At 72.5% G+C, this 56,640-nt stretch carries 50 protein-coding genes (1 of these 50 running past the window's edge); 17 read left to right on the forward strand and 33 right to left on the reverse strand.

What is annotated here, in order from left to right:
- Together egtB and egtD are read left to right on the forward strand one after the other, a co-directional pair.
- Positions 1-1,078: the 3' portion of an ergothioneine biosynthesis protein EgtB gene (gene egtB / locus FJQ56_RS09025; protein WP_140009080.1), read on the forward strand. The gene continues 269 nt to the left of window position 1, outside the view; the window shows 1,078 of its 1,347 coding nt (coding positions 270-1,347); its start codon lies off the left edge, out of view; the stop codon is at positions 1,076-1,078.
- Positions 1,075-2,055, forward strand: a complete 981-nt coding sequence (gene egtD, locus FJQ56_RS09030; RefSeq protein ID WP_140009082.1) for an L-histidine N(alpha)-methyltransferase — start codon at positions 1,075-1,077, stop codon at positions 2,053-2,055. The genes egtB and egtD overlap by 4 nt, the downstream gene beginning before the upstream one ends.
- An 83-nt stretch (positions 2,056-2,138) precedes the next feature.
- On the opposite strand, the gene FJQ56_RS09035 is transcribed toward egtD, so the two are convergent.
- The 3 genes from FJQ56_RS09035 to FJQ56_RS09045 are packed head-to-tail and all read right to left on the reverse strand — an operon-like array spanning position 2,139 to position 5,112.
- Positions 2,139-3,155 (reverse strand): alcohol dehydrogenase catalytic domain-containing protein, encoded by a 1,017-nt coding sequence (locus FJQ56_RS09035; RefSeq protein WP_140009084.1) that lies wholly within the window; start codon positions 3,153-3,155, stop codon positions 2,139-2,141.
- The gene (locus FJQ56_RS09040; protein ID WP_140009086.1) at positions 3,140-4,300 is read right to left on the reverse strand and encodes a cysteine desulfurase-like protein; all 1,161 of its coding nucleotides are present in this window, start codon (positions 4,298-4,300) and stop codon (positions 3,140-3,142) included. The genes FJQ56_RS09035 and FJQ56_RS09040 overlap by 16 nt, the downstream gene beginning before the upstream one ends.
- Positions 4,297-5,112 (reverse strand): HAD-IIA family hydrolase, encoded by an 816-nt coding sequence (locus tag FJQ56_RS09045; protein ID WP_140009087.1) that lies wholly within the window; start codon positions 5,110-5,112, stop codon positions 4,297-4,299. Before FJQ56_RS09045 ends, FJQ56_RS09040 begins: the two co-directional genes overlap by 4 nt.
- A 66-nt stretch (positions 5,113-5,178) precedes the next feature.
- Here FJQ56_RS09045 and FJQ56_RS09050 point away from each other — a divergent pair, with 66 nt between their 5' ends.
- Entirely contained in the window at positions 5,179-5,529 is a 351-nt protein-coding gene (locus FJQ56_RS09050; RefSeq protein ID WP_140009089.1) for an MmcQ/YjbR family DNA-binding protein, read from the forward strand.
- 15 nt (positions 5,530-5,544) lie between these two features.
- Here the strand turns inward: FJQ56_RS09050 and FJQ56_RS09055 are convergent, their stop codons facing one another.
- From FJQ56_RS09055 to FJQ56_RS09065, 3 genes are all read right to left on the reverse strand, one after another.
- Positions 5,545-6,429, reverse strand: coding sequence for an aldo/keto reductase (locus FJQ56_RS09055; protein ID WP_140009091.1), 885 nt, complete (start codon positions 6,427-6,429; stop codon positions 5,545-5,547).
- A gap of 105 nt (positions 6,430-6,534) precedes the next feature.
- Positions 6,535-9,606: a S8 family serine peptidase gene (locus FJQ56_RS09060; protein WP_170215325.1), complete on the reverse strand. Its 3,072-nt coding sequence runs from the start codon at positions 9,604-9,606 to the stop codon at positions 6,535-6,537.
- Between the two features lie 145 nt (positions 9,607-9,751).
- Positions 9,752-11,587 (reverse strand): phosphoenolpyruvate carboxykinase (GTP), encoded by a 1,836-nt coding sequence (locus FJQ56_RS09065; protein ID WP_140009095.1) that lies wholly within the window; start codon positions 11,585-11,587, stop codon positions 9,752-9,754.
- Positions 11,588-11,699: 112 nt separating this feature from the next.
- On the opposite strand from FJQ56_RS09065, the gene FJQ56_RS22900 reads away from it, so the two are divergent.
- Positions 11,700-11,834, forward strand: coding sequence for a hypothetical protein (locus tag FJQ56_RS22900; RefSeq protein ID WP_281284665.1), 135 nt, complete (start codon positions 11,700-11,702; stop codon positions 11,832-11,834).
- A 445-nt stretch (positions 11,835-12,279) separates the two neighbouring features.
- On the opposite strand, the gene FJQ56_RS09070 is transcribed toward FJQ56_RS22900, so the two are convergent.
- Together FJQ56_RS09070 and FJQ56_RS09075 are read right to left on the reverse strand one after the other, a co-directional pair.
- Entirely contained in the window at positions 12,280-13,317 is a 1,038-nt protein-coding gene (locus FJQ56_RS09070) for a hypothetical protein (RefSeq protein ID WP_140009097.1), read from the reverse strand.
- Positions 13,314-13,838: a SigE family RNA polymerase sigma factor gene (locus tag FJQ56_RS09075; RefSeq protein ID WP_140009786.1), complete on the reverse strand. Its 525-nt coding sequence runs from the start codon at positions 13,836-13,838 to the stop codon at positions 13,314-13,316. The genes FJQ56_RS09070 and FJQ56_RS09075 overlap by 4 nt, the downstream gene beginning before the upstream one ends.
- A gap of 572 nt (positions 13,839-14,410) precedes the next feature.
- On the opposite strand from FJQ56_RS09075, the gene FJQ56_RS09080 reads away from it, so the two are divergent.
- From FJQ56_RS09080 to FJQ56_RS09090, 3 genes are all read left to right on the forward strand, one after another.
- Positions 14,411-14,722, forward strand: a complete 312-nt coding sequence (locus FJQ56_RS09080; RefSeq protein WP_140009098.1) for an ArsR/SmtB family transcription factor — start codon at positions 14,411-14,413, stop codon at positions 14,720-14,722.
- Positions 14,723-14,756: 34 nt separating this feature from the next.
- The gene (locus FJQ56_RS09085) at positions 14,757-15,434 is read left to right on the forward strand and encodes an NAD(P)H-dependent oxidoreductase (protein ID WP_140009100.1); all 678 of its coding nucleotides are present in this window, start codon (positions 14,757-14,759) and stop codon (positions 15,432-15,434) included.
- Between the two features lie 67 nt (positions 15,435-15,501).
- On the forward strand, positions 15,502-15,750 hold the full coding sequence (locus FJQ56_RS09090; RefSeq protein ID WP_140009102.1) for a hypothetical protein: 249 nt from the start codon (positions 15,502-15,504) through the stop codon (positions 15,748-15,750).
- Between the two features lie 8 nt (positions 15,751-15,758).
- Here the strand turns inward: FJQ56_RS09090 and FJQ56_RS09095 are convergent, their stop codons facing one another.
- Together FJQ56_RS09095 and FJQ56_RS09100 are read right to left on the reverse strand one after the other, a co-directional pair.
- Positions 15,759-16,343 (reverse strand): GrpB family protein, encoded by a 585-nt coding sequence (locus FJQ56_RS09095; RefSeq protein ID WP_140009104.1) that lies wholly within the window; start codon positions 16,341-16,343, stop codon positions 15,759-15,761.
- Positions 16,340-18,925, reverse strand: a complete 2,586-nt coding sequence (locus FJQ56_RS09100) for a SpoIIE family protein phosphatase (protein WP_170215326.1) — start codon at positions 18,923-18,925, stop codon at positions 16,340-16,342. The genes FJQ56_RS09095 and FJQ56_RS09100 overlap by 4 nt, the downstream gene beginning before the upstream one ends.
- A 67-nt stretch (positions 18,926-18,992) precedes the next feature.
- Here FJQ56_RS09100 and FJQ56_RS09105 point away from each other — a divergent pair, with 67 nt between their 5' ends.
- Positions 18,993-19,793, forward strand: a complete 801-nt coding sequence (locus tag FJQ56_RS09105; RefSeq protein WP_140009106.1) for a transglutaminase-like domain-containing protein — start codon at positions 18,993-18,995, stop codon at positions 19,791-19,793.
- A 9-nt stretch (positions 19,794-19,802) separates the two neighbouring features.
- Here FJQ56_RS09105 and FJQ56_RS09110 read toward each other — a convergent pair whose 3' ends face one another.
- The 10 genes from FJQ56_RS09110 to FJQ56_RS09155 form a co-directional block, all read right to left on the reverse strand.
- On the reverse strand, positions 19,803-21,089 hold the full coding sequence (locus tag FJQ56_RS09110) for a PASTA domain-containing protein (protein ID WP_140009107.1): 1,287 nt from the start codon (positions 21,087-21,089) through the stop codon (positions 19,803-19,805).
- Positions 21,071-21,583 carry a SigE family RNA polymerase sigma factor gene (locus FJQ56_RS09115; RefSeq protein WP_140009108.1) on the reverse strand — a complete coding sequence of 171 codons (513 nt, stop codon included), beginning with the start codon at positions 21,581-21,583 and terminating at the stop codon, positions 21,071-21,073. Before FJQ56_RS09115 ends, FJQ56_RS09110 begins: the two co-directional genes overlap by 19 nt.
- 93 nt (positions 21,584-21,676) lie before the next feature.
- On the reverse strand, positions 21,677-22,705 hold the full coding sequence (locus FJQ56_RS09120) for a hypothetical protein (RefSeq protein ID WP_140009109.1): 1,029 nt from the start codon (positions 22,703-22,705) through the stop codon (positions 21,677-21,679).
- The gene (locus FJQ56_RS09125; protein WP_140009110.1) at positions 22,698-23,615 is read right to left on the reverse strand and encodes an NAD-dependent epimerase/dehydratase family protein; all 918 of its coding nucleotides are present in this window, start codon (positions 23,613-23,615) and stop codon (positions 22,698-22,700) included. The genes FJQ56_RS09120 and FJQ56_RS09125 overlap by 8 nt, the downstream gene beginning before the upstream one ends.
- A 67-nt stretch (positions 23,616-23,682) precedes the next feature.
- On the reverse strand, positions 23,683-24,669 hold the full coding sequence (locus tag FJQ56_RS09130) for a hypothetical protein (RefSeq protein WP_140009111.1): 987 nt from the start codon (positions 24,667-24,669) through the stop codon (positions 23,683-23,685).
- Positions 24,670-24,803: 134 nt separating this feature from the next.
- The gene (locus FJQ56_RS09135) at positions 24,804-26,312 is read right to left on the reverse strand and encodes a catalase (protein WP_140009112.1); all 1,509 of its coding nucleotides are present in this window, start codon (positions 26,310-26,312) and stop codon (positions 24,804-24,806) included.
- A gap of 127 nt (positions 26,313-26,439) precedes the next feature.
- On the reverse strand, positions 26,440-27,900 hold the full coding sequence (locus tag FJQ56_RS09140; protein WP_342776427.1) for an NAD-dependent succinate-semialdehyde dehydrogenase: 1,461 nt from the start codon (positions 27,898-27,900) through the stop codon (positions 26,440-26,442).
- Entirely contained in the window at positions 27,897-28,823 is a 927-nt protein-coding gene (locus tag FJQ56_RS09145; protein WP_170215327.1) for an NAD(P)-dependent oxidoreductase, read from the reverse strand. Before FJQ56_RS09145 ends, FJQ56_RS09140 begins: the two co-directional genes overlap by 4 nt.
- On the reverse strand, positions 28,820-30,154 hold the full coding sequence (locus tag FJQ56_RS09150) for a dihydrolipoamide acetyltransferase family protein (RefSeq protein WP_140009114.1): 1,335 nt from the start codon (positions 30,152-30,154) through the stop codon (positions 28,820-28,822). Before FJQ56_RS09150 ends, FJQ56_RS09145 begins: the two co-directional genes overlap by 4 nt.
- Positions 30,155-30,168: 14 nt before the next feature.
- Entirely contained in the window at positions 30,169-32,358 is a 2,190-nt protein-coding gene (locus tag FJQ56_RS09155) for an alpha-ketoacid dehydrogenase subunit alpha/beta (RefSeq protein ID WP_140009115.1), read from the reverse strand.
- A gap of 136 nt (positions 32,359-32,494) precedes the next feature.
- Here FJQ56_RS09155 and FJQ56_RS09160 point away from each other — a divergent pair, with 136 nt between their 5' ends.
- Together FJQ56_RS09160 and FJQ56_RS09165 are read left to right on the forward strand one after the other, a co-directional pair.
- The gene (locus tag FJQ56_RS09160) at positions 32,495-33,004 is read left to right on the forward strand and encodes a VOC family protein (RefSeq protein ID WP_140009116.1); all 510 of its coding nucleotides are present in this window, start codon (positions 32,495-32,497) and stop codon (positions 33,002-33,004) included.
- 10 nt (positions 33,005-33,014) lie between these two features.
- Entirely contained in the window at positions 33,015-33,698 is a 684-nt protein-coding gene (locus FJQ56_RS09165) for a GntR family transcriptional regulator (RefSeq protein WP_211350807.1), read from the forward strand.
- A 30-nt stretch (positions 33,699-33,728) separates the two neighbouring features.
- Here FJQ56_RS09165 and FJQ56_RS09170 read toward each other — a convergent pair whose 3' ends face one another.
- Complete coding sequence (locus FJQ56_RS09170; RefSeq protein ID WP_211350808.1) at positions 33,729-34,370, reverse strand: helix-turn-helix domain-containing protein; 642 nt, start codon at positions 34,368-34,370, stop codon at positions 33,729-33,731.
- Positions 34,371-34,519: 149 nt separating this feature from the next.
- Here FJQ56_RS09170 and FJQ56_RS09175 point away from each other — a divergent pair, with 149 nt between their 5' ends.
- Positions 34,520-35,605: an SDR family oxidoreductase gene (locus FJQ56_RS09175; RefSeq protein ID WP_140009119.1), complete on the forward strand. Its 1,086-nt coding sequence runs from the start codon at positions 34,520-34,522 to the stop codon at positions 35,603-35,605.
- A gap of 167 nt (positions 35,606-35,772) precedes the next feature.
- Here the strand turns inward: FJQ56_RS09175 and FJQ56_RS09180 are convergent, their stop codons facing one another.
- From FJQ56_RS09180 to FJQ56_RS09210, 7 genes are all read right to left on the reverse strand, one after another.
- Positions 35,773-36,840, reverse strand: a complete 1,068-nt coding sequence (locus FJQ56_RS09180) for a zinc-dependent alcohol dehydrogenase (protein ID WP_140009120.1) — start codon at positions 36,838-36,840, stop codon at positions 35,773-35,775.
- On the reverse strand, positions 36,840-38,291 hold the full coding sequence (locus FJQ56_RS09185) for a M24 family metallopeptidase (RefSeq protein ID WP_211350809.1): 1,452 nt from the start codon (positions 38,289-38,291) through the stop codon (positions 36,840-36,842). Before FJQ56_RS09185 ends, FJQ56_RS09180 begins: the two co-directional genes overlap by 1 nt.
- A gap of 284 nt (positions 38,292-38,575) precedes the next feature.
- On the reverse strand, positions 38,576-39,673 hold the full coding sequence (locus tag FJQ56_RS09190) for a pyridoxal-phosphate-dependent aminotransferase family protein (RefSeq protein WP_140009121.1): 1,098 nt from the start codon (positions 39,671-39,673) through the stop codon (positions 38,576-38,578).
- A gap of 64 nt (positions 39,674-39,737) precedes the next feature.
- Positions 39,738-42,230: an ATP-binding cassette domain-containing protein gene (locus FJQ56_RS09195; RefSeq protein WP_140009122.1), complete on the reverse strand. Its 2,493-nt coding sequence runs from the start codon at positions 42,228-42,230 to the stop codon at positions 39,738-39,740.
- Between the two features lie 6 nt (positions 42,231-42,236).
- Positions 42,237-43,409 carry a substrate-binding domain-containing protein gene (locus FJQ56_RS09200; protein WP_140009123.1) on the reverse strand — a complete coding sequence of 391 codons (1,173 nt, stop codon included), beginning with the start codon at positions 43,407-43,409 and terminating at the stop codon, positions 42,237-42,239.
- Positions 43,410-43,474: 65 nt separating this feature from the next.
- A complete protein-coding gene (locus FJQ56_RS09205) occupies positions 43,475-44,572 on the reverse strand; it encodes an ABC transporter permease (RefSeq protein WP_140009124.1) in 1,098 nt (365 codons plus the stop codon).
- 3 nt (positions 44,573-44,575) lie between these two features.
- The gene (locus tag FJQ56_RS09210) at positions 44,576-45,349 is read right to left on the reverse strand and encodes an SDR family NAD(P)-dependent oxidoreductase (RefSeq protein WP_170215328.1); all 774 of its coding nucleotides are present in this window, start codon (positions 45,347-45,349) and stop codon (positions 44,576-44,578) included.
- 214 nt (positions 45,350-45,563) lie between these two features.
- On the opposite strand from FJQ56_RS09210, the gene FJQ56_RS09215 reads away from it, so the two are divergent.
- The gene (locus FJQ56_RS09215; protein WP_140009126.1) at positions 45,564-46,943 is read left to right on the forward strand and encodes an amidohydrolase family protein; all 1,380 of its coding nucleotides are present in this window, start codon (positions 45,564-45,566) and stop codon (positions 46,941-46,943) included.
- A 24-nt stretch (positions 46,944-46,967) separates the two neighbouring features.
- Here FJQ56_RS09215 and FJQ56_RS09220 read toward each other — a convergent pair whose 3' ends face one another.
- Entirely contained in the window at positions 46,968-48,338 is a 1,371-nt protein-coding gene (locus tag FJQ56_RS09220; protein ID WP_140009127.1) for an FAD-binding oxidoreductase, read from the reverse strand.
- 45 nt (positions 48,339-48,383) lie between these two features.
- Between FJQ56_RS09220 and FJQ56_RS09225 the strand changes: the two genes are divergently transcribed.
- The gene (locus FJQ56_RS09225; RefSeq protein WP_140009128.1) at positions 48,384-49,136 is read left to right on the forward strand and encodes a hypothetical protein; all 753 of its coding nucleotides are present in this window, start codon (positions 48,384-48,386) and stop codon (positions 49,134-49,136) included.
- Between the two features lie 182 nt (positions 49,137-49,318).
- A complete protein-coding gene (locus tag FJQ56_RS09230) occupies positions 49,319-50,485 on the forward strand; it encodes a lipase family protein (protein WP_211350810.1) in 1,167 nt (388 codons plus the stop codon).
- Between the two features lie 212 nt (positions 50,486-50,697).
- On the opposite strand, the gene FJQ56_RS09235 is transcribed toward FJQ56_RS09230, so the two are convergent.
- Entirely contained in the window at positions 50,698-51,417 is a 720-nt protein-coding gene (locus tag FJQ56_RS09235; RefSeq protein WP_140009130.1) for a TetR/AcrR family transcriptional regulator, read from the reverse strand.
- A gap of 96 nt (positions 51,418-51,513) precedes the next feature.
- Here FJQ56_RS09235 and FJQ56_RS09240 point away from each other — a divergent pair, with 96 nt between their 5' ends.
- On the forward strand, positions 51,514-52,386 hold the full coding sequence (locus tag FJQ56_RS09240; protein ID WP_140009131.1) for an NmrA family NAD(P)-binding protein: 873 nt from the start codon (positions 51,514-51,516) through the stop codon (positions 52,384-52,386).
- A gap of 14 nt (positions 52,387-52,400) precedes the next feature.
- Here the strand turns inward: FJQ56_RS09240 and FJQ56_RS09245 are convergent, their stop codons facing one another.
- On the reverse strand, positions 52,401-52,868 hold the full coding sequence (locus FJQ56_RS09245; RefSeq protein WP_140009132.1) for an SRPBCC family protein: 468 nt from the start codon (positions 52,866-52,868) through the stop codon (positions 52,401-52,403).
- 64 nt (positions 52,869-52,932) lie between these two features.
- A complete protein-coding gene (locus tag FJQ56_RS09250) occupies positions 52,933-53,781 on the reverse strand; it encodes a LysR family transcriptional regulator (protein WP_140009133.1) in 849 nt (282 codons plus the stop codon).
- A gap of 100 nt (positions 53,782-53,881) precedes the next feature.
- Between FJQ56_RS09250 and FJQ56_RS09255 the strand changes: the two genes are divergently transcribed.
- Both FJQ56_RS09255 and FJQ56_RS09260 read left to right on the forward strand, forming a co-directional pair.
- Entirely contained in the window at positions 53,882-54,631 is a 750-nt protein-coding gene (locus tag FJQ56_RS09255) for an SDR family NAD(P)-dependent oxidoreductase (protein ID WP_140009134.1), read from the forward strand.
- Between the two features lie 72 nt (positions 54,632-54,703).
- Positions 54,704-55,915, forward strand: coding sequence for an AI-2E family transporter (locus FJQ56_RS09260; RefSeq protein ID WP_140009135.1), 1,212 nt, complete (start codon positions 54,704-54,706; stop codon positions 55,913-55,915).
- Here FJQ56_RS09260 and FJQ56_RS09265 read toward each other — a convergent pair.
- Positions 55,888-56,571 (reverse strand): hypothetical protein, encoded by a 684-nt coding sequence (locus FJQ56_RS09265; protein ID WP_140009136.1) that lies wholly within the window; start codon positions 56,569-56,571, stop codon positions 55,888-55,890. The two genes, FJQ56_RS09260 and FJQ56_RS09265, sit on opposite strands and share 28 nt — an antisense overlap.
- Positions 56,572-56,640: the final 69 nt, after the last annotated feature.

A 56,640-nucleotide genomic window follows, 5' to 3' on the forward strand; every position in this document is an offset into this window, starting at 1 on the left:
CTACGAGACGCTCGGTCCGAGGTTCTCCCGGGCCGACCGCGGCCTGATCACCCGGCCCGGGGTCCACGAGGTCGGCGACTACCGCGCCAACGTCGACGACCGGGTCCGCGACCTCCTCGCCAGCCTCGACGGCGGCACCCTCGACAAGCTCGGCCCCACGATCGAGCTCGGCTTCCACCACGAGCAGCAGCACCAGGAGCTGCTCCTCATGGACATCAAGCACGTGCTCTCGCGCAACCCGCTCCAGCCGGTCTACGCCGGCGCCCCACCGGCGCCCAGCACCCCCGACGAGCTCGGCTGGGTCGAGGTCGAGGGCGGCCTGGTCGAGATCGGCCACGACGCGGTCACCCAGGGCCCGCAGGGGTTCTGCTTCGACAACGAGCTCCCCCGCCACCGCCAGTGGCTCGAGCCCTACCGGCTGGCCGACCGGCTCGTCACCAACGGCGAGTGGCTCGAGTTCGTCGCCGACGGCGGCTACCGCCGCCACGAGCTGTGGCTGTCCGACGGCTGGGCGCGCGTCAACGGCGAGGGCTGGGACTCCCCGCTCTACTGGACCGAGCGCGACGGCACCTGGCTCGAGCACACCCTCCACGGCACCTGGCCGCTCGACCTCGGGGCACCCGTGTGCCACGTCAGCTTCTACGAGGCCGAGGCGTTCGCGACCTGGGCCGGCAAGCGGCTGCCCTCCGAGGGCGAGTGGGAGCACGCCGTGGAGACCACGGTCTCGACAAGCTCGACCGGGGCCTCGGTGGTCGAGCCTGTCGAGACCCCGGCGCTCCACCCGCGTGCGGCCGGGCCGGCCACCGGCGGGCTGCGCCAGGTCCACGGCGAGTGCTGGGAGTGGACCTCCTCGGCCTACCACCCCTACCCCGGCTTCCACGCCCCCGCCGGCGCCATCGGTGAATACAACGGCAAGTTCATGTCCAACCAGATGGTCCTGCGCGGCGGCTGCGCGCTGACCTCGCCCGGCCACGCCCGTACGACCTACCGCAACTTCTTCCCGCACTCCGCCCGCTGGGCGGTCTCCGGGGTACGGCTGGCCGACGGCGGCGCACCCCGGCTGGGGGGCCGGCGATGAGCGCGCTCAAGGTGTCGGTCCTGGTCGACAGCGACTGGGCGTCGGGCTCGCTGGTCGACGACGTACGCCGCGGCCTCGGCACACACCCGCTGCGGCTGCCGCCCAAGTGGCTCTACGACGACGAGGGCTCCCGGCTCTTCGACGAGATCACCCGGCTGCCGGGCTACTACCCCACCGAGGCCGAGCGGCGCATCCTGCTCGACCACGCCGCCGACATCGTCGCCGCCAGCGACGCCACGACGGTCGTCGAGCTCGGCTCCGGCACCAGCGACAAGACCCGCACCCTGCTCGACGCGTTCGCCTCCGCCGGGCGGCTGCAGCGGTTCGTGCCGGTCGACGTGTCCGAGCAGACGCTGCGCGACGCGGCGGCGATGCTCGCCGACCGCTACCCCGGCCTCGCGGTCGAGGCGGTCGTCGGCGACTTCACCCTCCACCTGGGCCACCTGCCGCTCAACCAGCCCGGCCAGACCCGGCTGGTCGCCTTCCTCGGCGGCACCATCGGCAACCTCTACGTCGAGGAGCGCGCGGCGTTCCTCGGCGCGCTCGCCGACACCCTCGAGCCGGGCGACTGGCTGCTGCTCGGCACCGACCTGGTCAAGCCCGTCGACCGCCTGGTCGCGGCCTACCACGACCCCGGCGGCGTCACCGAGGCCTTCGTGCGCAACAGCCTGGCGGTCCTCAACCGCCAGCTCGGTGCCGACTTCGACCCCGGCGCCTACTCCTACGTCCCCTTCTGGGACGGCCACCTCGAGCGGATGGACCTGCGCCTGCGCGCCGACTCGCCCCAGCACGTGACCATCCCCGGCGCCGACCTCACCCTCGACCTCGCGGCCGGGGAGGAGATCCAGGTCGAGATCTCCACCAAGTTCCGCCCCACCGGCATCCGCGCCGAGCTCGACGCGGCCGGCTTCGAGACGGTCGAGCTGTTCACCGACCCTGCAGGCGACTTCGGCCTGACGCTGGCCCGGCTGCGCTAGGCAGCGGGGATAGTCCCTGACGTAAATCAAGGTTCTCGGCGCCAGAACCTTGATTTACGTCAGGGACTATCCCGGCCCGTCCGTCAGAACGAGGTGACCACGGCGACGCCAGGGGCGCGCCCGACCTCGACCAGCGCCGCGCCGGCCTCGTCGAGGGTCAGCTCGCGGGTGACCAGGTCCTGGGGGCGCAGCCGGCCGGCGCCGATCAGCGACAGCATGGCGGGGTAGTCGTGGGCGGCCATGCCGTGGCTGCCGAGCACCGCGAGCTCGCGGGCGACGACGAGGTCCATCGGCACCTCGGGACGCCCGAGCTCGGGGGGCAGCAGGCCCACCTGCACGTGCCGGCCGCGCGGGCGCAGCGAGCGGATCGAGGCCACGCAGGTGTCGGGCGAGCCGAGGCAGTCGAGGCCGACGTGGGCACCGCCGCCGGTCACTTCGACCACGGCCGCCGGGTCGGCCAGCACGTGCTCCGCGCCCATCGCGGTCGCCAGCCCACGCGCGCCGGGCGACGGGTCGACGGCGACCACCCGGGCCCCGACGGCGACCGCGACCTGCACGGCCGAGAGCCCCACGCCGCCGCACCCGATGACGGCGACCCACTCCCCCGCAGCCACCCGCCCGACGCCGGTGACGGCTCGGAACGCCGTGGCGAAGCGGCAGCCCAGTGCCGCGGCCGTGGTGAAGGACAGCGAGTCGGGCAGGGCCACCAGGTTGACGTCGGCGGCGTCGAGCGCGACGAGCTCGGCGAACGAGCCCCAGTGGGTGAAGCCGGGCTGGGTCTGGTGGAGGCACACCTGGTGCTGGCCCTCGCGGCACGGCGCACACACCCCGCAGGCGCAGACGAAGGGCACCGTCACCCGGTCGCCGACCGACCAGCGGCGTACGCGGTCGCCGACGGCGGCGACCGTGCCGGCCAGCTCGTGGCCGGGCACGTGCGGCAGCACGACGTCGCTGTCGTGGCCCGACCACGCGTGCCAGTCGCTGCGGCACACGCCGCTCGCGCCCACGGCGACGACGACGCCGTCGGGTGCGGGGGTCGGGTCGGGTACCTCGCGCACGGTCAGCGGGCCCCCGAACCGCTCCATCAGGAGCGCGCGCATGCCGCCAGCGCCTCGAGGAGACGGTCGACCTCGTCCTCGGTGGAGTACGGCGACAGCCCGACCCGGACCCCGCCCGCGTCGCCCAGCCCGGCGTGCCGCGAGGCCTCGATCGCGTAGAAGCTGCCGGCCGGTGCGAGCACGTCCCGCTCGGCCAGCGCGACCCGTACGTCGTCGCCGGCCAGGCCGGCCACGTGCAGCAGCACCGTCGGCGTACGACGAGCAGGCGAGCCGTGCACCCGCACGCGGTCGAGGCCCGCGAGTCCGGTGAGCAGCCGATCGAGGAGCGCGGACTCGTAGGCCTCGATCGCCGTCATCCCGCCGACGTCGTCGATGAACGCCACGGCGGCGGTGACGCCCGCCAGCTGCTCGTAGGGGAGCGTGCCGAGCTCGAACCGCTCGGGTACGGCGTCGCTCGACGGGAGCAGCTTGCCGGGGTGCAGGGTCTCGAGCAGCGCCGGCGCCGCCGCGAGCACCCCGAGGTGCGGGCCGAAGAACTTGTAGGGCGAGCAGGTGAGGAGGTCGGCGCCCAGGTCGGTGAGCGACACGGGCGCGTGGGCGGCCAGGTGCACCGCGTCGACGTGCACGAGCGCACCCACCTCGTGGGCGGCGTCGGCGATCGCCCGCACCGCAGGCCTCGTGCCGAACAGGTTGGACGCGCCGGTGACCGCGACGAACCGCGTGCGTGGCGACAGCACCGTCGCCACGTCGTCGAGCTCGGTCGTGTCGGGGTCGAAGCCCAGCCACCGCACGGTCGCGCCGGCCGCCTCGGCCGCCAGCACCCACGGCCGCACGTCGGCGTCGTGGTCGAGCCGGGTCACGACGACCTCGTCGCCCGGTCCCCAGGTGGCCCCCAGCACCCGCGCGAGGTCGAACGCCAGGGCGGTCATCGACCGCCCGAACACCACGCCGCCCGGGTCGGCGCCGACGAAGCCGCCCATGGCGGCGCGCGCACCGACCGTGGTCGCCTCGGTCAGCCGCTCGGGCTCGGTCAGCGTGCCGCGCTGGCACATGCCGGCGGTCATCGCCGCAGCGACCGCCTGCGCCACCTCGACCGGCACCAGCGACCCGCCGGGGCCGTCGAAGCGCGCCAGCCCCGAGGCCAGCGACGGGAAGGACGCGCGCACCCGCGCCACGTCGTACGTCACGAGCCGGCTCCCGCGTCGGTGCCGGACACCAGCGCGACCAGGTCGGCGATCGAGTCGACCACCTCGGTCGGCCGGTAGGGGAACGTCTCGATCTGCTCGGGCCTCGTCGACCCGGTCGTGACGAGCACGGTGCGCAGCCCCGCCTCGAGGCCGCTGATGATGTCGGTGTCCATCCGGTCGCCGACCATCACGGTCGACTCGGAGTGCCCGTCGATGCGGTTGAGGGCACTGCGCATCATCAGCGGGTTGGGCTTGCCGATGAAGTACGGCGTCCGCCCGGTCGCCGTGCTGATCAGCGCCGCGACCGACCCGGTCGCGGGCAGCAGGCCCTGCTGGCTCGGGCCGCTGGGATCGGGGTTGGTCGCGATGAACCGGGCCCCGGCCGCGACCAGCCGGATCGCCCGGGTGATGGCCTCGAACGAGTAGGTCCGGGTCTCCCCCAGCACCACGTAGTCGGGGTCGCGGTCGGTCAACACGTAGCCGACGTCGTGCAGCGCCGTGGTCAGCCCGGCCTCCCCGACGACGTACGCCGTCCCCTGCGGGCGCTGGTCGACGAGGAACTGCGCGGTGGCCAGGGCCGAGGTCCAGATGGCGTCCTCGGGCACGTCGATCCCGCTCCCGAGCAGCCGGGCCCGCAGGTCGCGGGGGGTGAAGATCGAGTTGTTGGTCAGCACGAGGAACCGCCGCCCGGACGACTTCAACGCCTGGATGAAGTCGGTGGCCCCGGGGATCGGCACCTCCTCGTGGACCAGCACGCCGTCCATGTCGGTCAGCCAGGTCTCGACCGGTCGACCGGTCAGCAGGGAGGACATGCCCCCAGTGTCGTCCACCGCTGGCTGGGCGCGCCGACAGGAGGGCCGCGCTGACAGGATGGGCGCGTGCCGACCCGGATCGCCGACCTCGTCGACCTGGTGGACCAGCTGCCGCAGGTCGCGCGGACCGAGCACGGCCGCTACACCAAGCTCGCGGTCGCCGGCCACACCTTCGGCTACCTCTGGGAGCCGACCCGCACGGTCGGGCTCAAGCAGACCCTGGCCGAGCAGCTGGCGCTGGTCGCGGAGCGGCCCGAGGTGTTCGAGGTGCAGTTCACGGCGGGCGCGTTCGGGTGGGTCGTGGTCCACCTCGAGGGGGTGGAGCGCGACGAGCTCGCCGAGCTGGTCTTCGAGGCGTGGCGTCTCACCGCACCGGCCGCGCTGGTCGCCGAGCGCGACGACGAGCTCCCGACCTGACCCGCGGCGACCGGCTCAGCTCGCGTCGAGCGCCGAGATCTCGTCAGCAGTGAGCTCGAGGCCGGCCGCGGCGGCGGAGTCGACGATCGACGAGGGCCGCTTCGCCCCCGGGATCGGGATGACGACCGGTGAGCGGGCGAGCTCCCACGCGATCGCGACCTGCTGCGGGCTGACGCCGCGGGCCGAGGCCACCTCCGCGAAGGCCGGGTGCTTGTCGGCCAGGTCCTTGGCGTCGCCGAGGCCCCCGAGCGGGCTCCACGGCAGGAACGCCAGGCCGAGCTCCTCGCAGACGTCGATCTCGGGCTCGCTGGAGCGGAACGCCGGGCTGTACTGGTTCTGCACGCTCACCAGCGCCTCGCCGAGGACGGAGTGGGCCAGCCGGATCTGGTCGGGGTCGGCGTTGGACAGCCCCAGCATCGCGACCTTCCCGGACTCGTGGATCTCCTTCATGGTGCCGAGCACCTCGTCGTAGGGCACCGCCGGGTCGGGTCGGTGGTGCTGCCACAGCGCGAGCTGCTCGACCCCGAGCCGCTCGAGGCTGGCGTCGACCGCGGCGCGCAGGTGGTCCGCGGAGCTGTCGAGGCCCCAGCCGCCGCCCTCGGTGCGGACGTGGCCGCCCTTGGTGGCCAGCAGCACCCGGTCGCGGACACCGAGCTCGTCGAGGATCCCGGCGACGAGGCGCTCGTTGGCGCCCTGGGCGTCGATGTCGAGCTCGTCGCCGGGGCCGTAGGCGTCGGCGGTGTCGAACAGCGTGACGCCCGCGTCGAGCGCCGCCCGCACCGTGTCGAGCAGCTGCTCGCGCGGCTGGGTGCCGGTCTGGTCGAAGGTCATCAGGCCGAGGCCGACGGCGCCGACCTCGTGGCGGCCGACGGTCGGGTTGCCGAGGTGTCGTGTCTGCATGCCTCCGGTCTAGCCGTCGGCTCCAAGCCTGGTCTGCCCGGACGTGCCGAACGGCACCCGGGAGGACCCGGGTGCCGTTCGGTTGGTGCGTTGGTGCGGGATGGATCAGTTGCTGCGCAACGGCTCCTCGGGCACGTCGACCTCGACCGTCGTGGTCGCCGAGGTACCGGAGTACTCGACCAGGCCGAGGTAGTGACCCGGCGCGAGACCGGTCCACGACGCCTCGTACGACGTCTCCTCACCCTGGGTGGTCGGAAGCGGGTCGGGAGCCACGGTGAAGCCGCCGACCGCGGGACCACCACCGATGTCGTAGAAGTCCAGCGAGTACGAGATCGGGTTGGTCCCGTCGGTGCCGGCGGCGAAGCCGTCGACCTCGGTGATGTAGAACGCGGTGTCGGGGTTGCTGATGACCACGCGCTCGTCGGCCGAGCCAGTCGCCGAGGTGCCGGCCTCTCCCGTGATCGCGGCGGTCGAGCAGGCGGTCGCCGAGTAGACGTGCAGGTCGAGGTCGGCGCTGTCGTCGTCGGCGTCGAGGTCGAAGACGGCCTGCTTGGTGGACGGGTTGACCTGGAAGCAGGCGAGCTCGTAGTCGTTGACCGCGACGGCGGACGAGTAGCTGTCATCGCTGGGTGCGACCAGGCCGGTGGCCGCCAGGTCGACGGAACCGTTCGAGCCGGCCGTGACCGGCACGTCCACCGAACCGTCGGAGCCGGTGCCGGTGACCTTCGACGGGGCCGCGAGGGCCACCGGCTTCAGGGCGACGGGCATCCGGACCGAGGTCGGTCCGGCCAGGGTGATCGAGCCCTGGGCGTAGGCGTCGAGCCGGGCCGTGGTGCGGGTGAAGGTGAACTTCACGTCGACGATGTCGTTCTTGCGCTTGGCGACGACCTTGGCGGGTGAGGCGGTGACGGTGAAGCCCTTGACCGCGAAGGACGGCGTCCAGGTGCCGGCGCGGGTGGCCCGGAACGACCGCTTCAGGGTGACCGCACCCGGGACGCTGCTGTCGGCGAACGACGGGATGTTGAGCTCGTTGGCGGCGACGGCCGGCACGCCGGTGTCGAGGCCCTGGCCGGTGATGAACCCGCGCCAGTTGCGGCCGGTCTCGGTGACGAAGAGGCCCGGGTCGAAGAACCGCTTGGGCGACACCTGGCCGGCGCCGACCGCGAAGACGTTGTTGGTGATCGAGCCGGTGGAACCGAGCATCCGCGTGGCGGTCGTCATCATGGCCGACTTGATCTCCATCGGGCTCCAGGTCGGGTGCTCACCCAGGATGAAGGCGGCGAGCCCGGTGATGTGCGGAGCGGACATCGACGTACCGGAGTAGAGGTCGTAGTCGCGGCCCTGGTTGGACGGCGGCGCGACCGCGGCCAGCACGCTGGCTCCGGGGGCGGTGATGTCGGGCTTGAGCAGGTCGCCGTCGTTGGCCAGGGCCGGTCCACGCGAGGAGAACCCGGCGACCTGGGGCAGGGGCGTGGTCTTGCCCGACTCGTTGGTGATCCCGAAGCGGCCCGCCGGAGCCGTGGCCGTGGCGAGGTAGGCCTCGAGCTTGGCGCCGTCGGCGTCGGAGATGTGGACCGTCGGCACCGCGTGGAAGTCGGCGTCGAGGCTGTTGGGCGTCGGGTTGACCAGGATCATCGCAGCGCCGCCGGCGCGCTTGACCTCGGCGCTCTTGGCGACCCGGTCGTAGGTGCCGCGGTAGCAGACCACGATCTTGTCGGCGACCTTGGCGGGGTCGAGCGTGTCCGGGCCGCAGAGCTTGGCGTCGGCGGCGTCGCCATCGGCGACGACGCTGGCCTCGGCGGTGACGATCGGCGTGCGCGGGACCCGGGTGCCGTTGATCGAGGCACCGACGAGCTTGGTGCCGTCGGCCAGGACGACGGTGTTCTCGAAGTTGACGTGCGTGCCGGCGGCGACGGTGGTCAGCCACGGGCTGTTGTGGGCGACGGTCGACGCGGTCGGGCCGCTGTTGCCGGCGGAGGCGGAGACGAAGATGCCGGCCTCGGCCGCACCCTCGAACGCGATCTCGACCGGGTCGACGACGGTGTCGGTGGCCCCGGAGATCGAGAAGTTGATGACGTCGACGTTGTCGACGACCGCGTCGTCGATGGCCGAGAGGATGGCCGAGTTGGCGCAGCCGCTCTTGTCGGGGTCGACGTTCTCGAAGCAGACCTTGTAGATCGCCAGCTGCGAGCCGGGCGCCATGCCCGAGACGGTGCCGAAGGCGCGGCCCTCGACCGTGACCGGCTTGGCGCTCGAGCCGGTGACGACACCGGAGGCGGTGCTGGCGGTGTGCGAGCCGTGGCCCGACCCGTCGCGCGGCGAGATGTACTCAGACGTCGGGCGGTCCGCGGGGGTCGTGCCCGCGAGGTAGGCGTCGGGGTAGTAGCGCGCGCTGATGACCTTGGCGTTGCAGTTGCCGACGACGAACTTCTCGCCGGTCTCGCACTTGCCCGTGAAGACGCCGCCGTCGGCCTTCTCGGAGCGGGTGTTGCCCTCGGAGTCGATCGTGGCGTCGGTGGGTCCGACGGGCGTGCTGCTCAGCTTGGCGCCGCGGAACGAGCCGCTGGCGGGCCAGACACCCGAGTCGATGTCACCGACCACGATGCCCTGACCGGCGTCGGTGCGGCTGCCGTGGGCCTTCCAGGCACCTCCGGAGCCGTCGAGGCCGAGGAACGCCGGGGTCTGCCAGGTGTCCTTCTTGCGCAGCGCGTCCTTGGCGAGCAGCAGCACCGACTTGTCGGTGGACAGCCGGGTGGCCTGGGCGCTGGTCAGCTCGGCGGCGAACCCGTTGAGCGCGACCGTGTAGTTGCTGTAGGCCTTGGCGCCCACGGACTTGGCGAGCGCGTCCTGCGTACGACGCAGGTGGCTCGTGTAGGCGCGCGCGGCGGGCGAGTCGGCGCGGAAGCCCTGGCCACCGCTGGCGCGGGTGGCGGCGAAGCGGCTGTCGCTGCCGTCGTACGAAGCCGCGGGGGCGGCCTTGAGCACGACGACGTAGCGGCCGGCGTCACGCGTGGCGAGGGTGCCGGTGGGCGTCTGCCGGTCGGCCTTGACGGACGGGGCCGCGAGGGTGGGGCTCGGCGCCACGATGGCGCCGGTCAGTGCGACGGCCAGGCTGGCCGTGACCAGGCCGAGGAGGCGGGTACGCCTCCGTCGGCCGGCTGAGGGGTTCGAGAACAAGGCTTCTCCCTGCTGCTGCTGCCGGCCGCGGCCGGCTGCGCCGCGATGGCGCTGGAAGCATCCTGGACCCTGCGGGCGCATTTGTGGGGGATCGTTGTGCAAGGAATCACATTCACCCTTCCGTGGCCCTGCGGCCGGAGGATGTTCAGGCCTCGTCGAGCGCCTGCGCCACGCGTCGGTGGGCGTTCCAGATCGCCTCGGGCAGCCGGTCGAACTGCTGCAGGTGCTCCTCGCGGAACCCCATCTCCTGTCGCCACCGGTCCAGGTCGAGCCCGAGGATCCGGTCGAGGTCCTCCGTCGGGATGTCGAGCCCGGTCAGGTCGAGCTCCTCGAGCGTCGGGATGGTGCCGACCGGGGTCTCGCGGCCGGCGACCTCGCCGTCCTTGTGGCGCACCAGCCACAGCAGCGGACGGAGGTTCTCGCGGTAGCCGGGCCACAGGAAGTGGCCGTCGTCGGGGTCCTTCTGGAACCAGTTGACGTGGGCGAAGATCGGCGGGTCGGTGGCCGCGCCGATGATCTCGAGCCAGTGGGCGGCGTAGTCGCCCTCGCCGTAGGCCAGGAACGGCCGCATCGACATCGGGTCGTAGCGCAGCTGTCCGTCGAGACCGTCGGCGGCGAACGTCGCCTCGGCACCCAGGGTCAGGCCGTCGTAGACGCCCTCGGCCAGGTCGGTGATCGCGCGCACCAGCGGCTCACGGTCGCGGGTGCGACCGCCGAAGATGATCGCGTCGATCGGGACCCCGGCCGGGGCCTCGAAGTCGTCGGCCACGTTGGGCACGTTAGCCAGCGTCGTGGTGAACCGGCTGTTGGGGTGGGCCCACGGGCTCAGGTCGCCCTCGTCGCGCTCGGCGATCCGGTCGCCCTTCCAGTCCTCCCACCCGGTGACGTCGACCGGCGGCTCGGGCGTCCTGCCCTCCCACCAGACCTCGTGGGTGTCGGGGTTGTAGGCGACGTTGGTGAAGATCGCGCCGCTGCCCTCGGCGATCGAGTCGAGCGCCGTCGGGTTGGTCAGCTCGTTGGTGTCCTTGGCGACGCCGAACACGCCGAACTCGGGGTTCATGCCGTAGACACGGCCGTCGTCCTGGTTGACCCAGAGCCACGCGATGTCGTCGCCGTAGAAGTCGACGTGGTAGCGGTCGCCCATCGCGTCGGGCGCCAGCGTCATCGCCAGGTTGGTCTTGCCCGAGGCGCTCGGGAAGCCGCCGCAGACGTGCCACTTCTGTCCGGTCTGCTTGTCGGTGATGCCGAGCAGCATGAACTGCTCGGCCAGGAAGACCCCCGACGCACGGCCGTCGTAGCAGGCCTGGCGCAGACCGTGGGCGATCTTGCCCAGGAGCGCGTTGCCGCCGTACGACGACCCGAAGTGCAGGATCGTGCGCTGGTCGGCGACCGTGACGAAGTAGCGCTGGTCGTCGGGCGTGCCCTGGCCGAGGTTCTCCAGGTCGCCGGTCACGTGGACGGCGCGCACGAAGGTCGCGGGATCGGCGAGGTCGTCGAGGTGGTGGGTGCCGACCCGCGCCATCCGGATCATGTGGAGCACGACCGGGCGGTTGTCGGTGAGCTCGACGCCGGCGGCGTACTGCTCGAGGGGCGAGCCGGGAGGCGCCATCAGGTAGGGGACGACGTACATCGTCTTGCCCTTGCTCTGCCCGCGCATCCGCTCGAGCTGGCCTGCGGTCATCTCCTCGGCGTCGCGCCAGTTGTTGTAGACGCCCCTGTCGTCGGGCTTGCTGGTCGCGACGATCGTGCGCTCCTCGGAGCGCGCGGTGTCCTTGAAGTAGGAGCGCGAGTAGTAGCGCCCCTCGCCGGCGGGGAACAGCTCGCCGGCCTCCAGCGCCTCGGCCACCAGCCGCGCGTCGTCGGAGGCGTTGACCACCTCGACGCGGTCGGGCTCGGTGATGCCGGCCCAGTAGGTGACGTACTCGCGGACGTGGGGGTTCTTCAGCCCCGCCTCGTCCAGGACCCGATCCACATCGACCATCGCGCAACGCCTTTCGGAGGAATGTGGCGGTCACGCTACCCACCGTCAGACGGCCTCCGACGCCGGCCTGACTTGGATCGATCAAAGGATCTCGGCCCCTACGATCGCCCCCGTGACCGCCCCCGACGTCCTCGCGTTCGCCGACCGCAAGAGCGACGGGGCGTACGCCGTCACGGAGCCGTCGGGCTCCGTCACGATGCGGCAACCCGTCGAGCGGAATGCAATCCTCTCCCCGTCCTTCGGGTGACGGACTCGGGCAGCCGCGGGCGCAGTCCAACGGTTTCGCTCCCCTGTTCGACACCCGCGACACCCGCGACACCCGCGACGATCCCGGCCCGCGGAACAGTGACCAAGCGCGTAACCGGAGGAGTGATCCCCGCCGGCGCTACCAGCAGCGTGCCCGGCGGCGGTGGGCACGACATCGGGGGCAGCAGCGACGCATCCAACGGCCGGGCAGGAATCGTCTCCTTTGGGGGCCATCAGGAAGAACTCGGATGCGTGCCTGGGAACCTGGATCGGTTGTCACACCCCGCAGATTCGTTTCGGAGTCACCGCCGGGACAGGCGGCATGGCCTGCCCCGGCAGGGGCCCGGGCTAGTTGGCGTACATAAGTTCCACCATGCCGCACTGCGGGCTCCGCCCGACCATGCCGCCGAGCGGGCTCTGAAGGGGGTTGTGATCGCGGGTTGAGGTCAGCGTGCGGTGTTGGCTCCGATGAGCCGGTCGAGGAGGGCCATGCCTTGGGCGCTGGGTGACCACGCGTTGTAGAAGGATCGGCATGACAGGGACCATTGGCTGACGGTGTCGCCCCATGCAGTGACGCCGCGCAGGAGGATCGATGTTCGGTCATCGGCGCATTGTCCGAAGCTGCTCGGTGTTTGAGTGTCTGACCTGGCATCAGCTTTGAGGATCTCCAGGTCGGCGGCAGGTACTTCGACCTCCTGCGACCAGGTGCGGGCGTCTCGATCGGTGACGCAGACCGTCAAGGAAACGGCGTCATCGAATCGTCCGAGCATCGAGTCAGCGCTGTAGGTGACCGGTAAAGGGCATGTCGACGTTGCGTCCGGGTAGGGCGGCGTCATCGAGTTGCGTTGGGCCCTCAGCAAACGTTCAAAGGCCTCGTATGCCGGGCGTCCGCTCGGCCCGCACCCATCGGACCCAGTCGCGGTGTTGGCATAGATCGTGTGGGTTGAGCCATCGGCGTAGCCGAACTCGATCGCGAACGGCAGCCCACCTGTTCCGGCACACACGGTCTCGTTCCCGCGGGTCGGAGGCACCCGTGGAGGTTTCAGGGTGGACACGAGGTCCTCGATGCCGACACGCAACGGATCAGCTGGGGCTTGAAGAATGGTCTCGCCGTCGTCGATGGCACACAGTCTCGCCTCCACGGGGTGGTTCGGTACGTTCCATGGCCATTGCCCGACGGGTGTGCTGTTGTTCGGGTCGGCCTGGAGCTGGCAGCCGGTGGCGTCACCGGGGGCCGGCCTCTTCGTGTCGGTGGTTGACGGCGGGAGGCCGTCGGTGTCCCCGTCGAGACTCCGTTGCAACGAGGGGACGACGACGGCGATGGCGACGATCGCTGCCACAACGGCCACGACCCCGGCGGCTGAACGTCGGCGACGAGAGGCTCGACGCTCCGCGGCGATGCCCTTCAGCAGGTCGCTTGCCGGAGGCGGAGAGGGGGCGGCTGCTCGCAGATTGTCGGCCAGCCAGGTCTCGTCGCGGTTCATCGCTGCTCGTCCTCTCGCAGGCTCGGTGAGATTCGAAGGGCTGCCAACGCTCTTGATGCCTGGCTCTTGATGGTGCCGACACTGCACCCCAGGACGTCTGCGGTTTGTCGCTCGGTGAGGTCCTCGATGTAGCGCAGGACGATCACTGCGCGTTGACCCTTCGGAAGGGCCGCGAGCGCCGCGACAACGTCGCGTCGAGCGCCGAGGTCTGACTCAACGAACTGTTGATCTGGGAGGTCCTCAGTGGGGATCTCGCCGGTCCACCGTCGGCGCCACCAGGCAAGGTAGGTGGTGAACATGATGCGGCGGACGTAGGGCTCGAAGCCGTCGGTTCCGACTCGATCGAAGTGCCTGTACGACTTCGCCAGCGCGACCTGTACCAAGTCTTCGGCTAAATGCCTGTCACTCGTCAGCAGCCATGCCGAGCGCCACAGCGTCGCGCCCCGCGCGGCCACGAAATCATCGAACGAATCCGTGCTCGCCGTCGGCGTCACCTCGTTCGACACTGCTACTCCGCTCATCGTGTTCACGTCCCTTCACCTAGGTAAAGGACGCAGGACCGAAGGAAGGTTGTCACGACGAACTAACGGATCTTCCGCAGCCCAAACGTCACCGAACACGCACGCCGGCTGCACTGTCGCGTGCCGGGTCCGACGGCACCCGGCCCCACCCCGGGCGCGGGCGCGGGCGTCGGGAAGATGACCCCCGCGGCGCTGGCCGCTCAGCAGGCCGCGGCACACGCACGTACCTCGCTCGCAGGCACCACACCTGCACCCGAACGGCCCATCAGGCCGCCGGCACCACACACGCCGGACCGCGGGCCCGACTATGGCCAGGGCAACGACCCAGCAGGAGGCGGTGACTGCTCGCAGCAGGGGGCGCGACCGGTCGGCGTGCTCCTGGCGAGCTCACGTGAGGGCGTGCGCATGGGTGCTCCATATGAACTTGTTCCCGAGAATGACCGGGGAAGCATGCACCACCCGATCGTCGTGCGCAGCAAAACCCGCTAAACGGCGTCAATCACGTGCCCCTGCCGGCGGGGGTTCACCAGACGATCCGTCACTTCGTGAATTCTCGATGTCACACTGAACCCATGCCCGCAGACCTCGTCGAGACGTTGAAGGCGCTGGGCAATCCCACGCGCCTGCAGATCATGGAGTGGCTGCGCACACCCGAGCAGTCCTTCAGCGAGTACGAGCCCATCGCCGACCGCGCCGAGGTCGGCGTGTGCGTCACTCACCTCGCCGCCAAGACCGGCCTGGCCCAGTCGACGATCTCCACCTACATGGCCACCCTCGAGCGCGCCCACCTCGTGAGCGCGACCCGGGTCGGCAAGTGGACCCACTACCGACGCAACGACACCCGGGTCGAGGAGCTGCTGGCGCAGCTCGAGGACCACGTCTGATTTACATATCGCAAAACGTCGATACGATTGACGTATGTCCATCACGTCGCCGCAGGGGCCAGTACGCCGTGCCCTGATCGTCCATGCCCACCCCGAGCCGGACTCGTTCTCGAGCGCCCAGGCGGCCGCAGCAGCCGACCAGCTCCGCGCCCAGGGCGTCGACCTGCGCCTGGTCGACCTTCACGCCGAGGGCTGGGACCCGGTGCTGGCGCGCGAGCAGTTCCTGGATGGCCCCGGCTACTTCAAGCCCCAGGCCGAGCAGCTGCACGCCGCGGCCGGCGGGACGCTCGCCGACCCGGTCAGGACCCAGCTCGACCAGCTGCAGGAGGCTGACCTGCTCGTGCTGTCCTTCCCTCTGTGGTGGTTCTCGATGCCCGCCATCATGAAGGGCTGGGTCGACCGCGTCTTCGTCATGGGCGCCACCTTCGGCGGCGAGCACGGGATCTTCGCGGACGGCGGCATGCGCCACAAGAAGGCCATGCTGCTGCTCACCACCGGCGGCTCGTCCGCATCGTTCGCCCCCGGCGCGACCGACGGGTACGGCGACCTCGACACCTTCTTGTTCCACATCCACCGCGGCATGCTCGAGTTCGTCGGCTACGACGTCCTGCCGCCCGTCGTCACCTACGGCCCCGCCCGCCTCACCGAGGCCGGTCGCGCCGCCGCCATCGACCGCGTCCGGGCTCAGGTCGCCGCCACCGTCGGTGCCTGACTGTCGCCACCGGGCCCAGGGGACGGGTTCCGCTCCGTCGGGTGCCCCGGTGCGCGATCATCGGTCCGTGCCCACCCGCCAGCCGTCGTCCGCCCGCCAGCTCCTGGACGTCCTCCACCGCTGTCGCTGGTGGACGACCGCGGCGGCAATGGCCGTCCTCGTGGTGGCGGTGCCGGACGGCGACGCGCTGCACCCCGTCGCGTGGCTCGTCTACGCCCTGCTGCTGGTCCTGGTGTGGATCCCCACCGCCGTGCGCTGGGGCCGGCGCCTGGCCGAGTCCCGTTCGGCATACCGACGCGCGGTCGCCGGGCACTAGCCGGACCGTCAGGGACGCCGGCCACCCGGATGCGAGCGCGCGCGTGACTTGATGGCCTCGATCACCGTGGTCTTGGCGTCGGCGTAGGCGTTCATGTCGGCCCACTCGCGCGTCATCAGCTCGCGCTTCGTGGCCTCGTAGAGGTCGCGGTCGTCGGGGTCGCGGCGCAGGTGGTCACGCAGGAGCAGGTAGTCGTGGGCCGCGACGTCATCGGGCTCGAGGAGGTGGACGTGCACGTCGCGCTGCTCGGTGCGCACCAGGCGGTGGCCGGGCTCGCGGACCCGTAGCAGGTAGCCCGCGGCGAGCAGCGGCTCGAGGTAGTCCTCCTCGGCGGTGATGTCGGGGACGGTCACCAGGACGTCGATGATCGGCTTGGCGGCCAGCCCGGGCACCGAGGTCGAGCCGATGTGCTCGATCGCGACCGCGCGGTCGTCGAGCGCGGCCCGGATGCGCGCCTCGTGCGCGGCGTACTGGTCCGCCCAGGCCGGGTCGTGGTCGAGGAGGTAGAGCTCGCGCTGCTCGACCCCGCCGACGAGCTCGACGTCGGTGACGTCGTCCCGACGCCGGGTGCGGTCGCCCGGGCCGTCACTCATGCGCCCACCACCCGGACGACCACCAGCGCGATGTCGTCCTCGTTCCAGTCCACGGCCAACCGCGACAGCACCCGGTCGGCGAGCTCCTCGACGCCGAGCCCGGACGAGTCCGGCTCGGCGACCGCGACGCGCAGCCGCTCGAGACCGTCGTCGAGCGACTCCCGGCGACGCTCGACGAGGCCGTCGGTGAAGAGCAGCAGGGTGTCGCCCGGACCGAGGTCGACCATCACCTCGCCACGCGGGGGCTGATGACCCGCCCGCTGGCTGAGACCGAGCATCACGTGGGCCTCCGGGTCGGTGACGTAGGACGCGGCACCGGCCGGGGTGAGCAGCAGCGGGGGGAGGTGGCCGGCGTTGGCGACCCGCAGCCGAGCGCGCCCGTCGGACGTCTCGAGCCGCGCGACGACGGCGCTGGCGAGTGTGTCGATGCCGAGGTAGCCCATGGCGTCGTCGAGCTTGTCGAGCACCTCGGCCGGCCCGGCCCCGGTCGTGACGGCGATACCGCGCAGCAGCCCGCGCAGCTGACCCATGGCGGCGGCCGCGACGGTGTCGTGACCGACGACGTCACCGATGACCAGGTGCAGGTCGCCGTCGGGGTGGCTGAAGGCGTCGTACCAGTCGCCGCCGACCTGGGCGGCGTCTGCGGCGGGCTCGTAGCGCACGGCGATCTCGACGCCGGCGTGGTCGGGCGGCAGCGTCAGCAGGCTGCGCTGCAGGCCCTCGGCCAGGTCGCGCTGCCGGTCGTAGAGGTGGACGTTGTCGAGGGCGAACCCGGCCCGGCTCGCGATCTCGGCCAGCAGGTCGAGCTCGTCGTCGTCCCACGCCGGCCGGTCCGCGCCGCGGAACACGCTCATCAGCCCGGCCACCCGCCCCCGCCCCCGCATCGGCAGGATGACCGATGACCACGGCGCCAGGACCCGCACCAGGTCCTGCGCGGCCCCGGGGACCAGGACCGCGGCGATCCGCTCCGCAGCCTCCTCGCGTACGACGACCGGGCGGCCCGTGCGCAGCGCGCGGGTGACCAGCGAGTCGTCGGTGAGCGACGGGATCCGCGCGGCGGCGTAGTCGGCGACCAGGGCGCGCGCCTCGGTGTCGACGTGCCAGGTGCCGAGGTCGCGCAGCCGGGAGCGCCAGCTCGGGTGGTCGCTGGGGTCGTCGGGCAGCACCCCGTCGACCATGGTGACCAGGCACCAGTCGCCGAGCCCCGGCACGAGCAGCTGGGCGAGCCGGGTCGCGGCCTCCTCCCCCTCGAGGGTGTCGACGAGGGTCTGGGCGACGTCGGCGAGCAGGGCCGAGCGTCGCGCGGCGGCGTCCAGGGCCTCCCGGGCCCGATGCCGCTCGGTGACCTCGATGAAGTAGACCGACAGGCCGTCGGGGGTCGGCCAGCAGCGCAGCTCGTACCACCCGTCGAGCGGCGGCGGGTAGTAGGCCTCGAACGACACCGGCCGGCCGGTCTCGACGGCCTGGCGGTAGTGGGTCTCGAAGTCCGAGCCCACGGTGTAGGGGAACAGGTCCCACAGCAGGTGCCCGACGATGTCGGTCCCGATCCCGCCGAGCAGGCGTTGCGCCTCGGGGTTGGCGTAGGTGAACCGCCACTCGTTGTCGAGCTGGTAGAACGCCGTCGGCATCGCATCGAGCATGCGCGCGACCCGGGCCTCTCCCTCGCGCACCGCCGTCGTGTCGTACGCCGCCCCGACCAGCCGCGCAGCCACGCCGTCGGGTCCGGAGAGCGCGAGACCCCGCGCGGCCACCCAGCGGATGTCACCGTCGGGGCGGTTGATGCGGTACTCGGCGGCGTACTCGCCACACGTCGCGATCGCCTCGCTCAGCGCCTGGCGCACCCGCTCGCGGTCGTGAGGATGCACGGCCTCGTTGAAGGCCTCGATGCTGCCGCCGAAGGTGTCACGGTCGAGGCCGAAGAGCTCGAGGAGCCGTTCGTCCCACCGCAGGTGGTCCGTCGTGAGCTCCCAGTCGAAGGCCCCGACGCCGGCCGCGTCGACGGCGAGCCGCCAGGTGCGGCGGTCGTCCTCGTAGGAGGCGCGCAGCGCGGCCAGCTCGAGCTCGGCCACGACGGGCTCGCTGAGCTGCTCGAGCAGGGCGACGTCGGCGGGCTCCCACGCGTGCACGTGCGGGTCGAAGACGCACAGGGCGCCCACGAGGTGTCCGTGCACCCGCAGCGGCACGCCGAGGTAGGACCGGACCGCTCCCGACGTCACCGGGGGCAGGTCACGGACCCGCTCGTCGTCCGCGGCGTCGGGGATGAGCAGCGGCTCCGCCGCGTCGAGGGTCACCGAGCACAGCGAGTCCGCGATCGCCGAGCGCTTGCCCACCGACTGTGCCGCCTCGCCGAAGCCGCCCATCACCGTCTGCTCCTCGGCGAGGATCGACACCTGCGCCGAGCCCGCGCCCACCAGCTGGGCCGCGAGCCGCGCCAGGCGGTCGAGCGCAGGGAGGCCACCGGGGACCGACGCGAGCCGGTGCGCGTGCTCCACCCGGCTGTGAGAGCGCGCGGACGGCAGGCCGAAGGGCCCGACCTGGTCGGCCACACCCGCCGGACCGCCGTCGTCCAGTCCTGAGGTCACCCGCCGATGATCCCACCCCCGGTGGGTGGTTGTCCGGCGCTCGGCGCGACGTGTGAGCATTTGGCCCGTGGACAGGACCGTGCGCGCCGAGCTGGGCATCACCTGCTTCGGCACGGCCGAGCTCGAGCTGCAGGTCGCCGTCGCCCGTACGCCGGGGCTCGAGGTCACCGAGTCGCTCGTCGTCCTGCACCAGGACGGCGTGGTCGAGCCGGTCGAGGTCGACACCGTCCACGACGGGCGCCTGCACCTGGTGACCCTGCCGGCCGGCTACACCACCGTCACCTACGAGGCGCACGTGAGCGGCTCGGCGGTGCTGCCCGAGCCGGCCCTGTCCGACCTGTCGCTCTACCGCCGTCCCAGCCGCTACATCGAGTCCGACACGTTCGGCGGCTTCGCCCACTCCGAGTTCTCCGGCGTCAGCGACGGCGAGCTGCTCGAGGCCGTGTCGTCGTGGGTCGGCACCCGCCTGGTCTACGTGCCCGGCAGCAGCGGGCCGACCGACGGCGCCACCGAGACCCTGCTCGGCGGCGCCGGGGTCTGCCGCGACTACGCCCACCTCGTGATCGCGATGCTCCGTGCCCTGCGGGTGCCGGCCCGGCTGGCCGCCGTCTACGCCCCCGGCTGCGACCCGATGGACTTCCACGCCGTCGTCGAGGCCTTCGTCGCCGGCGGCTGGTACGTCGTCGACGCCACCGCGCTGGCCCCCCGGTCCTCGCTGGTCCGCATCGCCACCGGTCGTGACGCCGCCGACACCGCCTTCATGACCACGGTGTCCGGCGGCGCCAACCTCGACTGGTCGAGCGTCACCGCGGTCGCCGACCACGGCCTGCCGTTCGACGACCTCGACCAGCTGGTCGCGATCCGCTAGCTCTGGCTGCTAGCTCTCGCTGTACGGCGGTCGGCCGGGCCAGACCTTGACGCCGGGCTCGCGCTTGACGACCTTCACGGTGACGGTGCCGACCTCGACCGGGTTGCCGTCGGCGTCGTCGACGGTGAGCGTGATCGTGGCGATGCCGGGCTTGACGGCCCACCAGGAGGTGTCGTTCTCGGACCGCGACCCGGCGATCTCCAGGGCGTCGCCGGACACGGTGCCGCCGTAGGTCCGCCGAGGGCGAGCGTCCTCGGGGTACCCGTACGCCGTAGCCGAGGCATAGAGCCGCCCGTCGACCGGGAGCTCGATCGTCGCTCCGGCCCGGATCTCGGCGTCGTCGAGCCAGATCGACGGACGCTCGGAGTAGAGCTCGGCCTCGACCTCTTCCTCGGGGCCGGACGGCTCGCGGGCCACCTCGACCTTCACGGTGTCCCCGGGCGCGAGCACGGTCCCGGGGGCCGGCGAGATCCCGCGCAGGTAGCCGGGCGCGTACCCGGGTGCGGGCACCTCCACGACGTCGGCGACCAGGCCGGCCGCCTCGAGCGCGGCGACGTACTTCTTTTCCCCCTGGTCCGGGCGCAGCTTCCCCGGGACCCCGACGAGGCCGTCGAGGACCTGGACCCGGTCGAAGATCTTCTCGGCGGCCTCGACACTCGTCGTCGACTCCGCGCGGAGCCCGACATCGAGCGAGGGGAAGTCGAGCGACACCCCGCAGGTCGAGACACCCTCCAGCTCGGAGCACGTCGGCTCGCTGCGGTAGGCGGTCACCCCGTCGACCTCGGTGCGCTCGACACCGTCGGCGTCCTCGGCCCCCGGGGACGCATCAGCGATCATCAGTCGCTCGATCCCTGCTGACTGGGCCGGTTGAGGGCAGACGAGGTGGACCCCCTCGGTGAAGGTCTCGTTGAGAACCCCGTCGACGACGATCACGGCGTCCCCCTTCGGGCCGTCGAGGTCGCACCTCGTCGCCTGGGTGGCCCACCCCTCCGGGACCGCGACCACCACCGACCCGCGGCCGACCAGGCGCATCCCGCTCGGAGCCGTGGGAACCGTCGGTGCGTCGCCGGACGCGGCCGCGTCGGCCGCGTTCGGGGGGCTGCCCGGGCCGGAGACGAGCGACGCAGCCACACCCGCGCCCGCGGCGACGACGACGGCAGCCGCAGCCACCACGCCCACCGCCCGCGTACGACGACGGCGCCGACCTCCGGCGGCGATCGCCGCCAGTGGCGGCGCGCCGACGGGGTTGCGGTGGGCCGCGCGGTCGAGCATCTCGGTCAGTCTGTCGTCGTGCATGTGAGGCCTCTCAGCTCTTGAAGGTTCGGGTCGTGGGTCAGCGCGCCGAGCGCGCGGGAGAGTCGGCTCTTGACCGTGCCGGGGGCGACCCCGAGGGCCTCGGCCATCTGACGCTCGTCGAGACCGGCGTAGAACCGGAGGATGACGGCGGCCCGCTGGTCGTCGGTCAGCCGCGCCAGGGCACGGGTGATCGCATCGGCGTCGTCGACGCCGGTGGTCGGGTCCGGCACGACCTCGTGGTCGGGCAGGGTGCCCGTCGGCCGCTCGCCGGTCCACCGCCGGCGGCGCGACCCGCGGAAGGTGTTGACCAGCACCCGGTAGACGTAGGCATCGCGGTTGCCGGCCCGCTCGACGCGGCCCCAGCTGGTCAGGCACTTCTCCAACGTCGTCTGCACGACGTCCTCGGCCTCGGCGGTCGAGCAGCCGAGGAGCACCGCCGAGCGCACCAGCCTCGGCCAGCGTGCCACGACGAAGTCGTTGAACGCGTCGTCCATCGCCTGCCTCTCTCGTGTGTCGTGGTTGGTTCTCACGGCAGAGATGCGCGACGTCCCTCGTTCGGTTCCCGATCGATCGAGAAAATCCCGGCGTCAGCCCGCCAGCAGCCCCGCCACCACGTCGGAGGCGTAGAACGGCGCGAGCTCGGCGCGCAGCAGCCGCTCGAGGTCGCCGGACTCGACCAGCGCCCCGACGACACCGGGGGCTAGCCGGACCAGGTCGGCGACCAGGTCGGCGCGGTCGAGGTCGAGCTCGGCGAGCAGCTCGCCGGGGGTGTAGCCGCCGAACGCGTCGAAGAAGCCGTCGACCACCGCGTGGCCCAGGCCCACGGTGTGGGGGTGGGCGAGGATCGAGACGACGAGGTCGTGGACGGCGTCGACGACGCCCGCGGAGTCGTCATCGGAGTCGTGGTCGTCGAACCCGCGCACGGGTTCGGCGGCGACCAGGTCCCAGACCTGCAGCACCGCCTCGCGGGTGGTGGGGTCGCGCAGGGTGTCGACGACGATCCGGTTCATCCGGCGTACGGCGAGGGTGCCGCCCTTGCCCGCGGTGTCGGCGAGCAGCCCGTCGAGCTGCTTGTCGGCCGCGCCGACGACGCCGGCCGCCGCGCGGGTGCCGAAGGAGAGCAGCGACCCGAGCCCGGGGACCCGGTCGGCGACGGCCTGGTTGGCGGCCAGGGCCTCGCTCACGATGCGGCCCATGAAGCGCGTCGCCATGGCCCCGACCATCGGGCTGGCGGTGAGCCGCTCGAGGGCCCGCTCGAGCGCGGGCGTCAGGGCCAGGGCCTCGTCGAGCACCCGCTCGACCTGCTCGCGGGGGACGACGTCGGCGAGCGGGAACGGCTCGACCGGACCGTCCCGGACGACCTCGCGCGCGAGCTGGACGAAGCCGGCGACCGCGGCGCTCGAGGGCACGTCGGTCAGCGCGCGACCCACGACGTCCTTGACCACCTCGCGGTCGGCCAGGTCGGCGAGCTGGTGGCCGTCGGCGGCGTCGAGGAGTGCGCCGGCCAGGCGGGTCACGGTCACGGCGAGCTCGTCGCCGGTGAGCCGGTCGAGGTGGAAGGCGACCTGGGCGTCGAGCAGGCGGTCGGCCAGCGAGTCCGCAGGCGACTCAGGCAAGGCCGGACTCCAGCTCGGCGAACGCCGCCTCCTGGGTCACCGACGGGGACCAGCCCCAGCGGTGCGCGCGGTCGGCGACGATGCTGCCGGTCCACGCGGGGCCGTCGTCCCAGACGGGCTCGACGCCGACGGCGCGACAGACGGTCTCGAGGTAGTCGCGGGTGGGAGGGGCGCCCGTCGCGACGTTGACCGGCGTGCAGCCCCCGGCCGCGGGGCCCAGGTCGGGGTCGTCGGCCGTCGCGACCCGGCCGATCGCCACGTCGGCGGCGATCGAGGCGAGGTCGGCGACGTGCACCCAGGCGAAGGACTGGTCGGGCACGGCGTGCCGGGCGGCCTCGTCGTCGCGGGCCGCGCTCGGGCGCAGCGTGTTCCACACCGAGGTCTCCCCCGCTCCGAGGATGGCCGGTGGGCGCAGCAGCACCCGGGTGATCCCGTCGACCCCGGCGATCGCGGCGTCGGTGTCGCGCTTGGTCACGGCGTAGTCGTTGGCGTCGTCGCCCACGAGTGGGCTCGCCTCGTCGACGTCGCCCGCGCTCGGGCTGCGGTCGTAGACCGCGGCCGTCGAGACGTGCACCAGCCAGGTGACGCCCGCGTCGGCCGCGGCACGCGCCAGGGTGGTGGTGTCCACGACGCCGACCTGCTGCTGGGTGGCCCGGTCCGAGCCCATCGGGTGCACCGTCGTCACGACCGCGTCGGCGCCCGCGACGACCTCGGCCGCGAACCCGGCGTCGCCGAACTCGCCCACCCGCTCCTCGACGTCGCGCAGCACCGGCGCCGTCCCCGCCCGTCGTACGACGGCGCGCACCGTCGCGCCGCGCTCGACGAGCGCGGCGCAGACCTGGGCGCCGACGAGTCCGTTGGCGCCGGTGACGACGACGAGGGGCGTGCTGGGGCTGGGAGCAGACGTCATGGCTCCACCGTCTCACCGACCGCGGTGCGCGGGCGCACCCGACCGGAGCGATTCCCCTGAACCTGGTTCACGGGAATCGCTCCGGTCGAACGGCACAGTCCGCCCGGTCGCACGGTGCAGCAGCGTCCCGCCAGCCGCGGGCCGCGAGGACCACGCCCACGACGACCGCGAGCCGGCACGGGTCGAGGACCTGCTGCCACCCCGCACGGAGGGTGAGGTCGCCGGCGACCGCGGCGGTGAGGTCCCGGTCGAGGTCGGCCCAGCCGTCCTTCGCAGCCGCGTGGCCCAGCTGACCGTCGAGCTCGACCAGGGCCCCGTGGTCGCGGTAGCGGACGTCGCGGTAGACCACCTTCAGGGGCTCGCCCTCCACGACCCTCGTCAGCTCACGCACCTGACGCTCCCCGGCCGGGAGTCCGTGCGCGCGCTCGACGTCGCGGAGGTAGCGCAGCTCGAGCGGCGACTGGGCGCCGACCGCCACGTCCGCGAGCGCCTCGCCGAGCAGACGTCGGCGCGGGAGCCGGCCGAGCCCGTCGAGCGTCGAACGCAGGCGCGCCGGCGTGGTCCTGCCGCAGCGCACGGCGTCGGCGAGCACGGCCACCGCCGCGTCGTCGCGAGCAGCCCCGGACGCCACCATCAGGACCGTGTGGTCGAGCTTGAGCCGCGGCGGCGACGACCGCATCGACGCCTTCGCGTCGAGGTCGCGGAGCTGGATCGTCCTGACTCGTGGCGGGTCGGTGACCCGTCGGCCGTGTGCGACGGCCACCTCGACGACACCCCTCGGGTCGGCACCGTCGTCGTCCAACCCGTGGGCACGAAGGGCCGACCGACCCGCGAGCGCTGCCGGGTGGTGGACGAGCAGCGCGGCCCACTCGCGCTGGCGCCGGGTCAGGGGACCGGTGTGGTCGACGTACACACCCTCGTGGACGCGGGCCCACTCACGCCGGCGCAGGAGCCGGGCGATGTCGAGGTCCGTACCCTCGGCGGCCAGCACCTGGCGACGCGAGACGACACCGTCCTGACGGCGGAGGTCCCGCTCGAGCTTGCGCCGGTCCATGCCCAGCAGGGTGACCGCCGGGCGTCGCTCGTTCCAGGGTCGGCCACGGCCCTGTGGACAGGCCCGAACGACCGGAGCGATTCCCCTGAACCTGGTTCAGGGAAATCGCTCCGGTCAAGCAGGTGCGGCCGACCTCAGGCCGACACGACGTCCTCGGCCTCGGTCGGGCCGGGCGCGACGTCGGTGCCCCGCTCGGCGCGGACGGCCTCCTCGATGCGCTTGCCGGTGTCGGCGTCGACGTTCTTCCAGTAGTCGAAGGCCTTCTCGAGCACGGGCTCGCTGACCCCGCCCATCAGGTGGCCGGCGACGGTGGCGACGAAGCGGTCGCGGGCGTCGTCGTCCCAGACGTCGCGCACGAGCGCGCCCGCCTGGCTGAAGTCGTCGTCGTCCGCGCGCAGCGTGTAGGCGTCGCGGACGAACGACCCGTCGGCCTCCCAGCCGTCGACGGCCGGACCGGTCTCGTCGGAGAACGGCTCACCGGTGGTGTTGGGCGCGTACTTGGCGCGGTCGGCCGTGTGGTCGTAGGCCATCGGGCCGTCGAACTGGTAGGTGTAGGCGCCCTCGACGCGGTGCCGGTTGACCGGCAGCTGCTGGTAGTTGGGGCCGATCCGGTAGCGGTGGGCGTCGGCGTACGCGAAGACCCGGCCGAGGAGCATCTTGTCGGGCGAGAAGCCGATGCCGGGCACGACGGCCGACGGCTCGAAGGCGGCCTGCTCGATCTGGGCGAAGTGGTTCTCGGGGTTGCGGTTCAGGGTCATCGTGCCGACGTCGATCAGCGGGTAGTCGGCGTGCGGCCAGGTCTTGGTGAGGTCGAACGGGTTGATGCGGTAGGTGCGGGCGTCGTCGTACGGCATCACCTGGATCTTGAGCCGCCACGACGGGAAGTCACCGGCCTCGATCGCCTCGAAGAGGTCGCGCCGGTGGAAGTCGGAGTCCTCGCCGGCGATCCGGTTGGCGTCCTGCTGGGTCAGGCACTCGACGCCCTGGTCGGAGTGGAAGTGGAACTTGACCCACGACTTCTCCCCGGCGGCGTTGTCGAGCATGAAGGTGTGGCTGCCGTAGCCGTTCATGTGGCGCCACGTGCGCGGGATGCCGCGGTCGCCCATCAGGTAGGTGACCTGGTGCGCGGACTCCGGGTTGAGCGTCCAGAAGTCCCACTGCATGTTGTTGTCGCGCAGGCCCGAGGCGCCGCTGCGCTTCTGCGAGCGGATGAAGTGCGGGAACTTCATGGTGTCGCGGATGAAGAAGACCGGGGTGTTGTTGCCGACCAGGTCCCAGTTGCCCTCGGAGGTGTAGAACTTCAACGAGAAGCCGCGCGGGTCGCGCCACGTGTCGGGCGAGCCCAGCTCGCCGGCGACCGTCGAGAAGCGGGCCAGCATGTCGGTCTTGACCCCCGGCTGCAGCGCGGCCGCGCGCGTGTAGCGGCTGATGTCCTCGGTGATCTCGAGCGTGCCGAAGGCGCCCGATCCCTTGGCGTGCACGTTGCGCTCCGGGACGCGCTCGCGGTTGAAGTGCGCCTGCTGCTCGATCAGGTGGTGGTCGTGCAGCAGGATCGGACCGTCGGGCCCCACGGTCAGGCTGTTGCGGTCGCTGGGCGCCGGGGCGCCGTTGCCGGTGGTGGACCCGGCGGTGTTCTCGGTCATGAGGACTCCCTCGTCGTCGGTCCCCCCACCCTGCGACGTACGACGCCCACGGGAACCACCCCGGCGCATGGGTCATCGGGTCGCGATGCCGTTGCGGGGTGGGACCGGGCGCGGAGGTGCGGCCCGGTCACCAGTCGACGGCGACGTACTTGCTCTCGGTGAACTCGACCATCCCCTCGTGGCCGCCCTCGCGACCCAGGCCCGACTGCTTGGTACCGCCGAACGGAGCCGCCGGGTCGGAGACGAGTGCTCGGTTGACGCCGACCATGCCGCTGTCGAGGCGCTCGCTGATCGCGAGGCCCTGACGCAGGTCGCGGGTGTAGACGTAGGACACCAGGCCGAACTCGCTGCGGTTGGCCAGCGCCACGGCCTCGTCGACCGTGTCGAAGGTGACGACCGGTGCGACCGGACCGAAGATCTCGGTGTCGAGGATGGCCGCGTCGGCGGGGACGCCGTCGAGCACCGTCGGCAGGTAGTAGTAGCCACGGCGCGCCGGGGCCGATCCGCCGGCCAGGGCGCGGGCGCCCTCGTCGGTGGCCCCGGTGACGAGCTCGGCGACCTTGTCGCGCGTCTTGGCGTTGACCAGCGGGCCGATGTCGGTGCCCGGGTCGAGACCCGGGCCGACCGCGAGCAGGCGCATCCGGTCGGCGAGCCGGCGGGAGAACTCGGTCGCCACCCCGGCGTGCACGATGAACCGGTTGGCCGCCGTACAGGCCGAGCCCCCGTTGCGCAGCTTGGCGACCATGGCCCCGTCGACGGCCGCGTCGAGGTCGGCGTCCTCGAGGACGACGAACGGCGCGTTGCCGCCGAGCTCCATGCCGGTGTTGACGACGGTACGGGCGGCGTGGGCCAGCAGCACGCGCCCGACCTCGGTGGACCCGGTGAAGGACACCTTGCGGACCGCCGGGTGGTCGAGCAGCCGTGAGGACAGCTCGCCGGGCCGGCTCGACGGCACGACGTTGACGACCCCGGGCGGCACCCCGGCCTCGTGCAGGATGGCCACGATCGCCAGGGCGGTCAGCGGCGTCTCGGTGGCCGGCTTGAGGATGATCGGGCAACCGGCGGCCAGGGCCGGGCCGATCTTGCGGGTGGCCATCGCCGCCGGGAAGTTCCACGGGGTGATGAGCAGGCTGACGCCGACGGGCTGGCGCAGCACCATGATGTTGTTGGCCCCGCCGGGCGCCCGCCCGACCGTGCCGGTGAGCCGGACCGCCTCCTCGGCGTACCAGCGGAAGAACTCGGCGGCGTAGACGACCTCGCCGCGTGCGTCGGCCAGGGCCTTGCCGTTCTCGAGGACGATCAGGCGCGCCAGGGCGTCGGTGCGCTCGGTCATCAGCTCGAAGGTGCGCCGCAGGATCTCGCTACGGCGGCGCGGGCTGGTCGCGGCCCACTCCTCGCGGACCGCCTCGGCGGCGTCGACCGCGGCCAGGGCGTCCTCGACGGTGCCGTCGGCGATCTCGGTGAGCGGCTCCTCGGTGGCGGGGTCGATCACGACGATGGTGCCGTCGCCGGCGCGCAGCTCACCGCCGACCCACGGGCCGAGCGGGATCGGGCCGAGCACCTGCTCGAGGTCGTGCAGCGTGGTCACGGGTGGGTCTCCTGCGGGGTGTCGGTGGAGGTGGTGGGCACGGTGCGGAGGTAGGCCGCGAGCGCCGACATGTCGCGCTCGCCGTAGCCCGCGGCGGTGGCCTGCTCGACGCCGGCCAGGTTGGTGCGGGCCTGCGGCAGGGTGGCCCCGACCCGGTCGGCGAGCTCGAGGGCCAGGCGCAGGTCCTTGGCCGCCAGGCGCAGCAGGAAGGCGGCCGGCGCCGCGTCGGGGTCCTCGAACGCGGCGCGCTTGTAGCCGACGTACGGCGCCGCGACGACGCTCGAGAGCAGCACGTCGTAGGCCGCGGTGCGCTCGACACCGGCACGCTCGGCGAGCACCAGGGCCTCGGAGATGCCGGCGTTGAGGCCGTGCAGGACCGAGTTGAGGGCGAGCTTCATGGCGGTGCCGGCGCCGCTGCCGCCCACCCGGACGACGGTCGAGCCGAGGGCCTCGAGCACCGGGAGGGCACGCTCGACAGCGTCCGTGTCGCCTGCGGCCATGATCGTCAGGGTGGCGTCGGTCGCGGCGGGGACGCTGCCGGAGACCGGCGCGTCGACGAGCGTGTGGCCCGCGGTGCGCAGCCGTGCGGCGAGGTCGGTGACGGTGGGCGGCGAGACGGTGCTCATGTCGACCGCCACCACACCGCAGCCGTCGGGTCGGGCGGCGAGGCCGGCCAGCACCCCGTCGTCGCCGTCGTACGTCGCCACGAGGGCGGCGTCGTCGGCCAGCATGGTGACCACCACCTCGACGTCGCGAACGGCCTCGGCGGGGCTCGACACGACCGTCGCGGCAGGGTGCTCGGCGGCGAAGGCGTCGGCCACGGCCGTGGTGCGGTTCCACACGACGACCTCGTGCCCCGCGGTGACGAGGTTGACGGCCATCGGACGGCCCATCCGGCCCAGGCCCAGGAACGCGACCCTCATGCGAGCAGCCGGAAGGGCTCTTCGAGGCACTCGACCAACGCGGCCAGCCATCGGGCCCCGAGGGCGCCGTCGATGGCGCGGTGGTCGACCGACAGCACCAGCTGCATCGTCGTGGCGACCTCGACCCGGCCGTCGACGACCACCGGGTTGGGGGCGGCGGCCCCGACGGCCAGGATCGCCGACTGCGGCGGGTTGATGATGGCGTCGAACTCCTCGACGCCGAACATCCCGAGGTTGGTCACGCTGATCGTGCCGCCCTCGAGGTCGGACTGGCGCAGCGTGCCCGACGAGGACTGCTCGACCAGCTCGCGGATGCGCCGGGCGATCGCGGCCGGCGTGAGGCTCTCGACTCCACGCACGACCGGGGTCATCAGGCCGCGCTCGGAGGCGACGGCCACGCCGACGTCGACCGTGTCGTAGCGACGCAGCGCGTCGTCGGTCCAGATCACGTTGGCCTCGGGCACGGTGCGCGAGGCGACGCCGACGGCGCGCACGACCAGGTCGTTGACCGAGATCTTCTGCGGCGACACGGCGTTGAGCTGGGCGCGCACCGCGAGCAGGGCGTCGACGCGGACGGTGCGGCGCAGGTAGAAGTGCGGCACCGTCTGCTTGCTCTGCGTCAGGCGGGTCGCGACCAGGCGGCGCAGCCGCGAGTGCGGCTCGTCGGTCCAGCCGTCGCCGGCGGCGGGGCCGGCGGGCGCGGCGGGGCGCTGGGGCTCCGGCTCGGGTGCAGGGGTCGGCTCGGGTGCAGGGGCCGGGGCCTCCTGCGCGGCGCGGACGGCCGCGTCGGCGTCCTTCTTCATGATCCGGCCCCGAGGACCCGACCCGGTGACGGCATCGAGGGCGATACCGGCCTCGGCGAGGATCCGACGCGCGACGGGGGCGGCGAAGATGCGGGTGCGGCCCGGATCGGCGGCGGGCTCTGCCGGCTCCACTGCCTGCGGCTCGGCCTGAGCCTCGGCCGTCGGGGCGGGCTGGTCGGTCTCGTAGGACTCCTCGTCCAGCGCCGCCTCGTCCGGCTCGGGCGCGGGCACCTCGGCGGCGGCCAGTCCGACCTCGGCGAGCAGTGCGTCGGCCTCGGCGTCACCCTCGCCGGCGGCGCCGAGGACGGCGTAGACGGAGCCGACCTCGATGGTCTCGCCCGCCTCGCAGAGCCGGCGCAGGACGGTGCCGGTGACCTCGGCCTCGATCTCGACGGTCGCCTTCTCGGTCTCGACGACGACCACGGGTGCCCCGGCGGCGACCTCGGCACCCTGCTCGACCAACCACTCGGACAGGATCACCTCGGTGGCGCCGGCGGCGACCTCGGGAATGCGCAGCAACGTTGCCATGTCTCTCTCCGTCCTCAGAGCTCGTCGAGCTGCCGGAGGGCAGCGACGACCTCGTCGGTCTTGGCGATGGCCGCACGCTCGAGCACCTTGCTGATGCTCGGCGAGGCGACGGCGCCGGTGACCCGGGCGATGGGGCGGTCGAGCCAGTCGAAGAGCCGCCGCTGGATCTCGTCGGCCAGCCACGCGCCGTACGACGTGCCGACGGCGCCCTGCTCGACGATCAGCACCTGGTTGGTCTTCTTGACGCTCGCGGTGATGGTGTCCCAGTCGAGGGAGGCCCGGTCAAGCCACCGCAGGTCGATCAGGTCGGCCGAGATCTCGGGGACCTGGTCCAGCGCCTCGTGGCAGTGGCGGACCATCGAGAGGTAGCTGATCACCGTGAGGTCGTCGCCGGTACGCCGCAGCGCGGCCTTGCCGACCGGCAGGCGGTAGTCGAGGTCCTCGGTGGGGCCGGGACCGGTGCTGGAGTAGAGGTCGACGTGCTCGAGCACGACGACCGGGTCGTCGCAGGCCAGGGCGGTGTTCATCAGCCCGACGTAGTCGAAGGGGTCCGACGGCGCGACGACGCGCAGCCCGGGGGCGGTGGTGAGCACGCCGGCCGGGTCCATCGAGTGCTGCGATCCGTAGCCGGTGCCGGCGGCGAGCTTGCTGCGCAGCACGAACGGCACGGCGCTGTCGCCGCCGAACATGTGGCGCGCCTTGGCGACCTGGTTGAAGATCTGGTCGGCCGCGACCCACATGAAGTCGGCGTACATGAACTCCACCACGGGGCGGAAGCGGCCGTCGAGGGCCATCCCGCCGCCCATGCCGGCGAAGGCGTTCTCGCTGATGGGGGTGCCGAGGACGCGCTCGGGGAAGCGCTCGAGGGCGGCGCGGGTGGCGCCGTTGGTGCCGCCCTTGAGCCCGTCGACGTCCTCGCCGAGCACGACGATGCGGGGGTCCTCCTCCATCCGGCGGGCCATCACCTCGCTGACGAGGTCGATGAAGCGGCGCTCGCCGAGCTCCTCGTCGAGGTCCTCGGGCTCGGCGTACCGGCTGCCCTCGAGCTCGCTGAGGTCGCCGCGGATCCCGACGTCGACGAAGTCGGTCTCGGGCCACAGCTCGGGGCGCACCTGACGCTCCTTCGGCTTGCCGCCGGTCTTGGGCTCGAACAGCTCCTCGCCGATCGAGCGCATCACCGCGAGGACGTCCTTCTCGCGCTCGGCGAGCTCGGCGTCGGTCGCCAGTCCCCGGCGTACGGCGTGCTGGCGCAGGACGTCGAGGGGGTCGCGCGCCTTCCAGCTGCTCTCCTCCTCCTTGGAGCGGTAGCCGAACGCGCTGCCCGGGTAGGGACCGTTCTGGTGGAAGTAGCGGTAGACCTCGGCCTCGATGATGGTCGGGCCCTTGCCGGCGCGCATGTGGGCCACGGCCTGGTCCATGGCGAGGCGCACGGCGAGCGGGTCCATGCCGTCGACGCGCCAGGCCGGGATGTCGAAGGCGAGGCCGCGCGCCGAGAGGCGGGTCTCCTTGGTGGCCGACCCGACCGCGGTGGCGACTGCGTAGCGGTTGTTCTCGACGAAGAAGCAGACCGGGAGGTTCCAGGCGGCTGCGAGGTTGAAGGACTCCAGCGCCGAGCCGATGTTGATCGCCCCGTCGCCGAAGTAGGTGACGCTGACGTCGTCGGTGCCGGAGCGGCTCTGGTTGAAGGCGAAGCCGAGGGCCTGGGGCACCCCGCCGCCGACGATGGCGTTGGTGCCCATCGCGCCGGCCTCCTGCCACTGCAGGTGCATCGAGCCGCCGCGCCCGCGGCAGTAGCCCTGCGCGAGGCCGCAGATCTCGGCCAGCGTGCGCCGCAGCACGGTGACGACGGCGTCGTCGAGCTCGGGGAAGGTCTCGCCCTGGTCGGCGGCGGAGGGCATCACGTGGCCCAGCGCCTTGGCCAGGAACTGGTGGTGCCCGCGGTGGGAGCCGTTGATCCGGTCGGTGGTGCGCAGGTCGAGGATCGAGCCGACCGCGCCGCCCTCCTGACCGATGCTGGAGTGGGCGGGTCCGTGGACCAGGCCGTCGCCGGCGAGCTCGAGGACGTACTCCTCGAACACCCGGATCCACAGCAGCTGGGCGAGCATCCGCTGCAGGTCGGCCGGAGCGAGGGCGTCCCAGTCCTGCGGCGTGGCGGTCAGCTCGACCCACGGGGAGGCGGGCTCCAGGGTCTTCGTCGTGGGCATGGCTCTCCTTGTGGATCCGAGTGGATCCCAGTCGTGGATCCATTACGGTCTCGCCCTGCGACGGGCTGAGGCGGTAGGGTGGGACGTGCGTCACAAGGTAGCCACCGAATGGATCCATTTGCAAGAGGAGCCCGTCATGCCCCCCACCGGCCCCATCCCCGGACTGACCCGGGTCGACCACATCGGGCTGACCGTCCCGGACCTCGACGAGGCGCACACGTTCTTCGTCGACCTCCTGGGCTGCGAGCCGATGTACGACCTGGGCCCGTTCGCCCACGACGACGACTGGATGACCCGCCAGCTCGGCGTGGCCGCCGACACGGTGATGCGACGGCTGCGGTTCTTCCGCCTCGGTGGACAGGCGATCTTCGAGGTCTTCGAGTACGACGCCCGCGCGCAGGCCACGACGCCCCCGCTCAACAGCGACGTCGGCGGCCACCACGTCGCGCTCTACGTCGACGACCTCGACGCCGCGGTGGCCCACCTGCGGGCCGCCGGCGTCGAGGTGCTCGGTGAGCCGGTCAGCAGCAGCGGCCCCAGCGCCGGTCAGCGCTGGATCTACTTCCGTGCCCCGTGGGGCCTGCAGCTCGAGCTGGTCTCCTACCCGCACGGCAAGGCCTACGACCGCACCGGCGAGGCGCACTAGGGTGCTCGCCGTGGACGAGGTCGTAGCGCCGGTCGCCAGCCAGCGCATCGCCGACCACGTGCGGGGCCAGATCCTCGCCGGCGCACTGCCGCCCGGCACCCGGATCCGCCAGGACGACCTCGCCGCCGAGCTGGGCGCCAGCCGGCTGCCGGTGCGCGAGGCGCTGCGGATCCTGCAGACCGGCGGGCTGGTGACCCTGGAGGCCAACCGCGGTGCGTGGGTCACCCAGCTCGACCAGGACGACTGCGAGCTGAGCTACGAGATCCGCGAGCGGCTCGAGCCGCTGCTGCTGCGCCGCAGCATGGCCCACCTGCGCGCCGCGGACCACGCGGCCCTCGAGGCCACGCAGGACGAGATCGAGGCGTGCACCGACGTCGAGGAGTTCCTGGTGCTCGACCGCCGACTGCACTGGGCGACGTACGCCGGGGCCGAGCGCAGCGAGCTGCAGGCCATCATCGGGCGGCTGTGGGACACCACCCACCACTACCGCCGGGCGTTCACCTACCTCGCCGGGGCCGAGCGGCGCTGGATCATCAACGCCGAGCACCGGCTGCTGCTGCAGGCCGTGCGCGACGGCGACACGGTCGAGGCCGAGCAGGTGCTGACGATGCACATCCGGCGTACGCGGGTCGAGCTGCGCCAGCACCCCGAGGTGTTCGCCCCGGGCTTCGACGCCTCCGGCCTCGCCGGGTGAGCTGGCCGAGGTCGGTCGCGAGGCGGTCGGTCAGTGGTGCCCGCCGTGCACGAACCAGATGCCCTCGAACGGCACGTCGCCGGAGTTGCGCAGCACGTGCGGGATGCTCGAGTCGAAGCCCAGCGACTCGCCGACCCGCAGGGTGAAGAGCTCCTCGCCGACGGTGACCTCGACCTCGCCGCTCACGACGTAGCCGTACTCGTAGCCGTCGTGGGTCAGCAGCTCGCCGCCGGCGGTCGAGGTCGCCTGGGGCTGGTAGGTGATCTTCATGAAGTTGACGCCCTTCTCGGGCGTCGCGGCCAGTCGCTCCCAGACGACGCCGGCGGCCATCGCGAGCTGGGGCCGGTGCGAGGGGTGAGCCACCGAGATCCGGTTGGCGTACTCCGACGGCTCCCAGGCGTGGACGGGGTCCATCACCGGGGGGACGCCGTGGGCCGCGGCCAGCGTCGCGGGCACGACGGGCTCGGCACCCTGGCTCTGCTCGAAGAGCTCGTCGACCGAGACGTCGAGGATGTGGGCGAAGGTGTAGAGCGTGGCCACCGAGGGCTGCGACTTGCCGTTCTCGATCAACGACACCAGCGACGGGGACACCTCGGCCTGGCGGGCCAGCTCACGCAACGTGAGACCACCCCGGAGCCGCGCGGCCTTGAGCCGTTGTCCCAGGTTGTCCACGTGCGACCTCACCTCTGCCCAGATGGCGTGACTCGGACTTGCCGTCCCGAAAGCCCTGCCCCGTCGGCGGTGCTTTTATGTTGATTCGCATTGAACACTACTGTGGTCGTGACCGCCATCGTCGAGACCGCTGATCGAGAGGACCCCCCGTGTCGGAGTCACCGCCACCCACCCCGCGCCGAGCCCTCGTCGTCGGGGTGACCGGCATCGTGGGCCAGGCCGTGGCCCGCCGGCTCGTCGCCGACGGCTGGGAGACCTACGGTCTCTCGCGCAGCGGCGCGACCCCCCAGCCCGAGGTGCACGCCGTACGCGCCGACCTGGGCGACCGCCAGGGCCTGGCGACCGCGCTGGCCGACGTCAGGCCCCACGTCGTCGCCATCACCGCCTGGACCCGCATGGAGACCGAGGCCGACAACATCCGCGTCAACGGCGGCGCGGTCCGCGACCTGCTCTCCGCCCTCTCGCCCGGCGGATCGGTGCAGCACGTCGCCCTGATGACCGGGCTCAAGCACTACCTGGGCCCGTTCGAGGCCTACGGCCAGGGCGACATGCCCGACACCCCGTTCCACGAGGACGAGGAGCGGCTGCCCTACCCCAACTTCTACTACGCGCAGGAGGACGAGCTCTTCGCCGCCGCCGAGCGCGACGGCTTCACGTGGAGCGTGCACCGCTCCCACACCGTCTTCGGCTTCGCGACCGGCAACGCGATGAACATGATCGCCACGCTGTGCGCCTACGCCTCGCTGTGCCGCGAGAAGGGCCTGCCCTTCGTCTTCCCCGGGTCCGAGATGCAGTGGAACTCCCTCACCGACGTCACCGACGCCGACCTGCTCGCCGAGCAGATGACCTGGGCGGCCGCGACCCCGAGCGGTCAGGACCAGGCCTTCAACACCGCCAACGGCGACGTCTTCCGCTGGCGCTGGCTGTGGCCCCAGGTCGCGGCGTGGTTCGGCCTCGAGTGGGAGGGTCCCACCGGCGAGCCTCGCACGCTCGAGGCCGCCATGGACGGCATGGAGCCCGTCTGGGCCGACCTCGCCGCCCAGCACGGCCTCGTCGAGCCCGACCTCGCCCGGGTCGCCTCCTGGTGGCACTCCGACGCCGACCTGGGACGCACCATGGAGGTCGTGACCGACATGAACAAGAGCCGCACGGCCGGCTTCTCGGCCACCCGCGACACCCGCGCCTCGTTCTTCGCGTACGCCGAGCAGTACCGCGAGGCGCGCGTCATCCCCTGACGGGCATCGGCGCGCGGGGCCGGGCGGTGAGATGGCGACCGAACTCCGACACCAGAAGGTCGCTCTGTCAACGCTCGATCCGCCGAGCGGTGACATAGCGACCAAACCCCAGCCCAGAAGGGTCGCCAGCTCACCGCCCCCGAGGCGCAGGCTGCTCCCCGCACGACCTAGCGCTGGGACGGGGCAGGGAGGGCCGGGTCGACGAGGACCTTGCCGTCGAGCTCGCCGTCGGCGAGGCGCTGCAGCTGGCCGGCGACGTCGTCGAGCGGTCGCACGGAGTCGAGCAGCTCGCTGCCGAGCGGGCTGGTCGCGAGGATGTCGAGGGCCGGCGCCAGGTCGTCGACGCAGACGTGGGCCAGCGTCGTACGGATGCTGATCTCGCGCATCACGAGCGTGTGCACGTCGAGCTCCTCGGGTCGCGACGGCAGGCCCACCTGCAGCACGGTGCCGCCGGGGCGGAGCAGGCGGACCGCGTGCCCGAGCTGGCCGGGCGCGCCGCTGGCCTCGACGACCACGTCGGCCCCGCTGCCCTGGAGCACCTCGGCCAGTACGGCGTCGGAGTCGGGTCCGACCTCGACCACGCGGTCGGCGCCCAGGCGGGCGGCGCGCTCGAGGCGCGAGCCCGCGAAGTCGACGACGGTGATGTCGGCCGGACCCAGGGAGCGCAGGCCGGCCAGCACGAAGGACCCGATGGCCCCCGCCCCGATCAGGACGACCCGGTCACCGGGGGCGACCCCGGCCCGCCGGGCCGCGTGCAGGCCGACGGCCACGGGCTGCGCCAGCCCCGCGTGGTCGAGCGACAGCCCGTCGGGCACGGCGGTGAGGGTGCGCTCGGCGACGGCGACCCGCTCGGCCATGCCGCCGTGGGTGCTCAGGCCGAGGGTGAAGTAGCGACGACAGATGTTGGTGCGGCCCTCTCGGCAGCGGTCGCACTCCCCGCACCAGACGCCCGCACCCGAGGCGACGACGTCGCCCACGGCGTACCGCCCGCCGGGGACGGCCTCGAGGACCCGACCCACGAACTCGTGGCCGAGCACCATCGGGCCGACGTGGCCGGTGACGGGGTGGGGCCTGGTGAGCGGGAAGGCCTTGGGGCCCTGGGACCACTCGGTGGCGTCGGTGCCGCACATGCCGCTGCGCAGCACCTCGAGCAGCACCTCGTCCGGTCCGGGCCTCGCCTCGGGCACGTCCTCGACGCGTACGTCGTGGGGGCCGTGGTAGACCGCGGCACGCATCAGGTCGTGGCGCCGCTGGAGCCCGGGGCGCTCACGGCGGTCGTCTGAGCCGGACGCGCCGGCGGCGCCTGGCGCCCGGCCTCGGTGTTGAGGTGCGACTGCGCGCTGCGCAGCGTCGGCAGCGGCCCACTGGTGGTGTAGAAGCGCTGGCCGGCGATGAGCAGCTCCTCGGCGGGGAACTTGGTCACGACCTCGCACCCGGTGGCGGTCACGACGACCTCCTCCTCGATGCGCGCGGCCCCGATGCCGTCGGCCGAGGGCCAGTAGGTCTCGAGGGCGAAGAACATGCCCTCCTCGAGCACCTCGGGGTGGTCGAGCGACACGAGCCGGGAGAAGATCGGCTTCTCCCAGATCGAAAGCCCGACGCCGTGGCCGTACTGGAGGGCGAAGGCGGCCTCCTCGTCCGGGAAGCCGAACTCCTGCGCCGTGGGCCACACGCTGACGACGTCGGCGGTCGTCGCGCCGGGCTTGACGACCGCGATCGCGCGGTCCATGTACTCGCGGGCGCGGGTGTAGGCGTCGCGCTGGGCGTTGCTGGCCGAGCCGACCGCGAAGGTGCGGTAGTAGCAGGTGCGGTAGCCCATGTAGCTGTGCAGGATGTCGAAGAACGCCGGGTCCCCGGGCCGGATGATCCGGTCGGAGTAGACGTGGGGGTGCGGCGAGCACCGCTCGCCCGAGATGGCGTTGACGCCCTCGACGTACTCCGAGCCGAGGTCGTAGAGCACCTTGGACACCAGGCCGACCGTCTCGTTCTCGCGTACGCCGGGCCGCAGGAACTCGTAGAGCTGGTCGTAGGCCGCGTCGACCATCGAGGCCGCCGTCGTCAGCAGGCTGATCTCGTCGTTGGTCTTGATGCGGCGCGCGTTGAGGAAGATCTGCTGGCCGTCGACGACCTTCAGGCCGACCGCCTGCAGGGCGAACAGGATCGGCAGCTCGATGACGTCGACGCCGATGGGCTGGTCGGCCAGGCCGAACTCCTCGAGCTCGCGCTTGATCTTGCGGGCCACCTCCTCGGCCACGCCGGCGTCGGGGTTGAAGGCGCCGCGCAGGGTCGAGATGCCGGCGCGGGCGCCGGACTCCTTGCGCGGGCGGACGGCCCCGTGGTGCGGCGCGTGCGGGTCGGCGTCCATCTCCGCGGTCGTGGTGCCCAGCCAGGGGTTGCGCAGCTGGTGGTGCCGGGCCGCGGAGCCGAAGTCCCACACGATCGGGTCGGAGTTGCGGGTGAGCAACGCGAACCGGATCATCTTGTCCATCGCCCAGGTCCCGATGTGGGTGGCCGACATGTAGCGGATGTTGGAGAAGTCGAACGCCAGCACGGCCCCGACCTCGGACTTCTCGAGCTCGGCCTTGAGCCGGCTCAGCCGCTCGGTGCGCAGCCGCTCGAAGTCGACGCGCTCCTCCCAGTCGACGGCGTTGGTGCCGTAGGTGGCGGTGCTGATGTCTCGACTCATGATCGGGGCCTCTCTGTGCCTGTGCCGGTGCGGGGGATGTCGGAGGAGAGCGGGTCGGTCAGGTCGAACGGGGTGACGAGGGACGGTCGCCGCCGCACCGGGAGGAGTGCGAGTCGCGCGCCGACGAGGGGGGTCATGCCCGCGTGGTCGGTGCGTCGGGCACCGCCACCCCCATTGTGATCGTCGTCACTCAACATGTGTTGAGCCACACTGTACAAAGATTGGTGTGTAGTGACAAGTCCGGTGTCAGACCGGTTTCGCGGCGCCCCGGCTCGGACGCTGGGTCAGCGGCCGAGCACCTCGCGCAGCGCGGCGAGGACGAGGAGCGCGGCGTCGGGCCGGGCGTTGTGGCCCATCAGGCCGATCCGCCAGACGGTGGCGGCGTACGGGCCGGCCCCGGCGCCGATCTCGATGTCGTAGCGGTCGAGCAGCTCGCCGCGCACGGCGGCGGAGTCGACGCCCTCGGGGACCCTGACGGTGGTCAGCTCGGGCAGGCGGGCACCCTGCTGCGCGAAGAGCTCGAGGCCCATCCCCTCGAGCCCGTCCTGCAGCAAGGCGCCGGCAGCCTGGTGGCGCGCCCACACGGCGGGCAGGCCCTCGTCGAGGATCCGGGTCAGGCCGGCGTGGAGGCTCGCGACCATCGCGACCGGCGCGGTGTGGTGGTAGGTGCGCGTGGCGTCGCCGCGGCTGCCGGCCTCGCCGACGTAGCCGCCGAGCAGGCCCAGGTCGAGGTACCAGGAGCGGGGCCTCTCGACGCGGCGCTCCCAGGCGCGCTCGTTGATCGTGAACGGCGCGAGACCCGGGGCCACGCCCAGGCACTTCTGGGTGCCGGCGTACCCCAGGTCGACGTCCCAGTCGTCGGCGCGCAGCTCGATGCCGGCGATGCTGGTGACCGCGTCGACCAGCAGCAGGGCGTCCCCCTTGGCCGCGCCGAGCGCAGCGATGTCGGAGCGGACGCCGGTCGAGGTCTCGGCGTGCACCGCGGCGATGATCTTCGGGCTCGGGTGGGCCGCCACGACACGGTCGACGTCGACCGGGGTGCCCCACTCATGCTCGACGGTGACGACCTCGGCGCCGCAGCGCGAGGCGACCTCGGCCATGCGCTGGCCGAAGAGCCCGTTGACCGCGACGACCACGACGTCGCCGTCGGACACGGTGTTGACGAACGCCGCCTCCATGCCGGCCGAACCGGTCGCCGAGATGGGCAGGGTGCGGGCGTTGTCGGTGCCCCAGACCTGGCGCAGCATGTCGCAGGTCTCGTCCATCAGCGTGACGAACGCCCGGTCGAGGTGGCCGAGCAGCGGCAGCCCCAGGGCCGACGTGGCCTCCGGGTAGGGGTTGGAGGGCCCGGGGCCGAACAGCTTGCGCTCGAGGATCGTCATGGCGTCCAACGTACTGACCGGACCGGTCGGGCCCCGGTGCCCGCGGTCGGGCTCGTCGGGGTCGTCAGGGGGACGCCGTCTCGGAGCCGGAGCGGCTGCGCGCCCGGGAGAAGAGACCGGCCCCCGCGATGATGAGCAGTCCCGGCAGCCACTCCTGCCACGACTCGTCGAGTCCGAGGAAGCTCGTCGCCGAGACCACCTCCTGGATGAGCACCGCCCCGAGCAGAGCGCCGACGAACGAGCCGCGGCCGCCGAAGATGCTGGCTCCTCCGAGCACGACGGCCGCGATGCTGGTCAGGGTGTACTCGCCGCCGAGACCCGCCTGGCCCACGCCGACGACACCGGAGAGCACCACGCCCGCCAGGGCGGCGAGGACGGAGCAGGCCACGTGGGCGGCCACGAAGGTCACCCCGACCCGCGCTCCGAGTCGAGCCGCCCGCGTCTGGTCCGAGCCGACGGCCCGGAGCTCGACCCCGGCACGGGTACGCCGCGAGACCCACTCGAGGACCAGCGCCACCACGACGGCCAGGACGGCCACGACGGGGTAGATCCCCCACGTGCTCTGCAGGAGGTCGGTCGTCGAGCGGTCCAGGAAGCCGTCCGGCGTGGGGCGCAGCACGAGGGCCAGCCCCTGGAGGAAGATGAAGACCACCAAGGTGGCGATCACCGGGGGGAGCCCGAGGAGTCGGATCCCCAGCGCGTTGACCACCCCGACGGCGACCCCTGCGCCGACGGCGGCTCCGACACCGAGCGCCAGTCCGGTCGTGCCGCTGTCGAACGTGGCGTAGAACGACATGATGACGACCGAGAGCCCGATCAGCGGCCCGACCGACAGGTCGATGCTGCCGACCATGAGGACGCAGAGCTGTCCGCAGGCCACCAGCACCAGGATGCTCATCAGCTGCATCGACCCGGAGAGGTTGCGGGCGCTGAGGAACAGGTCGTTCGAGTGCCAGGTCCAGGCGGCGAGCGCCACGATCAGCAGGGTGAGCACCATGCTCGGCAGGTAGTCGCTGCGGCGCGCCCAGGCCGCCCACGGGGTCCGGCGCTGCGCCGTCCCCTCCTCGGACCTGGTCTCCTTCGCCGTGATCGCGGCTCCCGTGATCTCGCGCTCGCTGAGATCCGCGCTCGCGAGCTCACGAGCCACCCGGCCGCGGGAGAAGACCAGCACCCGATCGCACAGACCGGCGAGCTCGACGGCATCGGTCGACAGCACGACCACGGCGTGACCGGCCTCGGCGTACGAGCGCAGCAACCGGTAGATCTCGGCCCGTGCACCCACGTCGACGCCACGGGTCGGCTCGTCGGCGAGCAGCACCTCCGGCTCGGCCGCCAGTGACCGCGCGAACAGCACCTTCTGCTGGTTGCCGCCGGACAGACCCGCCATCGTGGACTCGACGCCCGGGGTACGGATGCCGAGGTCGGTGACCGCCTGCTGGGCCAGGGCCTCCTCGTCTCGTCGACGCATGACGCCGGCGCCGCTGACCTTGTCCAGGACGAGGACGGAGACGTTCTCCCGGACCGAGAGGGGCAGGAAGGCACCCTCGACGTGACGATCACCCGGCAGGTGCACGATGCCGTGGCGCGCGGCCGCCGCGGGCGACCTCATGGTCACGTCCCGACCCTCGAGCGTCATCGTCCCCTGGTGGGGGTGGAGGCCCGCGATCGCGCGCAGGACCTCGCGCTGCCCGTTGCCCTCGACGCCGGCCAGCCCGACGATCTCCCCGCGCCGTACGTCGAGGTCGACCCCGGCGAAGGCGGACCCGGAGAGATCCGCGAGGCTCAGCAGCGGCTCGCCGGTGGCCGCGGCCTCCGGCTTGGGCGGGAACACGTGGTCGACCCGGCGCCCGACGATGAGCGTGAGCACGTCGTCCTCGGTGACGTCGCTCGCCTCGAAGGTGCCGCGCAGCTCGCCGTCACGCAGCACCGAGATCCGGTCCGCGATCCGGCGGACCTCGGGGAAGCGGTGCGAGATGTAGACGATGCCGGTCCCGGCCTCGCGGAGTCGGTCCACCTGCTCGAAGAGCAGGTCGCTCTCGTTGGCGGTGAGCGACTCGGTCGGCTCGTCGAGCACCAGCACGCGGGCCTCGAGCGCCAGCGCACGAGCGATCTCGACGAGCTGGCGCTGCGCGATGCTGAGGTCACCCGCGCGGGCGCGGGGGTTGAGCTCGGTGCCCACGTCCGCGAGCCGGTCTCGTACCCAGCTCGCGGTCTGCCTCGCGGCCGGCCGACGGTCTCGTGGCACCGAGAACAGCAGGTTCTCGGCCACCGACAGGTCGTCGAGCACGGTCGCGTGCTGGTAGACCACGGCCAGCCCGAGCGCCTGGGCGGCACCCGCGCTGGGCCGCTCGAGGGGTCGACCACCGATCTCGACCGAGCCGGTGTCCGGGGAGACGACGCCGGCGGCGACCCCCATCAGGGTCGACTTGCCGGCGCCGTTCTCGCCCACCAGGGCGTGCACCTCACCTGACCGCACCGTGAGGCTGACGTCGCGCAGGGCCACGACCCCGGGATAGGTCTTCGTGATGCGATCCAGCCGCAAGACATCGGGGTTCATCGAGACCTACGGCTTTCCGTACTTGGCGATGTCGTCGGCAGAGATCTTGTTGCTCGGGTAGAAGTCCTCCGGCAGCGACTTGTCGCAGACCGGCGCGGTGCCGTCGACCGAGTCCTCGAAGAACGGCAGCGTGTAGGTGCTGGGCTCGTCGTTCGCGACACCCTCGGCGTCGGCGATCGCCTTGCGGACCGCGACCCGGCCCAGCCAGTTGCGCGACGAGATGGTGGCGAGCTGGAAGTCCTTGTTGCCGGCGGCCTGCTGCTCGTCGTAGAAGCAGCCCAGGCCGTTGGCGTCCAGGGTCGCCATCGGCGGCACGGTCCTGCCCGCGGCGTCGAAGGCCCGCGTCGCAGCCAGGGCGTCCGTGCTGTAGTCGGAGATGATCCCATCGATGGTGGGGTACTTGGTCAGCAGCGAGGCCGTGACCTGCTGGGCGGTGGCCGGGTCCCAGTTGGTGACGGGCCAGTCCTTGTCACCGGTCAGCAGCTCCATGCCGGGGTTCTTCGCGAAGACCTTCACGATCGAGGCGAGCTGACCGGTCGTGACGGGGTTGCCGGCGGGGCCGCCGATGAAGACGACCTTGCCCTTGCCGTCCAGCACCTTCACCATCCACTCGGCCCACTTCGTCCCGGCGTCGGCAGAGCTCCAGTCGACGTAGGACACGTAGTCGGACCCGTCCTGCCCGCCGGGGTCGGCACCCCACGGCACCACGGAGACTCCGGCGCGGGTGGCCGCCTGGAGGGAGGCGAGCTGCGCCTGGCCGAAGTCGGGGATGATCGCCAGGGCGTCGATGCCCTGCGAGACCATCGAGTTCACCTGGGAGATGCTCTTCTGCAGGTCTCCCTGACCGATCTGGACGATCGTCTTGACGTTCGGGCACTTGGCGGCCTCGGACCGCATCGCGGCGAGCGACTCCTGGGACCAGGCGTTGATGCCGAAGCCGTCGTGGATGCCGAGGGTGATGTCCTTGTCGCCGCAGAAGTCGGTGTTGTCGACGATCCCGGCGTCGTCGACGATGCCCTTGACGACCGCCGCGTCGGGCGCCGCGCCCGAGCTGGACGGGCCGGACCCGCCGTCGGCGTTCTCGTCCTTCGGGGCCGAGGTGCAGGCCGTCAGCAGCATCGCGGCCACCGTCAGACCCACTCCGCCGCGCAGCAGGGCACGGGTGTGAACGTTGCTCATGTTGTTCCTCCTCGAAGTCCGACGCGTCCCGGCTAGGACGGTGGTCGGGTCGTGCGGGTGGGCGATCAAGCCGACCGGGTGGCCGTGCCTGGGACCGGCTCGGGCTCGGAGGAGCCGGGCACGGCAGTCGTACGGCGGCGAGCAGACGCGATCCGACGCCACGGAACCGTCCGCACCGCCATCCCGACGCCGATCGCCACGCTCTGGATCAGGAGCTGTCCCGACGCCGGGACCCCGGCGCCGAAGACGACCTGCTGGAGCTGGGTGAGGAACAGCGCGCCGCCGGCGGTGGCGATCACGCTGCCTCCCCCGCCGGCCAGCGCGGTGCCTCCGAGGACGACCGCGGCGATGGACGGGAGCAGGTAGTTGTCGCCGACCCCCAGGCCAGGGGTCTGCAGGTAGCCCGCAGCCAGGACACCGCCGAGCGCCCCGCAGGTCGCTGCCACGACGTAGGTGAGGCATTGGTAGCGCCGTACGGGCAGGCCGGCGGCGTGGCCGGCGGCGGCGCTGGTCCCGACCGCGACGAACCGTCGCCCGACGGTCGTCGCCCGGAGGACGAACGTGACAGCGACCAGCAGCACGAGCGCGACGAGGACCAGCATGGGGACGCCGAGGACCCGGTCGGCGGCGAAGCTGGCCAGGGCGGGGGCGGCCGAGGCGGTCTGGCTGCCGCTCGTCACCCGCAGGACGGTGCCGACCAGCAGCGCGTTCACGCCCAGGGTCGCGACCAGGGGGGTCACCCGGAGCAGCGTCACGACGAGCCCGCTGAGCAGACCGGAGACCACCCCGACCCCGATGGCGGCGAACAGCGCCAGTGCCAGACGGGAGTCCTGCCCCTCCGCCACCTTCGTGACGACGATGGCGGACAGGGACACCACGCCCGGCACCGAGAGGTCGAGGCCGCGCTGCTGCACCACCAGGGTCTGGCCGACCCCCACGACGGCGAGGATCGCCGCGTACGGCAGGACACTCTGCAGGGCTCCGGTCCCGAGACTGCCCGGAGCGATCAGCGGGCTCACGGCGAAGAGCAGTGCGGTGGCCGCCCAGATGGCCAGGTAGGGGGACCGCCACGCGATCCGGCGACGACCGGGGGCTGAGGGTTCGGGGCGACGTGGGGTGGGGGCCTTCGCCCCGTCGTCGTCGAGCACGGTTGTTGACGTCATCAGCTACTGAGCCGTCCAGCCGCCGTCGATGGTGATCGTCTGTCCGTCGATGTACGGCGCCAGGTCGGACAGCAGGAACGCGATGGTCGCGGCTGCCTCCTCCGGGCGTCCGAGCCTCTTCAACGGCGTGCCCTGCTTGACCGACTCCTCGTAGGCCGGGTCGGCCTCGAAGTTCGGGATCGTCATCGGCGTGCGGAAGAAGCCGGGCGCCATGGTGTTGACGCGGATACCGGCGGGCGCGAGCTCCATGGCGAGCGTGCGGGAGACCGCCTCGACGGCACCCTTCGTGGCGGCGTACGCCGAGCAGGTCGCGAAGCCGGCGTGGGCCACCGTCGAGGAGACCCAGACCATGCTGGATCCCTCCGGCATGTGGGGGACCGCCGCCTGGGCGATGAGGTAGTGGGAGACGACGTTGGTGTTCCACTGCCGGTTGAGGTGGGCCGCCGTCGTCTCGACGAACGGGCGGGGGTCGAACAGGCTCGCGTTGAGGACGAGGCCGTGGATCGCACCGAACCGGGCCGTGGCGGCAGCGACCAGGTCGACCGCACGCTCCGTCTCCTCGAGGTCGAGCGCGACGGTCAGGGCCTGTCCCCCGGACCTCTCGACCTCGTCGGCGATGGCACGGAGGTTGGCCTCGTTGCGGCCCTGCAGCACCACGTTGGCGCCGAGCCGTCCCAGCAGCGTGGCCGTCTGCTCACCCATGCCCGAACTCGCCCCGGTCACGACGACCGTTCGTCCCGACAAACCCCACTGCACGCCGTCGTCGACGTCCGCCATGGTGGCCTCCTCTGCTCGTGGGGTGTGACCGTATTCACTCCGTCGCGAGAGTGTCAAGTGTGACTTAACGATTCGGCCAGCAGTTCTAAACAAACGCCAGGAAACGTTCACCATGACTTGACGGAAGGGTGGTGAGGGGCGAACCATCAGGGCCCGAGGCAGGAGTGGCGAACGTCACCTGCCGCCGTCCACACACACTCTTTGGGGGATCGACATGACCTCGTCCGAACGCTTCGTCATCCGCGGGGCCCGGATCCTGTCCCAGGACCCTGCGGTGGGCGACCTCCGCAGCGGCGACATCCTCATCGAGGGCGACCGCATCGCAGCGGTCGCACCGGACCTCGGCGAGCTGGACGCCCGGGAGATCGACGGGACCGACCGGGTGGCCATGCCGGGATTCGTCGACACCCACCGCCACAGCTGGCAGTCCCTGATCCGCCACGTCTCGACCGACTGGACCCTCGCCCAGTACTTCAGCGGGGTACGAGGAGTCCTGGGCAAGGCGTACACCCCGGAGGACATGCACGCCGCCAACCTGATCGCCATGCTGGACGCGCTCGACTCCGGGATCACCACGCTCGTCGACTGGTCGCACAACAACAACACGCCGGAGCACGCCGACGCAGCGATCCAGGGGGTCCTGGACTCCGGGATCCGCTGCGTGTGGGCCTACGGCAACAGCAACGACGAGTGGCTCCCGGTCAGCGACGTCCCGCAGTCACGCGACGTGATGCGCATCGCCGAGCAGTGGTTCTCGTCGTCGGACCAGCTGGTCACGCTGGCCCTGGCCCCCCGCGGTCCGCAGTTCGCCACCAAGGACGTGACCCTGCAGGACTTCGCCCTCGCGGCAGAGCTCGACATCCCGGTCACCGTCCACGTCGGCGACGGCCTGTGGGGCCAGAGCCTCCCCGTGGTGTGGATGCAGGAGAACGGCCTGACGACGGACCGGACCACCTACGTCCACTGCAACACCCTGTCCGACCGGGAGTACGACATCATCCGCGACACCGGCGGGGCGATCTCGAGTGCGCCCGAGCTGGAGATGCACATGGGTCACGGCCGGCTGGCCACCCTCCGCGCACGCGATCGCGCGATCCCGCTGTCCATCTCCATCGACGTCTGCACCTCGGTGGGCGGTGACATGTTCAGCGCGATGCGCGCGATGCTCGCCGGGTCGCGCTACCTGGAGAACGTCACGGCGCTCGACGCCGGGGTGAGCATCCCCCTGCCGATCACCGCGCAGGAGATCCTGGGCTTCGCCACCCAGGGCGGCGCGACCGCGTCCTGGATGGGCGACTCGGTCGGCTCCCTGACCCCGGGCAAGAAGGCCGACGTCATCCTGATGCGGACCGACACCTACGGGATGCAGCCGCTCAACTACCCCTCGGGCGCGGTGGTCGAGTCGGGCAACCCCCAGCTCGTCGACACCGTCTTCGTGAACGGTCGGCTGGTCAAGGACGGTGGAGCTCTCGTCGGACACGACTTCGCCACGGTCCGGGCCCGTGCCGAGGCTGCCCGCGACCGCGTGCTCGACGCCGCGGGAGTGGCCGACCCGGGCCTGTGGCAGCCGGAGCTCTACACCGCTCCGGAGTGAGCGCTTACCCCGGGCAGAGGGCTCTCACAGCCCCAGCGCGCCGGGGTTGAGGATCCCCCGGGGGTCGAGGGCGGCCTTGACGCGGCGGTTGAGCTCCATGACGTCGGCACCCAGCTGGTCGGGCAGGGCGGCGGCCTTCGCGCGGCCGACCCCGTGCTCGCCGGTGATCGTGCCCCCGAGAGCGATCGCGGCGGCCATCACGGCGTGGAAGGCGGCCCGGGCGCGGTCCTCGGCCTCGGGCGTGTAGACGATGATCGGGTGGGTGTTGCCGTCGCCGGCATGGGCGACGACCGGGATCTCGACGTCGTGCTCGGCGGCGATCGCGGCGACCCGGGCCAGCAGCTCGGGCAGCAGCGGGATCGGTACGCCGACGTCCTCGAGCAGCACCGCGCCGCGCGCCTGGATCGCCGGGAACGCCATCCGGCGGGCGGCGACGAACAGCTCGCCCTCGTCGGGGTCGTCGGTCACGAACACCTCGGCGCCCGCGGCCTCGCAGGCCGCCCGCATCCCCTCGACCTCCTGGGCGCGGGCGACGCCGGGAGCGTCGGACTGGGCGACGAGCAGCGCGCCGGCCGTCCGGTCCAGGCCCATCGGCTTGTAGTCCTCGACGGCGTTGATCGAGGCCTGGTCCATCAGCTCCATCATCGAGGGCCGCATCGTGCGCCCGACCGCCACGACGGCCGTTGCGGCCCCGGCGACCGTCGCGAACGACGCGACGAGCGTCGAGCGGGCGGCCTGTGCGGGCACCAGGCGCAGGACCGCGCGCGTCACCACGCCGAGGGTGCCCTCGCTGCCGACGAACAGCTTGAGCAGCGACAGCCCCGCCACGTCCTTGACCCGCTTGCCGCCGAGGGTGACCAGCCGGCCGTCGGCGAGCACGACGTCGAGGCCGAGCACGTAGTCGGTGGTGACGCCGTACTTCACGCAGCACAGGCCACCGGCGTTGGTGGCGACGTTGCCGCCGATCGAGCAGATCTCGTACGACGAGGGGTCGGGTGGGTACCAGAGACCGTGCTCGGCGGCGGCCGTCTTGACCTCGACGTTGAGGGCCCCCGGCTCGACGACCGCGACCCGGCACTCGGTGTCGATCTCGATCGCGCGCATCCGCTCCAGGGACAGCACGATGCCGCCGTCGACGGCGCTCGACCCGCCCGAGAGGCCGCTGCCGGCTCCCCGGGGCACCACCGGGACGCCGTGCTCGGCCGCCCAGCGCACGGCGACCTGCACCTGTTCGGCGTCCTGCGCGCGGACCACCGCGAGCGGGGTGCCGGCGGCGACGTCGTGCGACCAGTCCCAGCGGTAGGGCTCGACGACGTCCGGGTCGGTCGTCACCACCCCGTCCGGGAGGGCGGCGACCAGCCGAGGGAGGAGGGCTGCGACGTCGGTGTCGGGCACGACGACAGCAAAGCACGCCGTGTCCCCGGGTCCTAGGCTCGTGGCGTGGTGACCGAGGCGACCTACACGGTCCGGGTCGCCAACGTCTACGTCCTCAACCGCCAGGCCGCCGCCGACGTGCCGTTGCTGGTGGCGGGCTCGCCCCACCTGGTCTCGGTCTGCGAGGCGCGCCGCGGGTGGGAGCCGGTGCTGCCCGCGATCGCGGGCTACCGCTACGTCGGCGCCGACCAGGGCACCATCGGGCGGCGCGAGGTCGGCCTGCTGGTGCGCGAGGACGTCGAGGTCGTCGAGTCCGGCCTCGAGCCGCTGTCGCGCGCCGTGCCCCGCTCCCCCGTCGCCCACGACCGGTGGGGTGCCTGGGCCCGCGTGGTGCTGCCCGGCGGCGTCCGGGCGCTGGCCTGGTCGACGCACCGCAACGCGTTCGTGCAGCGCCGCGACGGCGGCGTACGCCCGGTGTGGCGCGGCACCCGCGAGTACGCCGCCCACGCCCGCGCCGAGACCGACCTGCTGCACCGCCACCGCGCGGCCGGGTGGCCGGTCCTGGGCGGCGGCGACTACAACTTCCGGGTGCCGTGCGGCGGCCTGGTCGACCCCGCCCGGGCCTGGGCCTACGCGCCGCACCGCTCGTTCCCCGCCCTCGGGCTGCGCTACCTGGCCCACGGCCTCGACGGCGTCGTGCTCGACCCGGCGGCGTTCGAGCCCTCCGGCGCCCTCGACGTCCTCGACCACGACCGGACGGGGTCCGACCACGACTGGCTCACGCTGACCGTGCGGGCCGTGCCGGGCGCGCTGGGCTGAGTCAGGACCTCGACACCCCATGACTCTCGCTCTCCGTCGCGCCTCTTGCGGTGACCGAAGTCACTGTGGTGAGATGCCGTCGCACTACCGGCGAGTAACTTCAGGCAAAGGGGAGTCGTTTCGTGTCGTTCCGTCGCGTTCTGGGGGTGGCCGTGCTGGCCCCGTTGCTGCTCGCTCCTCTCGTGAGCGTTCCGGTTGAGGCTGCCGACTCACGCGAGGCCGGGATCCCGGCCTTCTACGAGCAACCAGCCACGCTGCCCGCGGCGAATGGCGACCTCGTGCGCTCCGAGCCGATGACGTACCTGCTCGACCCTGCGCATGCCAGCGACGTCGCGGTGACCTCCACGCGGATCATGTACCGCACGACCGACCGCACCGGCACGCCGGTCGCGGTCTCGGGGTCGGTCATCGTCCCCAAGTCCCCATGGTCGGGCCCCGGCCGGCGGCCGGTCATCGGATACGCGGTCGGCACCCAGGGCGTCGGTGACAAGTGCGCCCCGTCTCGACAGTTCAGCGAGGGCATCGAGTACGAAGGCGTGTTCATGACCGCGATGTTGGCGCGCGGGTACGCCTTGGCCGTCACCGACTACGAAGGCCTGGGCACCGCTGGTGCGCACACCTACATGGACCGCCTGTCGCAGGGCCACGCGGTCCTCGACGCCGTCCGCGCCGCCCAGCGACTGCCGGGATCCGGACTCGACGCCCAGAGCCCCGTCGGGCTCTACGGCTACTCCCAAGGCGGGGGCGCCGCGGCCTCGGCCGTCGAGCTCGCGCCGACGTACGCCGCGGAGCTGCGCATCAAGGGCGCCGTCGTCGGTGCAGTCCCCGCTGACCTGACCGTGCTGCCCGCCAACCTCGACGGCGGACTGTGGGCCGAGTTCCTCTGGTACGCCATGACCGGTCTTGCCGCCAGCTACGACCTGGACCTGAACCCGTACCTCAACGACCGCGGTCGTGAGTTCCTCACCGACATCTCCGACGACTGCGTCTTCGACCTGTTCAACGCCGCACTGAAGAACTCGACAGAGTTCACCACCGACGGGTCCAGCCTCGAACAGCTCACCCAGACCGAGCCGTTCAAGTCGATCCTCACCGATCAGCGCATCGGACTGAGCAAGCCCACAGCTCCGGTCCTCATCACCCACAGCCTCCTCGACGACACGATCCCCTACCGGACGGGCCGCCAGCTCGCCACCGACTGGTGCCGCCAAGGGGCCACCGTGAGGCTCAGCACGAATGCGACCCCACTCCACCTCGGAGCCATGCTCAACAACGCCACCGAGGCCTTCGGATTCCTCGAGGCCCGTTTCGCTGGCACCCCCGCCCTCAACTCGTGTTGGAGGCTCTGAGACTGGCGACCGTGCGCGGGTCCAGGGGTGGAAGTTGTGGCCATGGGTCCTCACTCCCACGCCTGACGTGTCGACATCCCGCCTGTACCCATGCTGTCCGAACGCGTTCGAGCCCACCGGCGACCTCGACGTGCTCGGCCACGACCGGACGGGATCCGACCACGACTGGCTGACGCTGACCGTGCGTGCCGTGCCGGGCGCCCGGGGCTGAGTCAGGACCGCAGCAGCGCCACCGAGCGGGTCAGCCACTCGGCCATCAGGGCGCGCTCGGCCTCGCTCAGGCCGGGCAGCTCTGGCAGCACCGCCGCGAGGGTGACCGCGGCGGTCGTCGGCCGCGCGTCGTCGGGGCGGGCCGGCTCGTCGACCAGGATGGCGGCCGCCACGGCGTCGTACGCCGCGTCGACCAGGCCGAGGTCACGCTGGTCGGCCGGGGTCTCGAGCAGGGCGATCACGGTGCCGGTGCCGGCGGCGTGGATCAGCCCGAGGGCCCGCTCCTCGTCGACGCGCAGCAGTCCTGCGGCGGCGAGCCGGCGGACGCGGGCGCGCAGCACCTCGATGCCGGCGCGGGTCGCCGGCGACGGCTGCGGGCGGCCGACGCTGCTGAGCAGCGCGTAGAGGTCGGGGTTGGCCATGCCGAACTCGACGTGCAGCCGCCAGCCGTCGCGCAGGTCGGTCACCGGGTCGACGTCGGCGTCGGCGGCGCCCGCCACCGCCGCCTGCTTGGCCCCGACGTAGGTCGCCATCACGTGCTCGGCGACCGCCTCGACGAGTCCGTCCTTGTCGCCGAACAGCCGGTAGATCGTCGGGGCCTGCACGGACGCCGCCTGGGCCACGGCGCGGGTGGTGACGGCGCGGGCGCCCTCGTCCCGCAGCAGCCGGGCGGCGGCGTCGACGATGCGGGCGCGGACGTCGTCGGTGGTGGTCTCGGGCACGGACCGATGCTAACGAAGTCTTGCTTCCGTCGTTATATCGCCGCTACGCTCGTAGCGTTATCAGTGATAGATCCACGACCGCCCCAGGAGGCACCCATGCTCGTCATCACCGGAGCGACCGGCCGGCTCGGCTCGCGGATCGTCGAGCGGGTGCTCGACCGCGTGCCCGCCGAGACCGTGGCGGTCAGCGTCCGCGACCCCGCCCAGGCCGTCGGCCTCCAGGCCCGCGGCGTGCGCGTGCGGGCCGGTGACTTCACCGACCCCGGCTCGCTGGCCCACGCCTTCGAGGGCGCCACCCGGGTGCTCGTGGTCTCGGCCGCGATCCGCGGCGACGGCGCGGTCGCCGCCAACCTCGCGGCGCTCGACACCGCCCGGGCCGCGGGGGCCGAGCACGTCCTCTACACCAGCCACCAGGCCTCGTCGCCGACCTCGCAGTTCGCCCCGCAGCACACCCACGCCGCGACCGAGGACCACCTGGCCGGGCTCGGCATGCCGTTCACGTCGCTGCGCAACGGCTTCTACGTGAGCACCCTCGAGTACTACCTGGGCGCCGCCGTCGCGACCGGGCGCCTCGCACTGCCCGCCGACGGGCCGTTCTCCTGGACCCACCACGACGACCTCGCCGAGGTGGCGGCGATCGCGCTGGTCGGCGGCCCCGACACCGACCCTGTCCTGACCGGGGTGACGCCGCCGCTGACCGCGCCCGACCTGCTCGACCTGGGCGACGTCGCCGCGGTCGCGAGCGAGGTGCTGGGCCGGCCGGTCGAGCGGGTCGTCGTGGACGACGACGAGTGGAAGCAGGGCGCCGTCGCGCAGGGCATGCCGGCGCCCGCGGCCGACTTCACCCTCGGGATGTTCCGCGCCGCGCGTGAGGGGGAGTTCGCCGTCGCCGACCCGACGCTCGAGCGCGTCCTCGGCCGGCCCGTGGCCAGTGCCCGCTCGGCGATCGCGGCCCTGGTCCAGGCCTGACCGCGCGGCCCGGATCAGGCGCGGTCGGCCAGCAGGTCGTCGATCCGCCCGATGGTCGTGGCGAGGTCGGCGCCGGGGTCACCCGCCATCGGCCGGACGAGGGCCCGGTTCTTCTCGGGCCGCAGGTCCCAGGTGGCGGTGACCCGGGTGCCCCCGGCCTCGGGCGCGAGCTCCCAGCGCCAGACCCGTCCCCCGATGAGCCAGCGCAGGGGACGGGTGAGGGGTCGCGTGGTCCAGGCGACCACCCGGTCCGGCTCGAGCTCGACGACGGTGTTGCGGGTCTCGTAGGGGAAGCCGCGCCTCATCCTCATGTCGAACTCCGACCCGACCCGCAGCGGCGCCGACGACTGCGAGACCTCGACGACCGTGCCCGACCCGTCGAGCTCGGGGTGGCGCTGCGGATCGGTCAGCAACGCGTGCACCGCGGCGGGCGGGGCCGACACGTGCCCGGTCGCGGTGACGACGTACTTGTCGGTGCTCATCGGCCCATCCCACCGGGCCTGGCCCCCCGGCCACACACCCCCTGGGGTCGAAGGCCTCGTGGGCTCAGAGCCGGACGGCGGTGCGCACCAGCCCGGCGACGCCCGGCGACCGGCTGTGTCGCGGCCAGGCGATGACGGTCGTGACCGGCGCCGCGTCGACCAGCGGTACGACGGTGACGTCGTCGCGCAGCTGGGCCCGCACCGAGTCGGGCAGTACCACGGCCGCCCGGCCCAGCGAGACCATCTGCAGCAGCTGGGTGACGTCGCGGACCTCGACGCCCGGCCCGGGGGTGTAGCGGCCCTCGCGATCGGGCCAGCGCGGCAGCGGCAGCCCGGGGATCGCCCGTGACTCGGCCTCGGTGAGGTCGGCGCGGCCGGTCAGGGGGTGCCCCGCGGGGAGCACCAGGACCTGGCCCTCGGTGCCGAGCTCCTCGAGGTCGAGCCCGTCGGTGTCGTCGAACGGCAGGTGCAGCAGCGCCACGTCGGCCCGCCCGTCGCGCAGCATCACCTCCTGGTCCCCCGGCCCGCAGAGCAGGACCTCGACCTCGACGGCGTCGGGCTCGGCCGCGTAGGCGCCCAGGAGCTTGGCGATCAGCTCGCTCGAGGCGCCGGCCTTGGCGACCAGGACCACCCCGGCCCCGCCCGGGTCGGCACCCGCGACCCGGCGTACACGACGCTCCGCGGCGGCGACCGCCTCGAGGGCCGCGCGCCCCTCGACCAGCAGGACCGAGCCGGCGTCGGTGAGCGTCACGCCCCGCGGCGTACGCCGGAACAGCTCGGCGCCCAGGCGGCGCTCGAGCTGCGCGATCGCCCGCGACAGCGGCGGCTGGGCCATCGCGAGCCGCTCGGCCGCCCGGCCGAAGTGGAGCTCCTCGGCGACCGCGACGAAGTAGCGCAGCTCACGGGTCTCCACCGCGACCACGGTACGCCTCACCTGGTGCGATACCGGCGCGGTATCGACCGCCACCCGATCGGTGTTGGGACCGGACCGGCCCCGCGGACACGATCGTGGCATGACCGAGAACACCCTCCCCGACATCAGCACCACCCCGAAGATCGCGCTGGTCACCGGCGCCAACAAGGGCATCGGCTACGAGATCGCCGCCGGCCTGGGCCGCCTGGGCTGGCAGGTCGGCGTCGGCGCCCGCGACGCCGTGCGCCGCGACGAGGCCGTCGCGCGGCTGCGCGCCGGCGGCGCCGACGCGTTCGGGGTGCCCCTCGACGTGACCGACGACGCCAGTGCGACGGCGGCCGCCGCCCTCCTCGAGGGTCACGGCGGGCTCGACGTCCTGGTCAACAACGCCGGCATCACCGGCACCATGCCGCAGGAGCCGTCGGTCGTCACCGCCGCCAACCTGCGCACCGTCGTGGAGACCAACGTGATCGGCGTCGTCCGCGTCACCAACGCGGTGCTGCCGCTGCTGCGTCGCTCGTCGGCACCCCGCATCGTCAACGTCTCCAGCACCGTCGGCTCGCTCAGCCGGCAGTCGACCCCCGGCGCCGAGACCGGGCCCGTCGCGGCGGCGTACTCGCCGTCGAAGACCTTCCTCAACGCCATCACCGTGCAGTACGCCAAGGAGTTGGCCGGCACCGGCATCCTGGTCAACGCCGGCTGCCCCGGGTACGTCGCCACCGACCTCAACGGCTTCCGCGGCCACCGGACCCCCGAGCAGGGCGCCGCGGTCTTCCTGCACCTGGCGACGCTCCCCGACGACGGCCCGTCCGGCGGGTTCTTCGACGTCGGGGGCACTATCCCCTGGTGACGGTCGCCTGCTGACCAGGGTGTCGCCGCCTCACCCCGGCGGGGCGACCCGGCGAGATGGCAGGGTCTGGCCATGGCCCCCACGCCCGAGCCCCGGCCCGACACCGCCCCGAGGACACCCGGAACGCCCCCGCCCCGCCGCCCCGAGGTCATCGGGAACGGCGTCGCCTGGCTGGCGCTGTGGAGCGCCCGCTGGCTCCTCATCGCCGTCGCGGCGGTGCTGCTGGGCCTGGCCGTCGGCCGGCTCTGGAGCATCGTGCTGCCCGTGGCGCTCGCCCTGGTGATCGCCTCGGTCCTCGAGCGGCCCGCGCGCCTGCTCGAGCGCAAGCTGCACCTGCCCCCGGCCCTGGCGGCCGCGGCCGTCCTGGTGGGCGGCCTGGGCATCGTGGTCGGCATCGGCTTCGCGATCGCACCCGCGGTCAGCGGCCAGGTCGACGACATCGTCAGCGACGCGTCCTCGGGCCTGCAGCAGGTGCAGGACTGGGTGCAGGAGCAGGAGTTCGTGTCGCGCGACCAGGTGGACTCGGCGATCCAGGCCGTCCAGGACCGCCTCAAGAACAGCGGCGGCGACATCGCGTCGGGGGTCCTGACCGGGGTCGGGGCGGCCACGTCGGCGACCGTCACGTTCGTCATCACCATGATCCTCACCTTCCTGTTCCTCAAGGACGGCCGGCGGTTCCTGCCGTGGGTCGAGCGCCTGGCCGGCGACCCGGTCGGCGGCCACCTGGCCGAGGTCTCCCGGCGCGCCTGGACGACGCTCGGCGGCTACATCCGCACCCAGGCGATCGTCAGCGCGGTCGACGCGGTCCTGATCGGCATCGCGCTGGTCGTCGTGGGCGTCCCCCTGGCGATCCCCCTGGCCATCCTCACGTTCGTCGGCGGGTTCGTGCCGATCGTGGGCGCCTTCGTCGTGGGCGCGCTGGCGGTGCTGGTGGCGCTGGTGTCGGGCGGACCGACCGACGCCCTGATCATCCTCGTGGTGATCGTCGCCGTGCAGCAGCTCGAGGGCAACGTGCTCTCCCCGTGGCTCCAGGCCAAGAGCATGCAGCTGCACGCCGCCGTCGTCCTGCTGTCGGTCACCCTGGGCTCCACCCTGTTCGGCATCACCGGTGCGTTCCTCGCGGTGCCGGTCGTGGCCACGGCCGCCGTGGTGCTGCGCTACCTCGACGAGCTCGTCGCCCGGCGCACCGGCGAGGAGCCGCGGGACGCCCCGACCGACGCCGACGCCGACGCCGACGACAGGAAGGATCCCGAGGGTCAGTCGGCGGCGAGGCCCACGACGTAGGCCGTCACGACCCGACGGGTCAGCAGGTCGCGGCCGTCGGGGTCGGCCGAGGTGCGCCATAGGCGCACGGTCCAGGCCGGCTTGCGGGCGTCGATGCCGTTGCCGAGCCCGCTGCCGTAGGTCGACGCGTGGCTGGTGCAGGAGCTGAACCCGACCCAGTCGGGGTGCTGCGCCGGCGAGCTCCAGGCCCCGCCGGTGCGGACCTGGCAGCGACGTCCGTCGGACAGCACCAGGTTGGCGGGCGTGGGCCGCGCAGGGGCGTTCACCTTCGGGTAGGTGCCCTGGTAGGCGATACGCACCAGCGACCTGCTCGTCGCGTCACGCACGCACAGCACGGTGTGGCCGGACGACTTGAAGCACGCCGCCAGGCCGTACGCCGTCGGGTAGCAGCTGGTGATGCCGGGGTTGACCGCCGAGGGTGAGGGCCCGTCGCAGCTGACCGAGCCCGACTCGCGGGTCACCGTCCATCCCGATGCCGGTCGGCCCGAGCTGGTGACCGGCCGGACGTAGACGACCTTCGTGGCCGGGACGGCCTTCGAGGCGGTGCTGGTCCTGGACGCGGCGGTGGCCGACGTCCCGGTGAGGGTGGACGCGAGCGTGACGAGCACGAGCGCGACCAGGGCGACCAGGGTGGAGAGCGAGATCAGGCGACGCATGGGCTTTCCTTCCGAGAGACGGTGCGGGGGTCTTCTCCTCGGGAGACGCAGCCCGGACCCGGAATGTTG

Source organism: Nocardioides plantarum, from assembly GCF_006346395.1.
Lineage (GTDB): Bacteria > Actinomycetota > Actinomycetes > Propionibacteriales > Nocardioidaceae > Nocardioides > Nocardioides plantarum.

Bases quoted from the DNA above. Each gene is read 5' to 3' on its own strand.
- FJQ56_RS09190 (WP_140009121.1), bottom strand. From the start codon at position 39,673: ATGACGATCCTCGAGCGCAAGCTGTTCGGCCCCGGGCCCTCCAACCCC.
- FJQ56_RS09135 (WP_140009112.1), bottom strand. From the start codon at position 26,312: ATGACCGAGAACACCGCCGGGTCCACCACCGGCAACGGCGCCCCGGCG.
- FJQ56_RS09205 (WP_140009124.1), bottom strand. From the start codon at position 44,572: ATGACGTCAACAACCGTGCTCGACGACGACGGGGCGAAGGCCCCCACC.
- egtD (WP_140009082.1), top strand. From the start codon at position 1,075: ATGAGCGCGCTCAAGGTGTCGGTCCTGGTCGACAGCGACTGGGCGTCG.
- FJQ56_RS09180 (WP_140009120.1), bottom strand. From the start codon at position 36,840: ATGCGTGCCGCGGTCTACCACGGCCCCCACGACGTACGCGTCGAGGAC.
- FJQ56_RS09075 (WP_140009786.1), bottom strand. From the start codon at position 13,838: ATGAGCGGAGTAGCAGTGTCGAACGAGGTGACGCCGACGGCGAGCACG.
- FJQ56_RS09265 (WP_140009136.1), bottom strand. From the start codon at position 56,571: ATGCGTCGCCTGATCTCGCTCTCCACCCTGGTCGCCCTGGTCGCGCTC.
- FJQ56_RS09035 (WP_140009084.1), bottom strand. From the start codon at position 3,155: ATGCGCGCGCTCCTGATGGAGCGGTTCGGGGGCCCGCTGACCGTGCGC.
- FJQ56_RS09255 (WP_140009134.1), top strand. From the start codon at position 53,882: ATGACCGAGAACACCCTCCCCGACATCAGCACCACCCCGAAGATCGCG.
- FJQ56_RS09155 (WP_140009115.1), bottom strand. From the start codon at position 32,358: ATGCCCACGACGAAGACCCTGGAGCCCGCCTCCCCGTGGGTCGAGCTG.
- FJQ56_RS09200 (WP_140009123.1), bottom strand. From the start codon at position 43,409: ATGAGCAACGTTCACACCCGTGCCCTGCTGCGCGGCGGAGTGGGTCTG.
- FJQ56_RS09085 (WP_140009100.1), top strand. From the start codon at position 14,757: ATGTCCATCACGTCGCCGCAGGGGCCAGTACGCCGTGCCCTGATCGTC.
- FJQ56_RS09115 (WP_140009108.1), bottom strand. From the start codon at position 21,583: ATGGACGACGCGTTCAACGACTTCGTCGTGGCACGCTGGCCGAGGCTG.
- FJQ56_RS09185 (WP_211350809.1), bottom strand. From the start codon at position 38,291: ATGAGTCGAGACATCAGCACCGCCACCTACGGCACCAACGCCGTCGAC.
- FJQ56_RS09145 (WP_170215327.1), bottom strand. From the start codon at position 28,823: ATGAGGGTCGCGTTCCTGGGCCTGGGCCGGATGGGCCGTCCGATGGCC.
- FJQ56_RS09150 (WP_140009114.1), bottom strand. From the start codon at position 30,154: ATGGCAACGTTGCTGCGCATTCCCGAGGTCGCCGCCGGCGCCACCGAG.
- FJQ56_RS09110 (WP_140009107.1), bottom strand. From the start codon at position 21,089: ATGCACGACGACAGACTGACCGAGATGCTCGACCGCGCGGCCCACCGC.
- FJQ56_RS09210 (WP_170215328.1), bottom strand. From the start codon at position 45,349: ATGGCGGACGTCGACGACGGCGTGCAGTGGGGTTTGTCGGGACGAACG.
- FJQ56_RS09045 (WP_140009087.1), bottom strand. From the start codon at position 5,112: ATGTCCTCCCTGCTGACCGGTCGACCGGTCGAGACCTGGCTGACCGAC.
- FJQ56_RS09160 (WP_140009116.1), top strand. From the start codon at position 32,495: ATGCCCCCCACCGGCCCCATCCCCGGACTGACCCGGGTCGACCACATC.
- FJQ56_RS09195 (WP_140009122.1), bottom strand. From the start codon at position 42,230: ATGAACCCCGATGTCTTGCGGCTGGATCGCATCACGAAGACCTATCCC.
- FJQ56_RS09215 (WP_140009126.1), top strand. From the start codon at position 45,564: ATGACCTCGTCCGAACGCTTCGTCATCCGCGGGGCCCGGATCCTGTCC.
- FJQ56_RS09125 (WP_140009110.1), bottom strand. From the start codon at position 23,615: ATGACGTCTGCTCCCAGCCCCAGCACGCCCCTCGTCGTCGTCACCGGC.
- FJQ56_RS09055 (WP_140009091.1), bottom strand. From the start codon at position 6,429: ATGCAGACACGACACCTCGGCAACCCGACCGTCGGCCGCCACGAGGTC.
- FJQ56_RS09070 (WP_140009097.1), bottom strand. From the start codon at position 13,317: ATGAACCGCGACGAGACCTGGCTGGCCGACAATCTGCGAGCAGCCGCC.
- FJQ56_RS09260 (WP_140009135.1), top strand. From the start codon at position 54,704: ATGGCCCCCACGCCCGAGCCCCGGCCCGACACCGCCCCGAGGACACCC.
- FJQ56_RS09245 (WP_140009132.1), bottom strand. From the start codon at position 52,868: ATGAGCACCGACAAGTACGTCGTCACCGCGACCGGGCACGTGTCGGCC.
- FJQ56_RS09130 (WP_140009111.1), bottom strand. From the start codon at position 24,669: ATGGACCGGCGCAAGCTCGAGCGGGACCTCCGCCGTCAGGACGGTGTC.
- FJQ56_RS09095 (WP_140009104.1), bottom strand. From the start codon at position 16,343: ATGAGTGACGGCCCGGGCGACCGCACCCGGCGTCGGGACGACGTCACC.
- FJQ56_RS09080 (WP_140009098.1), top strand. From the start codon at position 14,411: ATGCCCGCAGACCTCGTCGAGACGTTGAAGGCGCTGGGCAATCCCACG.
- FJQ56_RS09240 (WP_140009131.1), top strand. From the start codon at position 51,514: ATGCTCGTCATCACCGGAGCGACCGGCCGGCTCGGCTCGCGGATCGTC.
- FJQ56_RS09065 (WP_140009095.1), bottom strand. From the start codon at position 11,587: ATGGTCGATGTGGATCGGGTCCTGGACGAGGCGGGGCTGAAGAACCCC.